Annotated in this window: 60 protein-coding genes, 1 tRNA gene and 1 pseudogene (1 of these 62 cut by a window edge); 35 read left to right on the top strand and 27 right to left on the bottom strand. The window is 64.4% G+C overall.

Annotation, left to right across the window (positions count from 1 at the left end; translation table 11 throughout):
- On the top strand, positions 1 to 614 hold the 3' portion of the coding sequence (gene pyrF, locus PIN01S_RS22700) for an orotidine-5'-phosphate decarboxylase (RefSeq protein ID WP_084339184.1). The gene continues 82 nt to the left of window position 1, outside the view; 614 of the gene's 696 nt are visible here — the last part of the coding sequence; the start codon falls outside the window, past its left edge; it ends in the stop codon at positions 612 to 614.
- A 64-nt stretch (positions 615 to 678) separates the two neighbouring features.
- Here pyrF and PIN01S_RS22695 read toward each other — a convergent pair whose 3' ends face one another.
- Positions 679 to 1,689, bottom strand: coding sequence for an NADP-dependent oxidoreductase (locus PIN01S_RS22695; protein ID WP_084339183.1), 1,011 nt, complete (start codon positions 1,687 to 1,689; stop codon positions 679 to 681).
- Between the two features lie 225 nt (positions 1,690 to 1,914).
- Here PIN01S_RS22695 and PIN01S_RS22690 point away from each other — a divergent pair, with 225 nt between their 5' ends.
- From PIN01S_RS22690 to PIN01S_RS27675, 3 genes and pseudogenes are all read left to right on the top strand, one after another.
- Positions 1,915 to 2,676 (top strand): SDR family oxidoreductase, encoded by a 762-nt coding sequence (locus PIN01S_RS22690; protein ID WP_084339182.1) that lies wholly within the window; start codon positions 1,915 to 1,917, stop codon positions 2,674 to 2,676.
- A gap of 279 nt (positions 2,677 to 2,955) precedes the next feature.
- Positions 2,956 to 4,047 (top strand): annotated as a pseudogene (locus PIN01S_RS27680) (HAMP domain-containing protein); the annotation flags it as partial.
- On the top strand, positions 4,027 to 4,908 hold the full coding sequence (locus tag PIN01S_RS27675; RefSeq protein WP_423814562.1) for a methyl-accepting chemotaxis protein: 882 nt from the start codon (positions 4,027 to 4,029) through the stop codon (positions 4,906 to 4,908). The pseudogene PIN01S_RS27680 and the gene PIN01S_RS27675, both read left to right, overlap by 21 nt.
- A 33-nt stretch (positions 4,909 to 4,941) precedes the next feature.
- Here the strand turns inward: PIN01S_RS27675 and PIN01S_RS22680 are convergent, their stop codons facing one another.
- Positions 4,942 to 6,129 (bottom strand): benzoate/H(+) symporter BenE family transporter, encoded by a 1,188-nt coding sequence (locus PIN01S_RS22680; RefSeq protein WP_169715871.1) that lies wholly within the window; start codon positions 6,127 to 6,129, stop codon positions 4,942 to 4,944.
- A 17-nt stretch (positions 6,130 to 6,146) separates the two neighbouring features.
- Positions 6,147 to 6,764 carry a LysE family translocator gene (locus tag PIN01S_RS22675; RefSeq protein ID WP_084339179.1) on the bottom strand — a complete coding sequence of 206 codons (618 nt, stop codon included), beginning with the start codon at positions 6,762 to 6,764 and terminating at the stop codon, positions 6,147 to 6,149.
- 182 nt (positions 6,765 to 6,946) lie between these two features.
- Between PIN01S_RS22675 and PIN01S_RS22670 the strand changes: the two genes are divergently transcribed.
- Positions 6,947 to 7,579, top strand: a complete 633-nt coding sequence (locus PIN01S_RS22670; protein WP_090257313.1) for a hypothetical protein — start codon at positions 6,947 to 6,949, stop codon at positions 7,577 to 7,579.
- A gap of 3 nt (positions 7,580 to 7,582) precedes the next feature.
- Here the strand turns inward: PIN01S_RS22670 and PIN01S_RS22665 are convergent, their stop codons facing one another.
- The gene (locus PIN01S_RS22665) at positions 7,583 to 8,026 is read right to left on the bottom strand and encodes a MarR family winged helix-turn-helix transcriptional regulator (protein ID WP_084339178.1); all 444 of its coding nucleotides are present in this window, start codon (positions 8,024 to 8,026) and stop codon (positions 7,583 to 7,585) included.
- Between the two features lie 82 nt (positions 8,027 to 8,108).
- Between PIN01S_RS22665 and PIN01S_RS22660 the strand changes: the two genes are divergently transcribed.
- Positions 8,109 to 9,275 carry an aminotransferase-like domain-containing protein gene (locus PIN01S_RS22660; protein WP_084339177.1) on the top strand — a complete coding sequence of 389 codons (1,167 nt, stop codon included), beginning with the start codon at positions 8,109 to 8,111 and terminating at the stop codon, positions 9,273 to 9,275.
- Positions 9,276 to 9,292: 17 nt separating this feature from the next.
- A complete protein-coding gene (locus tag PIN01S_RS22655; protein WP_084339176.1) occupies positions 9,293 to 9,895 on the top strand; it encodes a glutathione S-transferase family protein in 603 nt (200 codons plus the stop codon).
- 54 nt (positions 9,896 to 9,949) lie between these two features.
- Here PIN01S_RS22655 and folE read toward each other — a convergent pair whose 3' ends face one another.
- The 5 genes from folE to PIN01S_RS22630 form a co-directional block, all read right to left on the bottom strand.
- A complete protein-coding gene (folE, locus tag PIN01S_RS22650) occupies positions 9,950 to 10,495 on the bottom strand; it encodes a GTP cyclohydrolase I FolE (RefSeq protein WP_084339175.1) in 546 nt (181 codons plus the stop codon).
- Between the two features lie 98 nt (positions 10,496 to 10,593).
- Positions 10,594 to 11,157 carry a Smr/MutS family protein gene (locus tag PIN01S_RS22645; protein WP_084339174.1) on the bottom strand — a complete coding sequence of 188 codons (564 nt, stop codon included), beginning with the start codon at positions 11,155 to 11,157 and terminating at the stop codon, positions 10,594 to 10,596.
- A 46-nt stretch (positions 11,158 to 11,203) separates the two neighbouring features.
- A complete protein-coding gene (locus PIN01S_RS22640) occupies positions 11,204 to 11,524 on the bottom strand; it encodes a hypothetical protein (RefSeq protein ID WP_084339173.1) in 321 nt (106 codons plus the stop codon).
- Positions 11,525 to 11,621: 97 nt separating this feature from the next.
- Positions 11,622 to 12,215 (bottom strand): cysteine hydrolase family protein, encoded by a 594-nt coding sequence (locus tag PIN01S_RS22635; protein WP_084339172.1) that lies wholly within the window; start codon positions 12,213 to 12,215, stop codon positions 11,622 to 11,624.
- Between the two features lie 150 nt (positions 12,216 to 12,365).
- A complete protein-coding gene (locus tag PIN01S_RS22630) occupies positions 12,366 to 12,959 on the bottom strand; it encodes a cysteine hydrolase family protein (protein ID WP_084339171.1) in 594 nt (197 codons plus the stop codon).
- Between the two features lie 102 nt (positions 12,960 to 13,061).
- On the opposite strand from PIN01S_RS22630, the gene PIN01S_RS22625 reads away from it, so the two are divergent.
- On the top strand, positions 13,062 to 13,934 hold the full coding sequence (locus PIN01S_RS22625) for a LysR family transcriptional regulator (RefSeq protein WP_084339170.1): 873 nt from the start codon (positions 13,062 to 13,064) through the stop codon (positions 13,932 to 13,934).
- Between the two features lie 183 nt (positions 13,935 to 14,117).
- On the opposite strand, the gene nhaD is transcribed toward PIN01S_RS22625, so the two are convergent.
- Positions 14,118 to 15,347: a sodium:proton antiporter NhaD gene (gene nhaD, locus PIN01S_RS22620; RefSeq protein WP_255251324.1), complete on the bottom strand. Its 1,230-nt coding sequence runs from the start codon at positions 15,345 to 15,347 to the stop codon at positions 14,118 to 14,120.
- Between the two features lie 234 nt (positions 15,348 to 15,581).
- On the opposite strand from nhaD, the gene prmB reads away from it, so the two are divergent.
- On the top strand, positions 15,582 to 16,502 hold the full coding sequence (gene prmB, locus PIN01S_RS22615; protein ID WP_084339168.1) for a 50S ribosomal protein L3 N(5)-glutamine methyltransferase: 921 nt from the start codon (positions 15,582 to 15,584) through the stop codon (positions 16,500 to 16,502).
- A 79-nt stretch (positions 16,503 to 16,581) separates the two neighbouring features.
- Here prmB and PIN01S_RS22610 read toward each other — a convergent pair whose 3' ends face one another.
- Entirely contained in the window at positions 16,582 to 17,361 is a 780-nt protein-coding gene (locus PIN01S_RS22610; RefSeq protein ID WP_084339167.1) for a hypothetical protein, read from the bottom strand.
- A 93-nt stretch (positions 17,362 to 17,454) separates the two neighbouring features.
- Positions 17,455 to 18,402, bottom strand: coding sequence for an alpha/beta hydrolase (locus PIN01S_RS22605; protein WP_084339166.1), 948 nt, complete (start codon positions 18,400 to 18,402; stop codon positions 17,455 to 17,457).
- A gap of 129 nt (positions 18,403 to 18,531) precedes the next feature.
- Between PIN01S_RS22605 and aroC the strand changes: the two genes are divergently transcribed.
- The 8 genes from aroC to PIN01S_RS22565 all read left to right on the top strand — a co-directional run bounded on the left by aroC (position 18,532) and on the right by PIN01S_RS22565 (position 23,851).
- Positions 18,532 to 19,623 (top strand): chorismate synthase, encoded by a 1,092-nt coding sequence (aroC, locus tag PIN01S_RS22600; RefSeq protein WP_084339165.1) that lies wholly within the window; start codon positions 18,532 to 18,534, stop codon positions 19,621 to 19,623.
- An 80-nt stretch (positions 19,624 to 19,703) separates the two neighbouring features.
- On the top strand, positions 19,704 to 20,852 hold the full coding sequence (locus tag PIN01S_RS22595; RefSeq protein WP_084339164.1) for an MFS transporter: 1,149 nt from the start codon (positions 19,704 to 19,706) through the stop codon (positions 20,850 to 20,852).
- Positions 20,849 to 21,469 carry a methylthioribulose 1-phosphate dehydratase gene (locus tag PIN01S_RS22590; RefSeq protein WP_084339163.1) on the top strand — a complete coding sequence of 207 codons (621 nt, stop codon included), beginning with the start codon at positions 20,849 to 20,851 and terminating at the stop codon, positions 21,467 to 21,469. Before PIN01S_RS22595 ends, PIN01S_RS22590 begins: the two co-directional genes overlap by 4 nt.
- Before the next feature lie 83 nt (positions 21,470 to 21,552).
- Positions 21,553 to 22,098, top strand: a complete 546-nt coding sequence (locus PIN01S_RS22585; protein ID WP_084339162.1) for a 1,2-dihydroxy-3-keto-5-methylthiopentene dioxygenase — start codon at positions 21,553 to 21,555, stop codon at positions 22,096 to 22,098.
- Between the two features lie 15 nt (positions 22,099 to 22,113).
- Entirely contained in the window at positions 22,114 to 22,797 is a 684-nt protein-coding gene (gene mtnC / locus PIN01S_RS22580) for an acireductone synthase (protein ID WP_084339161.1), read from the top strand.
- Between the two features lie 72 nt (positions 22,798 to 22,869).
- Positions 22,870 to 23,067, top strand: coding sequence for a PLD nuclease N-terminal domain-containing protein (locus PIN01S_RS22575; RefSeq protein WP_084339160.1), 198 nt, complete (start codon positions 22,870 to 22,872; stop codon positions 23,065 to 23,067).
- A 7-nt stretch (positions 23,068 to 23,074) separates the two neighbouring features.
- A complete protein-coding gene (locus PIN01S_RS22570; protein WP_244506023.1) occupies positions 23,075 to 23,287 on the top strand; it encodes a PLD nuclease N-terminal domain-containing protein in 213 nt (70 codons plus the stop codon).
- A gap of 3 nt (positions 23,288 to 23,290) precedes the next feature.
- Positions 23,291 to 23,851 (top strand): histidine phosphatase family protein, encoded by a 561-nt coding sequence (locus tag PIN01S_RS22565; protein WP_084339159.1) that lies wholly within the window; start codon positions 23,291 to 23,293, stop codon positions 23,849 to 23,851.
- Here PIN01S_RS22565 and PIN01S_RS22560 read toward each other — a convergent pair.
- The gene (locus PIN01S_RS22560) at positions 23,848 to 24,339 is read right to left on the bottom strand and encodes a methylated-DNA--[protein]-cysteine S-methyltransferase (protein ID WP_084339158.1); all 492 of its coding nucleotides are present in this window, start codon (positions 24,337 to 24,339) and stop codon (positions 23,848 to 23,850) included. The genes PIN01S_RS22565 and PIN01S_RS22560 overlap by 4 nt on opposite strands.
- Before the next feature lie 4 nt (positions 24,340 to 24,343).
- The gene (locus PIN01S_RS22555) at positions 24,344 to 25,246 is read right to left on the bottom strand and encodes a DNA-3-methyladenine glycosylase family protein (protein WP_084339157.1); all 903 of its coding nucleotides are present in this window, start codon (positions 25,244 to 25,246) and stop codon (positions 24,344 to 24,346) included.
- A 268-nt stretch (positions 25,247 to 25,514) separates the two neighbouring features.
- On the opposite strand from PIN01S_RS22555, the gene speE reads away from it, so the two are divergent.
- The 3 genes from speE to PIN01S_RS22540 all read left to right on the top strand — a co-directional run bounded on the left by speE (position 25,515) and on the right by PIN01S_RS22540 (position 29,520).
- Positions 25,515 to 26,375, top strand: coding sequence for a polyamine aminopropyltransferase (gene speE, locus PIN01S_RS22550; RefSeq protein WP_084339156.1), 861 nt, complete (start codon positions 25,515 to 25,517; stop codon positions 26,373 to 26,375).
- Positions 26,376 to 26,577: 202 nt separating this feature from the next.
- On the top strand, positions 26,578 to 27,441 hold the full coding sequence (locus tag PIN01S_RS22545; RefSeq protein WP_084339155.1) for a hypothetical protein: 864 nt from the start codon (positions 26,578 to 26,580) through the stop codon (positions 27,439 to 27,441).
- A 3-nt stretch (positions 27,442 to 27,444) separates the two neighbouring features.
- Positions 27,445 to 29,520, top strand: coding sequence for an LTA synthase family protein (locus PIN01S_RS22540; RefSeq protein ID WP_084339154.1), 2,076 nt, complete (start codon positions 27,445 to 27,447; stop codon positions 29,518 to 29,520).
- Positions 29,521 to 29,540: 20 nt separating this feature from the next.
- Here PIN01S_RS22540 and PIN01S_RS22535 read toward each other — a convergent pair whose 3' ends face one another.
- Positions 29,541 to 29,804 carry a MoaD/ThiS family protein gene (locus PIN01S_RS22535; protein WP_084339153.1) on the bottom strand — a complete coding sequence of 88 codons (264 nt, stop codon included), beginning with the start codon at positions 29,802 to 29,804 and terminating at the stop codon, positions 29,541 to 29,543.
- Positions 29,804 to 30,937: a beta propeller repeat protein gene (locus PIN01S_RS22530; protein WP_212633101.1), complete on the bottom strand. Its 1,134-nt coding sequence runs from the start codon at positions 30,935 to 30,937 to the stop codon at positions 29,804 to 29,806. Before PIN01S_RS22530 ends, PIN01S_RS22535 begins: the two co-directional genes overlap by 1 nt.
- A gap of 380 nt (positions 30,938 to 31,317) precedes the next feature.
- Here PIN01S_RS22530 and PIN01S_RS22525 point away from each other — a divergent pair, with 380 nt between their 5' ends.
- The 5 genes from PIN01S_RS22525 (at position 31,318) to PIN01S_RS22505 (ending at position 35,891) form a co-directional block, all read left to right on the top strand.
- A complete protein-coding gene (locus tag PIN01S_RS22525) occupies positions 31,318 to 31,659 on the top strand; it encodes a ribonuclease E inhibitor RraB (RefSeq protein WP_084339151.1) in 342 nt (113 codons plus the stop codon).
- A 146-nt stretch (positions 31,660 to 31,805) separates the two neighbouring features.
- Positions 31,806 to 32,516 carry a type 1 glutamine amidotransferase gene (locus tag PIN01S_RS22520; protein ID WP_084339150.1) on the top strand — a complete coding sequence of 237 codons (711 nt, stop codon included), beginning with the start codon at positions 31,806 to 31,808 and terminating at the stop codon, positions 32,514 to 32,516.
- Positions 32,517 to 32,698: 182 nt separating this feature from the next.
- On the top strand, positions 32,699 to 34,108 hold the full coding sequence (locus PIN01S_RS22515) for a circularly permuted type 2 ATP-grasp protein (RefSeq protein ID WP_084339149.1): 1,410 nt from the start codon (positions 32,699 to 32,701) through the stop codon (positions 34,106 to 34,108).
- A 38-nt stretch (positions 34,109 to 34,146) separates the two neighbouring features.
- Positions 34,147 to 35,097, top strand: coding sequence for an alpha-E domain-containing protein (locus PIN01S_RS22510; protein WP_084339148.1), 951 nt, complete (start codon positions 34,147 to 34,149; stop codon positions 35,095 to 35,097).
- Positions 35,094 to 35,891: a transglutaminase family protein gene (locus tag PIN01S_RS22505; RefSeq protein WP_084339147.1), complete on the top strand. Its 798-nt coding sequence runs from the start codon at positions 35,094 to 35,096 to the stop codon at positions 35,889 to 35,891. The genes PIN01S_RS22510 and PIN01S_RS22505 overlap by 4 nt, the downstream gene beginning before the upstream one ends.
- Positions 35,892 to 35,911: 20 nt before the next feature.
- On the opposite strand, the gene PIN01S_RS22500 is transcribed toward PIN01S_RS22505, so the two are convergent.
- The 3 genes from PIN01S_RS22500 to PIN01S_RS22490 form a co-directional block, all read right to left on the bottom strand.
- Complete coding sequence (locus PIN01S_RS22500) at positions 35,912 to 37,051, bottom strand: mechanosensitive ion channel family protein (RefSeq protein WP_084339146.1); 1,140 nt, start codon at positions 37,049 to 37,051, stop codon at positions 35,912 to 35,914.
- 145 nt (positions 37,052 to 37,196) lie between these two features.
- Complete coding sequence (locus tag PIN01S_RS22495; protein ID WP_084339145.1) at positions 37,197 to 37,991, bottom strand: c-type cytochrome; 795 nt, start codon at positions 37,989 to 37,991, stop codon at positions 37,197 to 37,199.
- A gap of 70 nt (positions 37,992 to 38,061) precedes the next feature.
- Positions 38,062 to 38,427 carry a rhodanese-like domain-containing protein gene (locus PIN01S_RS22490; RefSeq protein ID WP_084339144.1) on the bottom strand — a complete coding sequence of 122 codons (366 nt, stop codon included), beginning with the start codon at positions 38,425 to 38,427 and terminating at the stop codon, positions 38,062 to 38,064.
- A gap of 762 nt (positions 38,428 to 39,189) precedes the next feature.
- Between PIN01S_RS22490 and PIN01S_RS22485 the strand changes: the two genes are divergently transcribed.
- The gene (locus PIN01S_RS22485) at positions 39,190 to 40,395 is read left to right on the top strand and encodes an acetyl-CoA C-acetyltransferase (protein WP_084339143.1); all 1,206 of its coding nucleotides are present in this window, start codon (positions 39,190 to 39,192) and stop codon (positions 40,393 to 40,395) included.
- A gap of 57 nt (positions 40,396 to 40,452) precedes the next feature.
- Positions 40,453 to 42,597 carry a 3-hydroxyacyl-CoA dehydrogenase NAD-binding domain-containing protein gene (locus PIN01S_RS22480; RefSeq protein ID WP_084339142.1) on the top strand — a complete coding sequence of 715 codons (2,145 nt, stop codon included), beginning with the start codon at positions 40,453 to 40,455 and terminating at the stop codon, positions 42,595 to 42,597.
- Between the two features lie 32 nt (positions 42,598 to 42,629).
- Here the strand turns inward: PIN01S_RS22480 and PIN01S_RS22475 are convergent, their stop codons facing one another.
- From PIN01S_RS22475 to PIN01S_RS26830, 4 genes are read right to left on the bottom strand one after another with little or no spacing between them, the layout of a single operon-like run.
- Positions 42,630 to 42,872 (bottom strand): hypothetical protein, encoded by a 243-nt coding sequence (locus tag PIN01S_RS22475; RefSeq protein ID WP_084339206.1) that lies wholly within the window; start codon positions 42,870 to 42,872, stop codon positions 42,630 to 42,632.
- 38 nt (positions 42,873 to 42,910) lie between these two features.
- On the bottom strand, positions 42,911 to 43,102 hold the full coding sequence (locus tag PIN01S_RS22470) for a hypothetical protein (RefSeq protein ID WP_084339141.1): 192 nt from the start codon (positions 43,100 to 43,102) through the stop codon (positions 42,911 to 42,913).
- A gap of 14 nt (positions 43,103 to 43,116) precedes the next feature.
- The gene (gene ptrC / locus PIN01S_RS22465; protein ID WP_084339205.1) at positions 43,117 to 43,323 is read right to left on the bottom strand and encodes a type III secretion system co-regulatory protein PtrC; all 207 of its coding nucleotides are present in this window, start codon (positions 43,321 to 43,323) and stop codon (positions 43,117 to 43,119) included.
- 42 nt (positions 43,324 to 43,365) lie between these two features.
- Positions 43,366 to 43,503 (bottom strand): hypothetical protein, encoded by a 138-nt coding sequence (locus PIN01S_RS26830; RefSeq protein ID WP_168191018.1) that lies wholly within the window; start codon positions 43,501 to 43,503, stop codon positions 43,366 to 43,368.
- A 191-nt stretch (positions 43,504 to 43,694) separates the two neighbouring features.
- Here PIN01S_RS26830 and PIN01S_RS22460 point away from each other — a divergent pair, with 191 nt between their 5' ends.
- A complete protein-coding gene (locus PIN01S_RS22460; RefSeq protein ID WP_084339140.1) occupies positions 43,695 to 44,423 on the top strand; it encodes an amidotransferase in 729 nt (242 codons plus the stop codon).
- Between the two features lie 3 nt (positions 44,424 to 44,426).
- Here the strand turns inward: PIN01S_RS22460 and PIN01S_RS22455 are convergent, their stop codons facing one another.
- On the bottom strand, positions 44,427 to 45,209 hold the full coding sequence (locus PIN01S_RS22455; protein WP_139198615.1) for an Fpg/Nei family DNA glycosylase: 783 nt from the start codon (positions 45,207 to 45,209) through the stop codon (positions 44,427 to 44,429).
- 119 nt (positions 45,210 to 45,328) lie between these two features.
- Between PIN01S_RS22455 and PIN01S_RS22450 the strand changes: the two genes are divergently transcribed.
- Both PIN01S_RS22450 and PIN01S_RS27380 read left to right on the top strand, forming a co-directional pair.
- Positions 45,329 to 46,123 carry an ion transporter gene (locus PIN01S_RS22450; RefSeq protein ID WP_084339138.1) on the top strand — a complete coding sequence of 265 codons (795 nt, stop codon included), beginning with the start codon at positions 45,329 to 45,331 and terminating at the stop codon, positions 46,121 to 46,123.
- Positions 46,124 to 46,308: 185 nt separating this feature from the next.
- Positions 46,309 to 46,731, top strand: coding sequence for a hypothetical protein (locus tag PIN01S_RS27380; RefSeq protein WP_176580389.1), 423 nt, complete (start codon positions 46,309 to 46,311; stop codon positions 46,729 to 46,731).
- Between the two features lie 83 nt (positions 46,732 to 46,814).
- Here PIN01S_RS27380 and PIN01S_RS22440 read toward each other — a convergent pair whose 3' ends face one another.
- On the bottom strand, positions 46,815 to 47,504 hold the full coding sequence (locus PIN01S_RS22440) for a crotonase/enoyl-CoA hydratase family protein (protein WP_084339137.1): 690 nt from the start codon (positions 47,502 to 47,504) through the stop codon (positions 46,815 to 46,817).
- 199 nt (positions 47,505 to 47,703) lie between these two features.
- On the opposite strand from PIN01S_RS22440, the gene PIN01S_RS22435 reads away from it, so the two are divergent.
- Positions 47,704 to 47,925, top strand: a complete 222-nt coding sequence (locus PIN01S_RS22435) for a hypothetical protein (RefSeq protein WP_084339136.1) — start codon at positions 47,704 to 47,706, stop codon at positions 47,923 to 47,925.
- A gap of 92 nt (positions 47,926 to 48,017) precedes the next feature.
- Positions 48,018 to 48,107: transfer RNA gene (locus tag PIN01S_RS22430), tRNA-Ser, on the top strand.
- 456 nt (positions 48,108 to 48,563) lie between these two features.
- On the opposite strand, the gene PIN01S_RS22420 is transcribed toward PIN01S_RS22430, so the two are convergent.
- Positions 48,564 to 49,163 (bottom strand): AvrPphF family type III effector, encoded by a 600-nt coding sequence (locus PIN01S_RS22420; RefSeq protein WP_084339134.1) that lies wholly within the window; start codon positions 49,161 to 49,163, stop codon positions 48,564 to 48,566.
- A gap of 11 nt (positions 49,164 to 49,174) precedes the next feature.
- The gene (locus PIN01S_RS22415; RefSeq protein ID WP_084339133.1) at positions 49,175 to 49,567 is read right to left on the bottom strand and encodes a CesT family type III secretion system chaperone; all 393 of its coding nucleotides are present in this window, start codon (positions 49,565 to 49,567) and stop codon (positions 49,175 to 49,177) included.
- 356 nt (positions 49,568 to 49,923) lie between these two features.
- Here PIN01S_RS22415 and PIN01S_RS22410 point away from each other — a divergent pair, with 356 nt between their 5' ends.
- The 3 genes from PIN01S_RS22410 to PIN01S_RS26555 all read left to right on the top strand — a co-directional run.
- On the top strand, positions 49,924 to 51,195 hold the full coding sequence (locus PIN01S_RS22410) for a PAAR domain-containing protein (protein ID WP_084339132.1): 1,272 nt from the start codon (positions 49,924 to 49,926) through the stop codon (positions 51,193 to 51,195).
- Positions 51,176 to 51,754, top strand: a complete 579-nt coding sequence (locus PIN01S_RS22405; RefSeq protein WP_084339131.1) for a hypothetical protein — start codon at positions 51,176 to 51,178, stop codon at positions 51,752 to 51,754. The genes PIN01S_RS22410 and PIN01S_RS22405 overlap by 20 nt, the downstream gene beginning before the upstream one ends.
- Positions 51,755 to 52,319: 565 nt before the next feature.
- Positions 52,320 to 52,648, top strand: a 329-nt coding sequence (locus tag PIN01S_RS26555; RefSeq protein WP_139809708.1) for a hypothetical protein, incomplete at its 3' end; no start/stop codon positions are given.

Genomic DNA, 52,648 nt, shown 5'->3' with positions numbered 1-52,648 from the left:
CGGCGCAATGCCGGGTCAAGGTCGGCAAGGAGCTGTTCACCCGCTGTGGTCCGGCGATCGTCGAGGCGCTGCAGGCGCAAGGCTTCGAGGTGTTCCTCGATCTGAAATTCCACGACATCCCCAACACCACGGCGATGGCGGTGAAGGCCGCGGCGGAGCTGGGCGTATGGATGGTCAACGTGCATTGTTCCGGCGGCCTGCGCATGATGGCGGCCTGCCGCGAGACCCTGGATGCACTGAGCGGGCCCAAGCCGCTGCTGATCGGCGTGACCGTGCTGACCAGCATGGAGCGCGAGGACTTGGCCGGTATCGGCCTGGATGTTGAGCCCCAGGAGCAGGTGCTGCGCCTGGCCGGGCTGGCCGCCCAGGCGGGGTTGGACGGGTTGGTCTGCTCGGCGCAGGAGGCGGTGGCGTTGAAAGCTGCCCAGCCGGCCCTGCAACTGGTCACCCCCGGTATCCGTCCGGCTGGCAGCGCCCAGGACGACCAGCGCCGCATCCTCACGCCGCGCCAAGCCCTGGACGCCGGCTCCGATTACCTGGTGATCGGTCGCCCGATCAGCCAGGCCGCCGACCCGGCGCAGGCTTTGGCCGCCGTAGTCGCCGAACTGGCCTGACTCTTCGGAAGGGGCGAGGGCTTTACCCCTCACCCCTCACCCCTCACCCCTCACCCCTCACGCTTCACCCCCTCACTTTCAAGACCAACTTACCGAAGTTCTCACCGGTGAAGAGTTTCTGGATGGTCTGCGGGAAGGTCTCCAGGCCTTCCACGATGTCTTCCTTCGATTTGAGCTGACCGCTGGCCAGCCAGCCGGCGATGTCGCGCAGGGCCTCGGGGAAGCGCGAGGCGTAGTCGAACACCACCATGCCTTCCATGCGGGCGCGGTTGACCAGCAGCGACAGGTAGTTGGCCGGCCCTTTCACCGCCTGCTTGTTGTTGTACTGGCTGATCGCGCCGCAGATGACGATGCGGGCCTTGAGGTTGATGCGGTTCAGCACGGCGTCGAGGATATCGCCGCCAACGTTGTCGAAATACACGTCCACGCCTTTCGGGCACTCGCGCTTGAGGCCGGCGTGCACGTCTTCGTTCTTGTAGTCGATGGCCCCGTCGAAGCCCAGTTCCTCGACCAGATAGCGGCATTTGTCCTGGCCGCCGGCGATACCGACCACCCGGCAGCCTTTGATCTTGGCGATCTGCCCGGCCACGCTGCCCACCGCGCCGGCGGCGCCGGAAATCACCACGGTTTCGCCGGCCTTGGGTTCGCCTACGTCGAGCAGGGCGAAGTAGGCGGTCATTCCGGTCATGCCCAGCGCGGAGAGATAGCGGGGCAGCGGCGCCTGCTGCGGATCGATCTTGTGGAAGCCCTTAGCATCGCCCAGGTAGTAATCCTGGATGCCGGTGAGCCCGCTGACATGGTCGCCCACGGCGAAGCCCGAGTGACGCGAGGCGATCACCTTGCCCACGCCGAGGGCACGCATGGTTTCGCCGATCTGAACCGGCGGGATGTAGGACTTGGCATCGTTCAGCCAGCCGCGCATCGCCGGGTCGAGGGAGAGGTAGAGGTTCTCCACCAGGATCTGGCCGTCCGCCGGTTCGCCGACGGGGTTCTCCGCCAGGCTGAAGGTGTTGTCGTCGATGGCGCCGGTGGGGCGTTGGGCCAGGATGAACTGGCGGTTGTTTTGGGCAGGCATGGCAGGGCACTCCGTTGGCGGGAAAACACTGGTGATAGCCCTCGAGGCCCCGGGGAGCAAGTTCCGCAGGCGTGCGGAATGGCTGCCGATCCATTCGCGTGATGGGCGCTGTCGCTCTTCATCAGCGTTTCGCATGATTCTGCCAACAGCCGCTTGATAGTGCTGCCGCCTCGCCGGACAGCCTGGCTAGACTGAGGAAATTCCATTCCAACAGAGGACCGTCCCATGAGCATGACCTTTTCCGGCCAGGTGGCCCTTGTGACCGGCGGGGCCGCCGGTATCGGCCGTGCCACTGCCCTGGCGTTCGCTGCCGAGGGGCTGCGCGTGGTGGTATCGGATGTCGATGCAACGGGTGGGGAAGGGACTGTCGAGTTGATCCGCTCGGCGGGCGGCGAGGCCACGTTCATCCGTTGCGACGTGACCCGCGATGCCGAGGTCAAGGCCCTTATGGACGGTGTGGTGGCCGCCTACGGTCGCCTCGACTACGCCTTCAACAATGCGGGTATCGAGATCGAGAAGGGCAAGCTGGCCGAGGGCAGCGAAGCGGAGTTCGACGCCATCATGGGCGTCAACGTCAAGGGTGTCTGGCTGTGCATGAAGCACGAGATTCCGCTGCTGTTGGCCCAGGGCGGCGGCGCCATCGTCAACACCGCATCGGTGGCTGGCCTGGGCGCGGCGCCGAAGATGAGCATCTACGCCGCCTCCAAGCATGCGGTGATCGGCCTGACCAAGTCCGCCGCCATCGAGTACGCCAAGAAGAAGGTCCGGGTGAACGCGGTGTGCCCTGCGGTGATCGACACCGACATGTTCCGCCGCGCCTACGAAGCCGACCCGAAGAAGGCCGAATTCGCCGCCGCCATGCACCCGGTCGGCCGGGTCGGCAAAGTCGAGGAAATCGCCGCGGCGGTGCTTTATCTGTGCAGTGACGGGGCGTCCTTCACCACCGGTCATTCCCTGGCCGTGGATGGCGGTGCGACGGCTATCTAGCGTTCCGTGGGTTGAGCCTGTAAACGCTTCGCCAGCAGAGCTGGCTCCTACCAAGCGGATTCGACTCATCTGCGCCCAGGGACGTTCACGCGTCCCTGTCGTCTTCCTCAAGTCCCCCGGCGTCCAGCCGATAGCCCCGGATATCTGAAAACGACTTCGACGTAGCTGTTTTCACCGTGAAAGGCTTCACGCTCTTGTGCTGGCAAGGCGCCAGCGGCAACTCTTCACGGAGTCGCTACGCGTGTCGACGCGGACGCTTTTCAGCCTGGGGGCGAATACATGCCAGCGGTCTCGCACTACGGTTTTGCCAATCTGGGAATGGCGAAGAAGTTGGGTATCGGCTTCGGTCTGGTTCTGCTGCTCACCGGTGTGGTCGCGGCGATCGGGCTGTCTTCCCTGCAGGCGATCGAGCAGCGTTTCGAAAACCTCAAGCAGATGTCATCCATCAACCTGTCGGTGCTGCGCGCGCGCCTGCAGGAGCAGCGTTTCGCCCTGACCAACGACAACCAGTCGGTGGAGGCGCTGCGCCAGGGGCTGGAGTCGGTCCAGACGTTGACCGCGGAGTTGAAACAGGACTCGGCGGCGATGGCCGACGTGGAGCAGGCCCTGGCGGCGTATCGCGAGTCGTTCGACCGTTTCGTCGAGCTGACCCTGGCCAAGGACCTGGCGCTGGAGATGGCCAACTGGTCGGTGGAGAGCGTGGCCAATAACCTCGACCTGCTGCAGAGCGGGCTGGCCGACGATGGCGTCTACGAACTGAAGGAATCCCAGGGCACCAAGGGCGGCGAGTTCGTCGAGCAGGCGAACCAGCTTGGTCAGATTTCCCGGCTGATGCTGCAAGCGATGAACGAAGCCCGCCTGCGCATGGACCAGAGCCGCAAGGGCGGCGAGGACGTGGCTTCGACCCGTATCGAGCAGGCCGAGCAGGCGCTCCAGCAGGCCGAGCAGTTGAAGGAGGCGGTCACCGATCCGGGGTATCGCACCGTGCTCAACGAGGTCAGCGGCCACATCACCAATTTCACCGCCAAGCTGGCCGAGTACACCGACCTGCTCGCCAAGGAGCGTCAGGTCTATGCCGAGCTGCGCGAGCGCGCCGAGCTGGCGGTGCAACGAGTGGACGAGGCGTCGGCCGAGCAGGAGGCAGCGATGCAGGCGGAGCTGACCGCCAACTCCGTGCTGATCCTGGGTTCGTCCAGCCTGGCGCTGCTGGTGGGCGTGCTGGCGGCTTTCCTGATCACCCGCGCCATCGTTCGCCCGCTGACCAGCGTGATCCGGGTGGCCAACCGCATCGCCGAAGGCGACCTGACCGCCCGCATCGAAGTACGCGGGGCGGATGAGATCGGCCAGCTGATGAGCGCCATGCAGCAGATGGCGACCGGCTTGAGCGGCATCGTCAGCGGGTTGCAGGCGGGCATCGACCAGATCGCCTCATCGGCCAGGACGCTGTCCAGCGTGACCGAGCAGACCACCATGGGGGTCAGCAGCCAGAAGCTGGAGACCGAGCAGGTCGCCACCGCCATGAACGAGATGGCCGCCACCGTGCACGATGTGGCGCGCAACGCCGAGGAAGCGGCCCAGGCCGCCGAATCCGCCGACGCCAAGGTCAATAACGGGCACCAGGTAGTCAAGCAGAGCATCGCCCGTATCGAACAACTGGCGGCCTCGGCCGGCTCGGCGAGCCAGAGCATCGAGAGCCTCAGTCAGGACGTGCAGAACATCGGTGCGGTGCTGGACGTGATCAAGAGCGTCGCCGAGCAGACCAACCTGCTGGCGCTCAACGCCGCCATCGAGGCGGCGCGGGCCGGCGAGCAGGGCAGGGGCTTCGCAGTGGTCGCCGACGAGGTGCGCGCGCTGGCCAAGCGCACCCAGCAGTCCACGGCCGAGATCGAGCGCCTGATCGGCGCCCTGCAACAGGGCACCCAGACGTCGGTGGCGCAGATCCGCAGCAGCGGCGAGCTGGTCCGTCTGACCGTGGCCGATGCCCAGCAGACCGAAAGTGCCTTGGCGGCCATCGCGGCGGCGGTATCGGTGATCCATGAGATGAACCAGCAGATCGCCGCGGCGGCCGAGCAGCAGAGCGCGGTAGCCGAGGAGATCAACCGCAGCGTGACGGCGATTCGTGGCAGCGCCGATCAATCGGCCATGGCCATGGAAGGAACGGCGGCGTCGAGCGTGGAGCTGGCGCAGTTGAGCAACGAGTTGCAGGGGATGGTCGGGCACTTCCGCCTGTGAGGCAGGCGCGACGAGCGCCTGCCTGCGAGGGGTTCAGGCGGCCTTGCGCCAGTTGAGGATCAGCAGGGTCAGTACGCCGGCGATCAATCCCCAGAACGCCGAGCCGATGGACAGCAACGTCATTCCCGAGGCGGTGACCATGAAGGTCACTAGCGCCGCTTCACGTTCCTTCGGCTCCTGCATCGCATTGCTCAGGCCGCTGCCGATGGAACCGAACAGCGCCAGGGCGGCGATGGACAGCACCAGGGCCGTCGGCAGGGCGGCGAACAGCGCGGCCAGGGTGGCGGCGAAGATACCGGCGATCCCATAGAACAGGCCGCACCAGAGCGCGGCGGTATAGCGCTTGCGCGGGTTTTCGTGGGCTTCCGCGCCGGTGCAGATGGCTGCGCTGATAGCCGCCAGGTTGATGCCGTGGGAGCCGAACGGCGCCAGCAGCAGCGAGGCGATGCCGGTCACCGAAATCAGCGGCGAAGCCGGGACGTCGTAGCCGTCGGCGCGCAGCACGACGATGCCGGGGATGTTCTGCGACGCCATGGCGACGATGAACAGCGGAATGGCGATACCGACGATCGCCGGCAGCGAGAAGCTCGGCGTGGTCCAGACCGGCACGGCGACCTGTACCTCGAAACCGGAAAAATCCAACAGGCCGAGCAGACCGGCCACCCCGCCGCCGACCAGCAGTGCGGCGAGGATGGCGTAGCGCGGCGCCAGGCGCTTGCCGAACAGATAGGTGAAGAACATCGCCAGCACCAGCGCAGTGCTGTGTTGGGCGGCGAGGAAAATCTCGCTGCCGATGCGGAACAGGATGCCGGCCAGCAGCGCGGCGGCCAGCGAGCCCGGCAAGCGGCGCATCAGCCGTTCGAAACCGCCAGTGAGGCCGACCAGGGCGAGCAGGGCGGCGCAGACGATGAAGGCACCGATGGCCTCGCCGTAGCTGACCCCGGGCAGGCTGGTGATCAACAGCGCGGCGCCGGGGGTCGACCAGGCGACGACTATGGGCGCGCGGTAGCGCAGCGACAGGCCGATGGTGCACACCGCCATGCCGATCGACAACGCCCCTATCCACGAGGAAATCTGCGCGGTACTCAGGCCGGCGGCCTGGCCGGCCTGGAACATCAGCACCAGCGAGCTGGTGTAGCCGGTGAGCATGGCGATGAAGCCGGCCACCACGGCGGAGGGCGAGGAGTCGGCCAGCGGGCGCAGACGTGCGGGCGTGTCCATGGTGGGAGCGCTGTCACTCATGAAAGGGTTCCTTGTACATCGGCCAGGATAGGGTAAAGGGAGGCCACCAGCAGCAGCGCCATGCCGATGTTGAAGCAACGGCGTACGCGAGGGGCCTCCAGCCAGCGGCGCAGCAGGCTGCCGGCGACGGTCCAGAGCCCGACGCTCGGGCAGTTGACCAGGGCGAACAGGGCGGCGATCAGCACCACGTTGACCAGAAAATTCTCCTGCGGCGTGTAGGTGGTGATGGCGCCGATGGCCATGACCCAGGCCTTGGGATTGACCCACTGGAAGGCCGCGGCCTGGAGGAAGGTCAGCGGTTTGCCGCTGGCGGTGGCACCGCCCTGGGGCGCGCCGGCACCGGCGATCTTCCAGGCCAGGTAGAGCAGATAAGCGCCGCCGGCGTAGCGCAATGCGGTATACAGCGCCGGAAAGCGCTCGAACAACTGGCCGAGCCCGAGGCCCACCGCGATCACCAGCACCATGAAGCCCAGGCTGATGCCGAGCATGTGCGGCAGGCTGCGGCGCACCCCGAAGTTCACGCCGGAGGCGAGCAGCATCATGTTGTTCGGCCCCGGCGTGACCGAGGTGACGAAAGCGAAGGCGACGAAGGCGACCAGCAGTTCAGGGTTCATCGGGCAGGCTCCACGCAAGAGCCAACAGCCTATGCGTTGCGGGTACGGCCGTCGCGATACAGCGGGGGCAGCAATGGGCGATACAGTCGGCGAGGTTCGGCTACTGTACCGGTGGTTAGCCGCCGCTTGAAAAACTACTGTGTCGAGAACGGCCTGCAGTGCCAGCGAATCGAGGAAAGCCCATGGACGAAAACCCCTATGCCGCCCCTGCCGTGGAACTGGTGGACGGCGCCGCCGCGCATTCACTCGAAGGCTGGAACGCCTCGCAGCTGCACGTACTTGGCTGGCTGAGCCTGGTTTCCACCTTCGGCACCCTGGTGTTCCTGGTGATGTCGCTGGTGGGCGCTGCGCTGCGGATGCCCGACCTGGAGACCTATGGCGAGTGGATCGGGATCGCCATGGTGTTGCTGGGCAACTACCTGCTGATCCGCTTCAAGGGATTCGCCGAGGCCCGCTTCGAGGCGCGCGGGCTGGGCATACCGGTGTGGACGATCGTCGCGGTCAGCCTGGCGATGGAGGCTGTGGTGTTCGGCAGCGGCCTGGAAGCGCTGGACTGGCGCTCGATCACCTACCTCGTGCTGACCGGCATCCTGGGGTTGCTCACCCTCTGGTTCGGCATCCGCCTGCTCAAGGTGCAGAACGTTTCTCCGCCGTTCAAGGTGCTGGCCTGGCTGGAGATCGCCGTAGGCCCGCTGCTCGCGTCAGTCGTCCTGATGATGTTCGCGGTGATTCCCGCCCTGGCGGCCGGTGTAGCCATGGCCCTGGTGTTCTTCCGTGGCGCGGCGGAGCTGGAAGGACTGGGCGAGCCCCGTTGAGCGCTATTCGCGCTGACGCATTGCGCCGAGGGCCTGGTTCACTGCGAGCCAGCCTTGGACGGCCGTGTCGCCGGCCTCGGCGAAGGCCTTCTCCAGCAACCGGACCTGTTCGCGGCGCAGCGCCGCCTCCAGGCGTGCGCCTTCCGGGGTGAAGCCGAGCAGGCGTTTGCGTTTGTCGTCCGGCGCCGCGACGCTTTCCACCAGATGCATTTCCATCAGTTGACGCAGCGGTGTGTTCAGCGCCTGCTTGCTCACACCGAGGTAGCCGAGCAGTTCCTTGACGCTGAGCCCCGGATAGCGGGCGATGAAAAACAGTATGCGGTGATGGACACGCGACAGGCCGCGGCGGGCGAGCATTTCGTCCGGCTTGGCGGTGAACGCCTGGTAGCCGAAGAAGAAAGCTTCCATGGCCTGTTGCTGGACGCTTGTTTTTTTTAGGTCAGGCATATTGACGTATCTGTCCGGTGCGGCGTAGTTTCGGTCAAGCAGTTTGACTCATATTCCTTGCCTTCGCACCCCGGTGACATCCATGGCCTTCTCCGAACGCATCGCCCGCCTGAAAAGCTCCCTGATCCGTGAAATCCTCGCCGCGGCGCAGCGTCCGGAAGTCATGTCCTTCGCCGGTGGCCTGCCGGCCGAGCCGATGCTGCCGAAGGTGGACTGGAGCGCGATGCCGACGAGCGTCGGCCAGTACGGCATGAGCGAGGGCGAGCCGGCCCTGCGCGAGGCCATCGCTGCCGAGGCGCGTACCCTGGGCGTGCCCTGCGAGGCGAGCCAGGTGCTGATCGTCAGCGGCTCGCAACAGACTCTCGACCTGGCCTCCAAGCTGTTCATCGACCCGGGTACCGAGGTGCTGCTGGAAGCACCTACCTACCTGGCGGCATTGCAGGCTTTTCAACTGTTCGGCGCCAACTGCCTGGGCGTGCCCCAGGAAGCCGACGGCCCCGAGCTGGCCGCCCTGCGTCAGCGCCTGGAACAGCACAAGCCGGCCTTCGCCTACCTGATCCCGACCTTCCAGAACCCGTCCGGGGTGCGCTACAGCGAAGCCAAGCGTGATGCCGTGGCGGCCTTGCTCGATGAGTTCGGCGTGACCCTGATCGAGGATGAACCCTACCGCGAGCTGGTGTTCGATGCCGGCAGTGCCCAACCCATCGTCAGCCGTCTGAAGAAGGCCAGTTGGATCTACACCGGCACCGTCTCGAAGACCCTGCTGCCGGGCCTGCGCGTCGGCTTCCTGATCGCCAGCCCGGACCTTTTCCCCTACCTGCTGCGCCTCAAGCAGTCCGCTGACTTGCACACCAATCGCATCGGCCAGTGGCAGGCTTTGCAGTGGATCGGCACGGAGCAATACCGCGAGCACCTGGCCGAGCTGCGCGATTTCTATCGCGTTCGCCGCGACGCCATGCAGGCGGTGCTGCTGGAGCATTTCGCCGACTTGGCCGACTGGGAAATTCCCCAGGGCGGATTGTTCTTCTGGCTGACCCTCAAGCAGCGGATTGATACCCGCAGCCTGCTGAAACCGGCGCTGGAGCAGAACGTCGCCTTCATGCCGGGCGAACCCTTCTTTATCCAGCCCGATATGCATCCTGGCCATCTGCGGCTGAATTTCAGCCATGTGGCGCCGGAGCGCCTGGGTGAGGGGATCGGCCGTCTGGCCGCTGTCGTTCGCGCGGCCCTGAAGGCAGAGGCCGCCTAGGAAAAGGAGAACACACCATGTACAAGGTCTATGGCGATTACCGGTCCGGCAACTGCTACAAGGTCAAACTGATGCTCAATCTGCTGGGCCAGCCCTATGAGTGGGTTCCGGTGGATATTCTCAAGGGCGAGACGCGAACCCCTGAATTCCTGGAAAAGAATCCCAACGGCAAGATTCCGGTGCTGGAACTGGACGATGGAAGCTGCCTCTGGGAGTCCAATGCGATCCTCAATTTCCTCGCCGAAGGAACCGAATTCCTACCCACCGAGCCGCGTCTACGCACCCAGGTGCTGCAATGGCAGTTCTTCGAGCAGTACAGCCATGAGCCGTATGTCGCCGTCGCGCGCTTCATCAAGCTTTACCTCGGCCTGCCGGAAGAGCGTCGCGCCGAGTTCGAGGAGAAGCGCAAGGGCAGCTACAAGGCGCTGGATGTGATGGAGCGGCAGCTGCTGCGTACGCCCTACCTGGTCGGCGACCGTTATTCCATTGCCGACGTGGCGCTCTACGCTTACACGCACGTTGCTCATGAGGGCGACATCGACCTGCAGGGCTACCCGGCGATCTGCGCCTGGATGGACCGGGTTGCCAGTCATCCTCGGCATGTGACCATGCTGGGCTGACGAATCGAGGGCATGAAAAAACCGGCGCAAGGCCGGTTTTTTCTTGGGCGGCGATCAGCCGATCAGGCTGAGAAACTCGCTGCGGGTGGCGGCGCTCTCGCGGAATTCGCCGAGCATCACCGAGGTTACCATCGACGAGTTCTGCTTCTCCACGCCGCGCATCATCATGCACATGTGCTGTGCCTCGATGACCACCGCGACGCCGAGGGCTCCGGTGACCTGCTGCACGGCTTCGGCGATCTGCCGGCTGAGGTTCTCCTGGATCTGCAGGCGGCGGGCGTACATGTCGACGATCCGGGCCACCTTCGACAGACCGAGAACCTTGCCGTTGGGGATGTAGGCCACATGTGCCTTGCCGATGAAGGGCAGTAGGTGGTGTTCGCACAGGGAGTACAGCTCGATGTTCTTCACCAGCACCATTTCGCTGTTGTCGGAGCTGAACAGCGCGCCGTTGACGATTTCGTCGAGGGTCTGCTGGTAGCCGCGGCAGAGGTACTGCATGGCTTTGGCGGCGCGCTTGGGGGTGTCGATCAGACCTTCGCGGCTGGTGTCTTCGCCGAGCTGGCCGATGATCGCGGTGTAATGCTGTTCCAGGGACATGGATGGGACCTAGGGTGTTACGCAAACGCGAAGGGTAGGGCGCGCGCGGCGCGCTGGCAAGGGCGGCGGGTGGCCGGCCGGTCATTCATGCCGGGGCGTCATTCATCGCGCCCTTCGAGCATGGTGCGCTTGAGTAGGACGTAGAGCGCGCCGGTGCCGCCGTGCCGGGGCAGGCAGGAGGTGAAGCCGAGCACTTGCGGATGCTGGCGCAACCAGGTGTTCACATGGCTCTTGATCAGTGGTCGCTTGCCGTCGAGACGGGCAGCCTTGCCATGGGTGACCCGCACGCAACGGATTTCCAGCTTCGCCGCTTCGGCGAGGAAGTCCCAGAGCGTTTCCCGGGCCTTTTCCACGGTCATGCCATGCAGGTCCAGGCTGCCTTCGAAGGCGACCTGGCCAGCCTTGAGCTTGCGCATCTGGCCTTCCTGGACGCCGTCGCGCGCCCAGTAGAGCTCGTCTTCGGCGCCGACGTCGATGACGAACTGGTCGGACAGGCCATCGACTTTGGTCGAGGTCGGTTTGAGGGTGGCGGCCTGGCGGCGCTGGGCGATCTGCTGGCGGTCGGCCTTGGGTTTGCCGGTGTCGGCGCGATCATGTCGGATCGGCTTCACGCCGCGCATCTCGGACATGAAAAGGGAATTGTCTTTGTCGTCGTCTTGCATGGGGCCTCCGCGAAGGGGCCTAGTTTACCCGACGTCCGGGGTCGGATCAGCCACGCTTCTTCAGCAGGTGCGGCGCCAGGGTCAGGTCGCTCGGGCGGCGCAGCCGGCGCCGGCAAATGCGCCAGGCGAGAATGCCGAACCAGAGGAGGAACAAGCCGAGCGCCAACAGGATGCTGGCATCGGTCGGAGTGTCGTTGAGCCCGCCGAGCGCCGGCGGACGTCCCAGGAGGGTGGCGGCACCGGCCATCGCCAGCAGGATGCCGAAGGTGGCGAGCAGTGCCGCAACGGCCGCGCCGAAACGCCAGCGCCAGCGACCGGGTCGGCGCGGACGTACATGACGGGCGTCGTAACTATCGGACAACTTCATTCCGATCTTCCTCTTGGGAAAGGAGGTGAGACCCGCGGGGCCGGGGTGGGGTTCCGGGCCGCGTCGCACGGGTCTCGCTGGCCCCGCGACGCCGATTTCAGATCAGCGCCTTGGCCTGCTGAACGACGGTGGCGAAGTTATCGGCCAATATTGCCATCTCCATGCGATGCACGACGTCGGCCTGGATCACACCTTCGGGGCTGGGCAGATCGCGCGTGGCGCAGGCGCGGTCGACCAGGGTGCAGCGGTAACCATAGTCCTTGCAGGCGCGAACGGTGGTGCTGATGCTCGAGTGGGTCATGAAGCCGCAGACGATCAGGTCGAGGTGGCCCAACGCCTGGAGGCGGTCATGCAGCTCCGTGCCGGCGAAGGCGTTCGGCAGGCGCTTCTCGACCACGACTTCGCCCGGTTGCGGCGCGAGTTCGGGCAGGAATTGGCCACGCGGCCCCTGGGGATCGAACAGGCCGCCAGTGATACCGAGGTGCCGGACATGGACCACCGGGACGCCGGTCGCCCGCGCGGCGCCGAGCAGGCTGGCGATTTCCGCCGCTGCGGCGTCGAGACCCGGCAGGGCCAGGGCGCCGCTGCGGTATTCCTCCTGGGCGTCGATGATCAGCAGGGTGGCGTTGCTCAGGGTGGCGGGCGCATAGCCTCGGCCGCTGAGCTGGAACATGGTTTGCGGCTGGGACATGGCTGTTTCCTCGCAAATGACAATGTGCCAATTGTCGCCCCGCCGACGCCGGATGTGAACCGTCCCTGCACATCTCACCGCGACCGGGTCTCTTTCCGAGGCTGAGGAATGCGTCTGGCGAGCCCGCCAGTGCTGGCGGGCGCGGGGGGATCACGCCGGCAGATCGTCCGCTGTCGGCACGATCACGGCGAAGTTGTCGGCCAGTGCGGTCATCGCGGCGCGGTGCAGGATCGTTGCGTCCATCACGCCATCCAGGCCAACGAGCGGGCGGGTGGCACAGGCACTGTCGACCAGGGTGCAGCGGTAGCCGAGGTCCTTGGCGACCCGGACGGTGCTGCTCACGCACATATGGCTCATGAAACCGCAGACGATCAGGTTACGCCGGCCAAGTTCGCCGAGCAGGGGATGCAGCTCGGTCCCGGCGAAGGCGTTGGGCAGCCGCTTGGTGACCACCGTTTCGTTCGCCGTGGGCGTCAACTCGGCGAGTATGGCACCGCGCGGACCTTCCGGATCGAACAGGCCGCCGGGAATCCCCAGGTGCCGGACGTGGACGACCGGGGTGCCGGCAGCGCGGGCCCGTTCCAGCAGCGTGGCGATTTCCGCCAGCGCGGGCTGCAGGCCCGGCAGGGCGAGGTCGCCGCTGCGGTACTCTTCCTGGGCGTCGATGATCAGCAGGGTCGCGTCGTTCAGGCCGGCGGGCGGGTAGCCGAGGCCGCTCAGTTGGAAAAGACTCGGGTGGGACATGGGGAAGCACTCCGTTGGGTTGATGGCCCTATTCTGTAGCTGCGTAGATGCAGTGGAAACCGCTATGCTTGCCGACTTGAGCTGCAAGAATGCAGGGTTGCGATGACTTTCGACTGGAACGACATACCGCTGCTGCTGGCCCTGGCCCGCCACGGCAGCCTGGCCGGTGCCGGCCGCGAACTGGCGGTGGATGCGACGACGGTCGGCCGTCGTCTGGCGGCGGCCGAGCGGGCGTTGAAGGCGACGCTGTTCGTCCGCGAAGGCGGCCGCTACTGGCCGACCGATGCCGGAGAGGCCGCGCTGTCCCGTGCAGCGGTGCTCGTCGGGGAGATGCGCGAGCTGCTACAGGATGTGCAGGCCGAGCAGGGCCGCCTGTCCGGAACGGTACGGCTGACCTCGGTGGAGTTCATGTTCAGCCACTGGCTGATCCCGCGACTGCCGACATTGCTGGAGGCGTACCCGCAGCTCGATCTCGAACTGGTGGGCAGCAATCGCAACCTCTCCTTCACCCGGCGCGAAGCGGACCTGGCGCTACGCCTGGGCCGTCCCAGCCAGGACAGTGCGCTGGTCATGCGCAAGGCGGGCGAGGTGGGCTACGCTGTGTTTGCCGGCCCCGGGTTGGAAGACTGCCCGAGCGAGGGTTGGCCGCGGATGCCCTGGCTGGGCTACGACGAGAGCCTGCGTCATCTGCCAGAAATGCAGTGGCTGGAGCGATTGCTGAACGGTCGGCCGCCACGGGTGCGCCTGAGCAATCTGGCGGCCGCCTGCCGGGAGGGCTGTGGGCTGGCGTTGCTGCCCTGCCTGGTCGGCGAGGCGATGGGGCTGAAGCGGCTGAGCGAAGAGCCGGTCCTGCATCGTGAGCTATGGCTGCTCAGCCATGCGGAGCTGCGTCATACCGGCCGGGTCAAGGCCGTCAGCGATTGGCTGTGGGCCAGTCTGGAGACGTCGACGGCGCTGTTGCGCGGCGACGGATAATAGGGAAGCCGTCCGGAGGAGCCGGGCGCCGAAGCAAAAGGAGTTGCGATGTCTTATTTCAGCGAGCTTTCCGCCCATTTCTGGCTGCTGTTCGCCGTGGCGATCGCCATTGCGGTGATTCGCGAACTGCGACGCGGGTCGGACTAGGGAGCGGCGCCCGGGTGTGCCCCGGGCGCCTCTGGCTCAGTAGAGGCCGAAAATCTGGAATTGCAGGTACCAGACGCCCAGCGAGCCGAAGAAGTTGACTAGGATCGCCGGCAGGAACTTGAAGTGCACGCCGAAGCTGTAGCTCTTGTCCAGTGTCATGGCCATCACGCCGGCGGCGGAACCCACCACCGTGATCGAACCGCCGATGCCGACCATCAGGGCGTTCAGCGCCCACTGGTCGAGACCGAGTTGCGGGTTGGACATCAGCGCCGCGGCTTCCACCGGTACGTTATCCATCACGCCCGAGATGACGCCGAGGATGACGTTCACCGAGGTCGGCGACATCAGCTCGAACAGCCGGGAGATATAGGAGAGCCAGCCCACATGGTTGAGGCAGGCGACCGAAGTGATGATGCCGATGAAGAACAGCAGGGCGTTCCACTCCACCTTCTGCAATTGGTCCTGCCACGGCAGCTCGATGCCCCGGTGCGTCAGCAGCCAGGCATAGAGGGCAACGATGCCCAGGCCGATGCCGATGGAGAACTCGATGCCCACCTTCAGCAGGATGTTGCAGAGCACCGCGCCGACGATGGCGATGAGCCCGACCAGCGCCAGCCCCCTGCCGCCCGGCTTGATCGCCGAGTCCTGCTGATCGGCCACGCGGATCAGGTCGCCGCCGTTGACGCCGCGCAGGTAGAAGAAGTGCAGCGTGGCGGCGAACAGCAGCCAGCCGATCAGCGACGAGGGGATCAACAGCAGCAGGCCGGCGATGCTGATCTTGCCGGCCAGCAGCACCATGAGGCTGGTGGAAGTACCGAGGAACCACACACCGCTGTTGGACGCCACCACGATGTTGCACAGCGCCACGTGGGTGTAGCGCTGGTTCACCGAGATGTTCTTCACCGAGTTGCCGAAGATCATCGCCGTGGTGAAGTTGTTGATGAACGGAGAGAGCAGGGCGGACAGTGCGCCGGTGGCCCAGAACATGCCTTTGGCGCCCAGGCCCTTGCGCAGCAGGAAGCCGTTCAGCGCGGTGAACACGTTCCGCTCGTTGAGCAGCTCGACGATCATCCACATGAACGCCATGAAGGCGATCAGGCCGAACAATTCGCCCTTGGTTTCCTCCTGGGCGTGCAGGAAATACTTGAAGCCGTTGGGGTCGTTGAGGGCGTAGTGGGCGCCGATCACGACCAGACCGGACATCATGAACATGGCCGGCTTGAACTTATCCATTTCCAATTGTGCTTCAAAAACGATAAGCGTCATTCCAATAAGGAATATCGCCAGAACGAGCAAGCCCGTCAGCGAGAAGGGTTCGATGACCATTCAGGGGTTCCAGATTCAAAGGGATGGGAAGGGTTAAGAAATCGTTGCAAAGTATAACGAGGCGGCAATCGCTCCGGCACTGATACTTGCGGAGGATTGCGGCGTTTTTTTATGGCGATGCGCCGCCTCCGAGGCATCGGCTAAACTGCCGTCTTCTTTCGCCGGAGTACATTCGTGAGCCAACCCGTTTCCCGCCTGCGCAGCCTGCGCGACCACATCCGCTGGGCCGTCAGCCGTTTCCATGCCGAAGGGCTGTATTTCGGCCATGGCACCGACAATGCCTGGGACGAGGCGCGTCAGTTGGTGCTGGGAGCCCTGCACCTGCCTTGGGAAATCGCCGACAGCTACCTCGACTGTCGTCTCGAGGACGATGAGCGCGACCATCTGCAGGGGCTGCTGCGGCGGCGTATCGAAGAGCGGGTGCCGACCGCCTACCTGCTCGGCGAGGCTTGGTTCTGCGGACTGCCGTTCGTGGTCGACGAGCGCGTGCTGATTCCCCGCTCGCCCATCGCCGAACTGATCGAGCAACACTTCCAGCCCTGGCTGGCTCAGGAGCCGGCGAGGATTCTCGATCTCTGCACCGGCTCGGGCTGCATCGGCATCGCCTGCGCCTACGAATTTCCCCAGGCCGAAGTGGTGCTGGCCGACCTGTCCTTCGAGGCGCTGGAAGTAGCCAACCTGAACATCGAGCGGCATGGCCTGGAAGAGCGCGTCTACGCCGTGCAAGGCGACGGTTTCGGCGGGCTGCCAGGCCAGCGCTTCGACCTGATCGTGTCCAACCCGCCCTATGTGGATGCCGAAGACTTCGCCGACATGCCCGAGGAGTATCACCACGAACCGGCGATGGGGCTGGCCTGTGGCGATGACGGCCTGGATCTGGTGCGGCGCATGCTGGCCGAGGCGGCCGACCACTTGACCGAGAAAGGCTTGCTGATCGTCGAGGTGGGCAACAGCCAGGTGCATGTCGAGGCGCTGTACCCCGAGGTGGACTTCACCTGGCTGGAGTTCGAGCGCGGCGGTCACGGCGTGTTCCTCCTCGCCGCCGCGCAATGCCGGGAGCATCAGGCGCTGTTCAAGTCGCGGGTGAAAGCTTGAGGTAGATGCTCAGCTTGCGATTGGAGGCGTTTCCAAAACAGTGAAGTCGCCCCCGCAGGGGCATCCGAATCAAGGGATTTCAGCGCGTCGCGATCCAGATCAGCAGGCCGGCCTGGAACAGGGCGAATGCCACCAGGCAGGCGATGCTGAAGCGCAGGGTGCTGTCCTCGCGCTTGAGCAGGGCGACACGCTCCTGCAGCTTACGGATGCTGGACTCCTGCTCACGCATGGCCTGGTCGGCCTGTTGCAGCATGGCGGCGACGTCCAGCATGCCGAGCAACTGCACCTTTTCCTGATTCCACTCGCTGTGCAGGACGCCGACCTGGGGCGCGCCGTAGCTTGCCTTGAGCAACTGCGCGTCCTGGTAGTTCACTTCGAAACCCTGGGCACGGAGGAAGTGGTCGCGGCGCAGGCGGGCATCTTCATTCAGCACGTCCTTCACCGACAGAGCACCGCCTTCGACCTGGTAGTGCGCCCAGCGCCGCTTGGCCCAAAGGATGCCCTGGGCCATCAGGAAACGGCCCAGGCCACGGTTCAACGGTTCGATCTGCAGGCCGCTGTCGGCGCCGAAGCGGACCTCCTTGCTGCGGTGATCCGCCCAGACCTCCAGGAGGTTCTGTTCCTTGCGCAGGCGCTGGCCGGGCAATTGGATGCTCAGGCGCAGCAGGCTCTGTTCACGGCTGTGGCGCTCCACCCGGCCGAACTGCACGAAGCGCAGAGGGCGGGGGCCGGTGACGCGGTCGGTGGCGAGGGGCGCCAGACGCAGCAGGTAGAAGTGCTCCGGCCCCAGGTCCGCCCACGGATGGGCCTTCGGGGCTTCTTCTTCGAGAGTGGTCGGTGGAGTCGCTGAGTCGATCATCGCCAATGTCCGGTGGCCCATGCGCAACGAAACGCGCACGGCGGCGCTTTCTTGCCCTGTATATCGTCCGATTCTGCTCTGACTGAATGATAGCTATGCGCCAGTTTTTTCGATGAACGCGGCGATTCGCTCGACCAGTGCCCGCGCCAGGGGACGCTGCGGTTCGTGGTAGGAGGGCAGTTGTTGGGCGGCCTCGGCCGGGACGATGCGCAGCACATGGTTCATGCCCTCGATCACCGCCAGTTCGGCGTCCGGCTTGACCGCATGCAGTGCTTCGGCATCGGCAAGGCCGACCTGCAGGTCGTGGCTGCCCTGGACGATCAGCGCAGGAATGCGCAGGCGCGAGAAGGCGGCGGTCGGGTCCTGGTGGAACAGCGAGATCAGGTAAGGCTGCACGCTGGGACGGAACAGCACCTGCAACGCGTCCGGCACCTGCTCGTGGCGGCGGCCGGCCTTGAGTTCGGCGATCAGCGCCTCGCTGTAGGCCAGCAGTGGTGGGGGCAGGCGGCTTTCCAACTGGGTGCGCAGGACCTGGTCGATGGGGCGTCCGCTGCCGGCGATGGACACCAGCGCATCGGCCCCGGCGCGTTGCGCCGCCAGGCTGGCGATCAGGGCGCCTTCGCTGTGGCCGATGAGGATCAGCCGGTCGAAGCGCGGGTCGGCCTTGAGCCGTTGCCCCCAGGCCACCGCATCGTCCACGTAGCGCTCCACGCTGAGGGTGCGCTCGTCGGGGGCGGCGGGTTGGCTGGCGGCGATGCCGCGCTTGTCGTAGCGCAGGCTGGCGATGCCCTTGGCGGCGAGGCCCTGGGCCAGGCGCTTGAGGCTGTCGTTGCGGCCCATGGGGTTGTTGCCGTCGCGGTCGGTGGGGCCGGAGCCGGCGATCAACAGGGCGACGGGTACCGGTTCGTCGCTTTTCGGCAGCAGCAGGCTGCCTTCCAGCACACCGCTGCCGGTGTCCAGGTTCATCGGGCGGTGCAGGAGTGTTTGGGCCTGGACGCTGGTACCGGCAAGGGAAATGAGCAAGGCGATGACTCGCAGCATGGATGGACTACTGTAACGAGGAATGGATTGGACGCGCCGGCCCGCATAACGTTCGAAGGATGAACTGGCGGGAGGGCGCGAGTATACTGCTCGCCCTTCATCGAGGCCCATTTTCCGCGGAGCGCGTGCATGTCCGGCAATACCTACGGCAAGCTTTTCACCGTCACCACCGCTGGCGAGAGCCATGGTCCGGCCCTGGTCGCCATCGTCGACGGCTGCCCGCCGGGGCTGGAGCTGTCGCTGGAAGACATGCAGCGCGACCTCGATCGCCGCAAGCCGGGCACCAGCCGCCATACCACCCAGCGCCAGGAAGACGATGTGGTGGAAATCCTTTCCGGCGTGTTCGAAGGCAAGACCACCGGCTGCGCCATCGGCCTGCTGATCCGTAACACCGACCAGAAGTCCAAGGACTACTCGGCGATCAAGGACCTGTTCCGCCCGGCCCACGCCGACTACACCTACCACCACAAGTACGGCATCCGCGACTACCGTGGCGGTGGCCGTTCCTCGGCGCGCGAGACCGCCATGCGCGTGGCTGCCGGCGCCATCGCCAAGAAATACCTGGCGACCCAGGGCATCCAGGTGCGCGGCTTCATGAGCCAGCTCGGGCCGATCGAGATTCCGTTCAAGACCTGGGACAGCGTCGAGCAGAACGCCTTCTTCAGCCCCGACCCGGACAAGGTGGCGGAGCTGGAGGCGTACATGGACCAACTGCGCCGCGACCAGGATTCGGTCGGCGCGAAGATCACCGTGATCGCCGAAGGCGTGCCACCGGGGCTTGGCGAGCCGATTTTCGACCGTCTCGATGCCGAGCTGGCCCACGCACTGATGAGCATCAACGCCGTGAAGGGCGTGGAGATCGGCGCCGGCTTCGCCAGCGTGTCGCAGCGTGGTACCGAACACCGCGACGAGCTGACCCCGGAAGGTTTCCTCAGCAACAACGCTGGCGGCATCCTCGGCGGCATTTCCTCCGGCCAGCCGATCGTCGCTCACTTGGCGCTTAAGCCGACTTCCAGCATCACCACGCCCGGCCGTTCCATCGACATCCACGGTAACCCGGTGGAGGTGATCACCAAGGGCCGCCACGACCCGTGCGTCGGCATCCGCGCCACGCCCATCGCCGAGGCGATGATGGCCATCGTGCTGATGGACCACCTGCTGCGCCACCGCGCTCAGAACGCCGGCGTGCGTGTGGCTACTCCGGTATTGGGGCAGCTTTGAGCGACAAGCCGCAAGCCACAAGCTACAAGCCGCAGGTGGTGGTTTCCGCGCCTCTGCTTGCCGCTTGAAGCTTGCTGCTTATGACTGCTCTCCCGTACTGGCGCCTGTCCGGCTTCTATTTCTTCTACTTCTGCCTGCTCGGCGCCACGGCGCCGTTTCTGGCGCTGTACTTTGCCCATCTGGGCTTTCCCAGCGCGCGGATCGGCGAGCTGGTGGCGATTCCCATGCTGATGCGCTGCCTGGCGCCCAATCTCTGGGGCTGGCTTGGCGACTACACCGGCCGGCGCTTGGCCATCGTGCGGCTGGGGGCGGTCTGTACGCTGTTCAGCTTCGCCCTGATCCTCATCGACAAAAGCTATGCCTGGCTGGCGCTGATCATGGCGCTGCATGCGTTCTTCTGGCACGCCATCCTGTCGCAGTTCGAGGTCATCACCCTGGCCCATCTGCAGGACCAGGCGTCGCGCTACAGCCAGATCCGCCTGTGGGGCAGCATCGGCTTCATTTTCACCGTGGTCGGGCTGGGCAAGCTGTTCGACTGGGTCAGCCTGGATGCCTATCCGCTGGCGATCCTGCTGATCATGGCGGGGATCGTCGCCGGCAGCGGCTGGATTCCCAACGCCCAGCCGCAGACCAGTGAGGATCGACCGGACCGGGGCGGCTTCTTCCGCCAGTTGCGCCAGCCCGGCGTGTTGGCCTTCTACCTGTGCGTCGGCCTGATGCAGCTCAGCCACGGGCCGTATTACACCTTCCTGACTATCCATTTGGAGGCGCTGGGTTACTCGCGGGGCGTGATCGGCTTGCTCTGGGCCTTGGGTGTGGTGGCGGAGGTCCTGCTGTTCATCGTCATGGCGCGGGTGCTGTGCTATTTCTCGTTGCGCCAGGTGCTGGCCGCGAGCTTCCTGCTGGCGGCGTTGCGCTGGCTGCTGCTGGGCACCCAGGCCGATCATTTATCGGTGCTGCTGTTCGCCCAGTTGCTGCACGCGGCGACGTTCGGCAGCTTCCATGTGGCGGCGATCCATTTCGTCCAGCGCAGCTTCGGCGACCGTCAGCAAGGCCAGGGCCAGGCGCTCTACGCGACCCTTGCCGGCGTGGGCGGTGCGCTGGGGGCACTGTACTCCGGCTACAGCTGGAACAGCCTGGGGCCGGTGTGGACCTTCGTCATCGCCAGTCTGGCGGCGCTGGCGGCAACCGTTATCATTGCCACCCGCTTGAAAGAGGAGAGGGCATGACAGTCAATCGCGAACAACTCGCCGGCGAGATCATCGAGGCCGGGCGCTTCCTGTACGGCCGTGGCTGGTCGCCGGCCACCAGCAGCAACTACTCGGCGCGCCTCAGCGACAGGGAAGTGCTGCTGACCGTGTCCGGCAAGCACAAGGGGCAGCTCGGCCCGGATGATGTACTCGCCACCGATCTGGCGGGAAACAGCCTCGAACCGGGCAAGAAGCCGTCCGCCGAGACGTTGCTGCATACTCAGCTCTACGCCTGGAAGCCGGAGATCGGCGCGGTGCTGCATACCCACTCGGTCAACGCCACCGTGCTGTCGCGCCTGACCCTGAGCGATTCGCTGGTGTTTTCCGACTACGAGTTGCAGAAGGCGTTTTCCGGAATATCCACCCACGAATGCCAAGTCTGTGTGCCGATCTTCGACAACGATCAGGACATCGCCCGCCTGGCGGCCAAGGTGCAGCCCTGGCTCGATGCGAACCCCGATTGCGTCGGCTACCTGATCCGCGGGCATGGCCTGTACACCTGGGGGCCGCGCATGAGCGATGCGCTGCGCCAGGTGGAGGCATTCGAGTTCCTCTTCGAATGCGAATTGAAGGTGCGTGCCTTGCAGGCGCGCTGAGCAGCAGGGGGCGAATTCGTTCGCCTGTCGATAATCCGTTGGGCGAATGCCCCGACGAAATCCATGGAGCCAGGGAGAACCGCATGAGCAGCCTGAGCGTCTACCACGAATCCAATCCCGAACTGCCGAACAAGGTCCTGACCCACGCCGAGGACATCGCCGCCACCCTTGCCGAGGTCGGCGTGCGCTTCGAGCGCTGGGAAGCCAGCGCGCCCATCGCCGCCGGCGCCAGCCAGGAGGAGGTGATCGCTGCCTACCGTCCGCAGATCGACAAGCTGATGCAGGAGCGCGGCTACGTCACCGTGGATGTGGTCAGCCTCACTGCCGATCACCCGCAGAAGGCTGAACTGCGTGCCAAGTTCCTCGACGAGCATCGCCATGGCGAAGACGAGGTACGCTTCTTCGTCGCCGGTCGCGGCCTGTTCACCCTGCACATCGACGAGTATGTCTATGCGGTGCTCTGCGAAAAGAACGACCTGATCTCGGTACCGGCCGGCACCCGCCACTGGTTCGACATGGGCGAACACCCGCACTTCGTGGCGATTCGCCTGTTCAACAACCCGGAGGGCTGGGTCGCGCAGTTCACCGGTGACGACATCGCCAGCCGCTTCCCGCGCCTGGAAGACTGATTCGCGGGAGTTCGCATGCCGATCAAAGCCATTCTCACCGACATCGAAGGCACCACCAGCGCCGTCAGCTTCGTCTTCGACGTGCTCTTTCCCTATGCCGCCCGCCATTTGCCGGACTTCGTCCGCCAGCACGCCGCGGAGCCGGCCGTGGCCGCGCAGCTGGACGCGACCTGTGCCGAGGCCGGCGAGCCCGGAGCCGACGCCGAGCGGGTCATCGATATCCTCCTCGGCTGGATCGCCGAAGACCGCAAGGCCACGCCGCTCAAGGCGCTGCAAGGCATGGTCTGGGAACAGGGCTACCGTGCCGGGCAGCTCAAGGGCCATGTCTACCCGGATGCGGTGGAAGCCCTGAAGCGCTGGCAGGAAGAGGGCTATCGCCTGTACGTCTATTCCTCCGGCTCGATCCAGGCGCAGAAGCTGATCTTCGGCTGCTCGGACGCCGGGGACCTGTCGCCGCTGTTTTCCGGCTACTTCGACACGACTTCCGGGCCCAAGCGTGAGGCGACCTCCTACGGGCGCATCGCCCAGGCCATCGGGCTGCCGGCGGCGGACATCCTGTTCCTGTCCGACGTGGTGCAGGAGCTGGACGCCGCCCGCGAAGCCGGCATGGCCACCTGTGGCCTGGCCCGGGAAGGTGGCGAACTGGTCGGCCATCCGACCGTGGCCAGCTTCGCGGTGATCGATCCCGCCGGGTTCTGACCCCGGCCGGGGTGAACCCATCGCACCGTGTCGCATCCTATGAGAAGAGTCTTTCCTTGAAGGAGTCTTCCCATGGATGCATTCGGTGGCCTGATCGGCCTGATCATCTTCGCCCTGGACGTCTGGGCGGTCATCAACGTGGTGCGCAGCAGCACCGACACCGGCAAGAAGGTGCTCTGGGTGCTGTTCATCGTCATTCTGCCGGTCGTCGGCCTGATCGTCTGGGCCCTGATGGGGCCGAGGTCGGTACAACCGGACCGACTGCCCTGAGGTCGCGGTGTTCGACGAGGGAGGCGGGAGCGGGCTGCTGTTCTACGGTGCGATCGGCCTGCTCCTGCTGGCGCTGCATCTCTGGGCTATCGTTCAGGTGGTCCGGAGCCGCTCCAGTCCGGGCATGAAGGCCCTGTGGATCGCCTTGCTGGTGCTCTTCCCACTGCTCGGGGTGTTCAACTGGTTCGTGATGGGGCCGCGGGCCGAATCATCGACATGAACCATGCACCGTACCTTCGTTCTTTTCCTCGCCCTCTGGCTCGCGCCGGCCTGGCTCCAGGCCGCTGAGACCGATGCCTGGGCGGCGCTCAGGGAGGGGCGGGCGCTGCTCATCCTGCGCCACGCTACCGCTCCGGGTGTGGGCGACCCGCCGAACTTTCGTGTCGACGACTGCAGCACCCAGCGCAACCTCGACGAACAGGGGCGCCGCGAGGCGCAGCGCTGGGGCGTGTTGTTGCGCAGTCAGTGGGTCGAGCGGCCGCGTCTCTACAGCAGCCGCTGGTGCCGGGCGCTGGATACCGCGCGGGAAATGGGTCTCGGAGCGGTGGAGCCGCTGCCGTTGCTGGATTCGCTGTTTGCCGAACGCGAGCACCGCGTCGAGCGCACGCTGGAACTGCGTCGGGCGATCAATGGCCTGCCGCGTGGGGAGCCGTTGGTGTTGATCACCCATCAGGTCAATATCACCACGCTGACCGGGATGTACCCGCGTTCGGGCGAGGGGCTCATCCTGGCGCTGCCGTTGGAGGCGGACGTCCGCGTACTGGCGCGTATCCCGCCGCCTTAAATCAACATCGCCTGTTCCGGCAGCGCCGCACCTTCCAATCGCAACAATTGCGCCTTGCGCGGCAGGCCGCCGCCGAAGCCGGTCAGGCTGCCGTTGCTGCCGATCACCCGGTGGCAGGGAATGATCACTGCGATGGGGTTGGCGCCATTGGCGGCACCGACGGCGCGCACGGCTTTCGGCCGGCCGATGCAGCGGGCCAGTTCGGCATAGCTGCTGGTGCGGCCGAAGGGGATGTCCAGCAGGGCGGTCCATACGGCCCGTTGGAATTCGGTGCCGGCCGGGGCCAGGCGCAGCTCGAAGCGCCGCCGGCGGCCGGCAAAATACTCGTCGAGCTGGCGGCAGACCTCGTCCAACTGGTCGCTGGCCGGCTGCCAGTCGTCGCTCAGTTCCCAGGGGCTGTGGGCGTCCATGTGCAGGCGGCGCAGGCCGGCGTCGTCGGCGGCCAGCAGTAGTTGGCCGATGGGGCTGTCGTGGTAGCGGTAATACATGGCATCAGGTCTCCGCGTAGCTTTGCCAGAGATAAACGGCGGCGTAGGCGCGCCAGGGGCGCCACGCCTGTGAGCGGGCCGCGAGAGTGCGGGCGTCGGTGCCGCCGAGCCCCCATACCGGCGCCTTGAGCAGGCCGAGGTCGGAGGCGGGGAAGGCATCCGTTTCGCCGAAGGCGCGCAGGGCAATGTATTCGGCCGTCCAGGGGCCGATGCCGGGCAGGGCACAGAGCCGTTCGACCAGCGCAGCGGCACCGTCGTTCACGTGCAGGGCGAGTTCCCTGTCGCGTACCGCCCGCGCCAGGCGGCGTAGGGTTTCCACCCGCTTGCCCGGCATACCGATGCCTTCCAGCGGATCGCCGGCGATGGCATCGGGGGTGGGGAACAGCCGTTGCGGCCCGTCTTCTTCCGAATCGTCCAGGGGCTCGCCGAGCCGGCCGACCAGCCGACCGACGATGGTGATCGCGGCTTTCACCGCAACCTGCTGGCCGACGATGGCGCGCACCGCCTGCTCGAACGGATCGAAGGCCGTGGGTAGCCGCAGGCCCGGGTAGCGGGCGATCAGGCTCGCCAGCAGTGGGTCCTGGCCCAGATGCGCGCCAATGGCTGCAGGATCGGCATCCAGGTCGAACATCCGCCGTACCCGCGCAATCAGCGGCTGCTCCAGGCCGGACAGCGACGGGCTGAGGGTCAGCTCCAGCACCGGGTGTTCGGCCAGCGGACGCACCCGCAGCCAGCCGCGCACGTCGCCCAGACGTACGCTGCGGCTGTAGCCATCCGCGGTCAGCCGCTCGACGCCGGGCAGCAGGCGGAGCTGGAAATGCTGGTGGAACTGCTTCCAGTCCCAGGGCTGTCGGTACGGCAGGTGCCAGCAGCGCGGCTGGACGGGGAGGGGCGCGAGGTCGTTCATGGGCGCGACGATAGCGCTTGCGCGGCGGGTTGTCTTCCCGGAAACGACTTTCGAATCGGCTCCTACTGAAGGCCAGTTGCCGCTATGTCGGCGGCAGGGCGCGCCGTGTCCGGGCTGCGTGGCGCTGCGGGTCGAAACGCCATCATCCCGGGCATGCAAGGTTCGACCTGTCATCCTCGCCGACGTAGAATGCGCGCCTTTCTTCGTGGGGCGGGCTTCGGCTACCGTCCGTATCGCAGCCTTATTTCAGGATCAGGGAGACTGACCCATGAGCGACTATCTGGAAACCCTCTACGAAGGCTACGGCCAGCGTTTCAGCATGGACAAGCTGTTGCACGAGGTGCGCACCGAACACCAGCACCTGGTGATTTTCGAGAATGCCCGGATGGGCCGGGTCATGGCCCTGGACGGAGTGATCCAGACCACCGAGGCCGACGAGTTCATCTACCACGAGATGCTCACCCATGTGCCGATCCTCGCCCATGGCCTGGCCAAGCGGGTGCTGATCATCGGCGGCGGCGACGGCGGCATGCTGCGCGAGGTGAGCAAGCACCGCAGCGTCGAGAGCATCACCATGGTGGAAATCGACGGCACCGTGGTGGACATGTGCAAGGAGTTCCTGCCGGGCCACTCCAAGGGCGCCTTCGACGATCCGCGCCTGAACCTGGTGATCGACGACGGCATGCGCTTCGTCGCCACCACCGAGGAGAAGTTCGACGTGATCATCTCCGACTCCACCGATCCCATCGGCCCCGGCGAAGTGCTGTTTTCCGAAAACTTCTACCAGGCCTGCCGGCGTTGCCTGAACGAAGGCGGCATCCTGGTCACGCAGAACGGCACGCCGTTCATGCAGTTGTCGGAAGTGCAGACCACCGCAAGCCGCATGAACGGCCTGTTCGCCGACTGGCACTTCTATCAGGCCGCGGTGCCTACCTACATCGGCGGTGCCATGACCTTCGCCTGGGGCGCCACCGACGCCGCCTACCGCAAGCTGTCGCTGGAAACCCTGCGCCAGCGTTTCGCCGGCAGCGGCATCGTCACCCGCTACTACAACCCGGACGTCCATCTGGGCGCCTTCGCTCTGCCGCAGTACGTGCTGCAAGCCATCGGCAAGCCGAGTAACGACTGACGGCACGCCGTGCGGACATGAGCGCCCCGCTGCGCTCGTGTCCGGCCTCTGGCGGAGGTGGCCGATCCCCGTCGCGCCAACATCCTCGCCGGAATGAGCGGTATCCCACATCGTCGCTCCGCTTCTCGACAAAATTTTCACACCCCGTACGGGACACTCTGCGCCTCGGGCCGCTTCGGCTCGCTGGTATTCAGAGCGCCCCATGTCGTCACCGCAACGAACACGCATCTTCCTCCTGTTGCTCCTGCCGGTCCTCGGCCTGGCGCTGGGGTTGGGCGTGCTTGCCTGGCGCCACTTCTATCCGGTGACCCTGGCGGCCGGCTGGAGCCTGCGCGTTCTGCACGACGGCCTGGAGAAGGTCAGCGCGCTGGTCGAAGACGATGAAGGCGGGTTGTTCGTCAGCCAGGAACTGCAGGATGGCAAGGGGCGCATCCTGCGGCTCCACGCCGACGGCTCGGTCGCCCATGTGCTGAACGGACTGTCCAAGCCGGACGGCCTGGTGCGCTACCGCGGCGGTCTGGCGATCACCCAGGAGGGCGGCCGGCTGCCGCTGTTCTGGCTGAAAGGGAACCGCCTGACCGCGTTGTTCAACGGCGAGAATTTCGAAGGGGTCGCCAGCGACGGGAACTATCTCTACGCCATCGAGGACAAACCCAGCGGCCGCCTTTTGCGCTACGACCCGGACACGGACGAAACCACCGTCCTGCGCGATGGCCTGGTGGAAGGCGAGGGCGTCTCCATCTGCCCGGACGGGCGCGTGCTGTACGTCGAAAAGGGCAAGGGCCGGGTGCGCGAATGGCGGGCCGAGGGCAACGACCGGACTCTGGTCGAGGGCTTGAATCAGCCGGGCTTCCTGCTGTGCAGCGCCAGTGGCGTCTGGATCAGCGAAGACGCCACGCACATGGCGCGCCTGCTCTGGCTCGATACCGACGGGCAACTGCAGGTAGTGGCCGATCATCTGCGTTCCGCCCAAACCCTTCTCGAAGTCGCCCCTGGCCGGTTCCTGCTGGCGGAGCAGGGCCGCAACCGCATTCTCGAAATCCAACGGACTCCCCAGGAAATCTGAACCATGGCCCAGACGGACGCCACCGCTCATTCGCCCGCCCACCCCGGCCTGCGCAGCCACCTCGGCTTCATCCTGCTGAGTGCCACCGCCTTGCTGCTGTTGTACAGCCTGTTGCGCGGCATCCTGCTGGTCTATAACCGCGAGCTGATCGGCGAGACGCCGGTCGCCACCTTCGTCGAGGCGTTCTTCACCGGGATGCGCTTCGACCTGCGGGTGGTGGTGTTCGCCTGCGTACCGCTGCTGCTGTCGATCCTCAGCGCCCGCGCCATGGCCGCGCGGCAGTTGCACCGCGTGTGGCTGACGGCATTCGCCAGCCTGACCTTCTTCCTCGGCCTGCTGGAGCTGGACTTCTACCGGGAGTTCCATCAGCGCTTGAACAGCCTGGTGTTCCAGTACATCCAGGAAGATCCGAAGACCGTCCTCAGCATGCTCTGGTACGGCTTCCCGGTACTGCGCTATCTGCTCGCCTGGGCGTTGGTCACTTGGATGCTGGCCAACCTGTTCAAGGCCCTCGACAACATGAGCCGGCCCGACCCGCTGGTGACCCGCAAGGCCGCCGCGGCGAAGCCGGTCGCCTGGTACTGGCGCGTCGCGGTGTTTTTCCTCTGCCTGGTGGTGGCCGTCGCCGCCGCTCGCGGGACGCTGCGCCAGGGTGCGCCGCTGCGTTGGGGCGACGCCTTTACCACCGATTCGATGTTCGCCAACCAGTTGGCGCTGAACGGCACCCTGAGCCTGTACAGCGCGGCGAAAAGCCGTTTTTCCGAAGAACGCGACAACATCTGGAAGGCGACCCAGCCACCGGCGGAGGCGCGCCAGACCACCCGCGACCTGTTGCTGGTCCCGGACGACCGCCTGGTGGATGCCGACACCGCCGCCGTGCGTCGCGACTACAACCCGCCGGAAGCCGGCACCCTGCCGATCCGCAACGTGGTGGTGATCCTCATGGAAAGCTTCGCCGGCCACTACGTCGGCGCGTTGGGCAGCCGCGACGGCATCACCCCGTACTTCGACAGCCTGGCGAAGGAGGGCACGTTGTTCACCCGCTACTTCTCCAACGGCACCCACACCCACCAGGGTATGTTCGCCACCATGGCCTGCTTTCCCAACCTGCCGGGCTTCGAATACCTGATGCAGAGCCCCGAAGGCACCCACAAATTCTCCGGGCTGCCGCAGTTGCTCAGCGCGCGGAAGTACAACGACCTCTACGTCTACAACGGCGATTTCGCCTGGGACAACCAGGCCGGCTTCTTCGGCAACCAGGGCATGACCACCTTCATCGGCCGTAACGACTACGTGAATCCGGTGTTCGCCGACCCCACCTGGGGCGTGTCCGACCAGGACATGTTCGATCGTGCCGCCGAGGAACTGGCGCAGAAGGATCGCAACAAGCCTTTCTATGCCTTGCTGCAGACGCTCTCCAATCACACGCCCTACGCATTGCCGGACAAGCTGCCGGTGGAGCCGGTCACCGGCCACGGTTCGCTGGACCAGCACCTGACCGCCATGCGTTACTCCGACTGGGCCCTGGGCCAGTTCTTCGAGAAGGCGCGCAAGGCGCCGTACTTCAAGGACACCCTGTTCGTGATCGTCGGCGACCATGGTTTCGGCAGTACCGAGCAACTCACCGAAATGGACCTGTACCGCTTCCACGTCCCGCTGCTGCTGATCGGGCCGGGCATCCAGGAAAAATTCGGCGACCGCCGCGACATTGTCGGCACCCAGGTGGACATCGTGCCCACCATCATGGGCCGTCTGGGTGGGGAGGTGCGTCACCAGTGCTGGGGCCGCGACCTGCTCAACCTGCCGGCCGACGACAAGGGCTTCGGCGTGATCAAGCCGTCCGGCAGCGACCAGACCGTGGCCTTCATCGACGATTCGCGCATCCTCGTGCAGCCGAAGGACATGCCGGCGCGCTACTACGAGTACCAGTTGGGCGCGGACTCCAAGAGCCGGCGCATCGACGGCACGCCGGAGGCCGCCGCGCTGAAGAAGAGCCTCGAGGCCTTCCTGCAGACGGCGACCCAGAGCCTGCTCGATAACACCGCCGGGGTGGTGGACGGCAAGCCCGACAAGGATTGATGTCGGGCCTGGCGGTGGTCTCAGCCGCCGGACAGCGCGGCAACCAGCATGACTTCTGCGCCGGCCGGCAGCGCGGCCTGCATGTCGCGCTCGATCTCGCCGTTGACGAACGCCTTGAAGTGCGGGCGCATGGCACCCTGTTCGTCGATGACACGAAAACGCAGACCGGGGTAGCGAGCGTCCAGTTCGGTGAACAGCGCGGTCAGGGTCGGGGCGTCGGGCAGATCCAGCTCGGCGGTCCCGCCGGTATAGCTCTGCACGTGGGTGGGTAGCAGGATACGCATCAGCTCACCTCGACGCCGTAGATTTCCGGCAGGTAGCGGGCCAGGCAGGTCCAGCGTTCGCCTTCGTCCGTGCTGCCCCAGACCTCGCCGCTGGTGGTGCCGAAATAGACGCCGACCGGGTCGTGGCTGTCGGCGCTCATGGCCTGGCGCTTGACGGTGAACCAGGCCTGTTCGGCAGGCAGGCCGCTGTCCAGCCGCTGCCAGGACGTTCCGCCATCCCGCGAACGGTAGACCGACGGTCGTCCCTGGGGCGATACCCGCGGCCAGACGTCGGTGGCATCCATCGGGAAGACCCAGAGGGTGTCGGGATCGCGGGGGTGCAGGGTGACCGGGAAGCCGATGTCATGGCGCACGCTGTCCGGCGTCGGCAGGTTGGCGCCGATGTCGGTCCAGGTATCGCCCGGGCGGTCGAGGCGGAAGATGCCGCAATGGTTCTGCTGGTAGAGCCGGTCCGGCGCCAGCGGATGGAGCTGGACGCAGTGCGGATCGTGGCCGTACTCGTGGTAGCTGCCGGGTGGCGGCTCGGGCAGGAAGTCGGCGCGTACCCCGTGGTTGAGCGGTTGCCAGGAGGCGCCGCGGTCGCGGGATTCGAAGGTGCCGCCGCTGGACATGCTGATATAGAGGTGGGCCGCGTCGCGGGGATCGACCAGGACCGAATGCAGCTTGGCGCCGCCGGGCGGGCCTTCAGCCGGATCGCCGGCCCAATCGCGGTAGCGCGGGTGCTGGTTAAAGCCTTCCACGCCCTGCCAGGTGCGCCCGTCGTCGTCGCTGCGGAACAGGCCCTGGGGCACGCTGCCGGCATACCAGACATCGGGTTCCGACGAATGGCCGGGGGTGAGCCAGAACACGTGGTCGAGCACCCGGCCGTTCGGCTCGCTGGGAAATGCAGGCGGCGCCTCGGCTTCCTGCCAGGTCTGGCCGCCGTCGGCGGAGCGGAACACCGTCGGCCCGAGATGGCCGGTGCGGGCCGCGGCCAGCACCACGCCGGGTCTGCGTGGGTCGGCGACGGCATGGTGGACGATATGGCCGAGGAAATGCGGGCCGGACAGGCTCCAGCGTTGTCGTCCGGCGTCGCCGGCGAGTTTCCAGAGGCCCTTGCGGGTTGCGATCCACAGGTCGACGGAGCGGGGCATGCGGTGTTCCTCCATGGCGTGGCCTGGCAGCAGTGTAGCCAACGGGAGCAAAGCCCCTGATTGGCGGTCGATACATAGTCGTTCGGCGAATGCCGGAATCGACAGATGGCCAAGTGCCGCCTGTCGCCGGTTTTGTGACAGGGTGTTTTGTCGCTCGGCAGAGAGCGGCCGATGGCCTACCCTGAAAGGGACGGTGTCTTGGGCGGCATTCGCCTGCCCGACGTCATTCACTGGTGCCGTTCCGGCATCGGCCTTGACCCCTCGGACGATCCTGTCCGAAGCCCTGCGGCACGCCGAGTGCCGTGATGCCGCTGCGAGTGGTGCGGCGGCAAGACGATGAAAGCGGTAAATCCATCCATCGCCTGAGAGGAGGTCGCTTCATGAGTACAGCCTTCCACGATGATGTCAGCAGCAATGTTCTGCGCCGCATGAAAGAAGGTGGTTTCGACTTCGCCCGCGTCCATCCCATCGAGTTCTATGCCATCTTCCCCGACGAGGACCGGGCCCGGATGGCGGCGAAGAATTTTCGTGGGGAGTCGTTGAACGCCCAGGTGAGCGCCCGGGAGGACGGCGCCTGGCACCTTCAGGTCAGTAAAGTGATGTATGCCACCCACGCCGGGATCGATGACTTCGAGCAGGACCTCGAGTCGGTCGTCGCGCCGCTTGGCGGCGTGCTGGACGGTTGGGGCGTGACTCAGGAAATCCTGATGCCGCGAACCTGACGCGCAGGATGCGCGATCCGGACCTGGCAGATCACCGGCCGGCAGGAATGCCGGCCCGGTGAACGAAATCTCCCGTCGTATCGAACATTCCCCGGCTACCCCGGGCTCGGCATGAGCTTTGCCTTCCGTCTGACCGGAGGTAGTCCATGACCGATATTCTGATTGTCACGCATGTCGATTATTGTCCGCCGGGGCATCTGGCCCGTGTGCTGGATGTGCAGCAGCGAGCGTTCACCGTGGTGCGCGCCGACCTGGGGGAACTGGAGGCGGTCGACCTCGACCGGCCCAAGGCCGTGGCGGTGATGGGCGGACCGATGAGCGTCAACGATCCGTTGCCTTGGATCGGGGCAGAAATCGCCGCGCTGCGGCACTTCATCCGGCGCGATATTCCCGTGATCGGCCATTGCCTCGGCGGCCAGCTCCTGGCCAAGGCGCTGGGCGCTTCGGTGCACCGCATGCCCTACACCGAGATCGGCTGGCAGCCCCTGAGCCGACGCGACCTGCCCGAGCGGAGCCCCTGGCTCGCCCACGCTCCGGAAGAGTTCCCGGTCTTCCAGTGGCACAGCGACACCTTCGGCTTGCCGGAGGGCGCCCGCTGGCTGCTGTCCAGCCCCTGGTGCCCGAACCAGGGCTTCTCCTGGGGCGACAAGGTACTGGCGCTGCAAGGGCACCCGGAGCTGGACGAGGAACTGGTGCGTCTCTGGACCACCGACTGGGCCCACCTGCTCGACGAAACCCAACCCAGCCAGCAGGGCCGGCCCTACATGCTGCAGGACCTGGAAAGCCGGGTGGCGGCGCAGTTGCGGGTTGCCGAGGGCATCTACCGGCACTGGCTGGGGTTGGCGTTCGGTGACTGAGCGGCCTCCTGTGGAGGGGCTGCCGTAGAATGGGGCGTCGGCATTTGCCAGCGAAGCGAAAGCGCACCGAAGTGGTGCGACATGCTTCGCTTCAATCGTTATATCTTTGAAATAAAAGGAGAATTTTCCCTGGCACGGGCCTTGCGACGTCACCCTCGAGTCCGGGTGATAAGGAGTCAATCATGGCCCGCGTCTTTTATGACGAGATGTACGATGCGAACGGCCACTGCCGGCCACACTACCAGGAGTTCGCCCGCTGGCTGGCGGACACCCCGCCGGAACTGCTGGCCCAGCGAAGGCGCGAAGCCGACCTGCTGTTCCACCGCGCCGGCATCACCTTCACCCTCTATGGGGACGAGCAGGGCACCGAACGCCTGATCCCCTTCGACACCATCCCCCGCAGCATCCCGGCCAGCGAATGGCGCATCGTCGAGCGCGGCTGCATCCAACGCGTCAAGGCGCTGAACATGTTTCTCGCCGATCTCTACCACGACCAACGCATCCTCAAGGCCGGCATCATCCCGCCGGAGCAGGTGCTGGCCAATGAGCAGTACCAACTGGCCATGCAGGGCCTGGACCTGCACCGCGATATCTACTCGCACATCTCCGGTGTCGACCTGGTACGCGACGGCGACGGCACCTACTACGTGCTGGAGGACAACCTGCGCACGCCGAGTGGCGTCAGCTACATGCTGGAAGACCGCAAGATGATGATGCGGCTGTTCCCCGAGCTGTTCGCGGTGCAGCGCATCGCGCCGATCGATCACTACCCGAACCTGCTGCTCGATACCCTCAGAAGCTCCAGCCCGCTGGACAACCCCAGCGTGGTGGTATTGACCCCGGGTCGCTTCAACAGTGCTTATTTCGAGCACGCCTTCCTGGCCCGGGAAATGGGCGTGGAGCTGGTGGAGGGTGCCGACCTGTTCGTCCGCGACGACCGTGTCTACATGCGCACCACGGCGGGGCCACGCCAGGTGGACGTGATCTACCGGCGCCTGGACGATGCCTTCCTCGACCCGCTGGCCTTCAACCCGGACTCCATGCTCGGCGTGCCTGGCCTGCTGGCGGCGTACCGTTCCGGTAACGTGGTGCTGGCCAACGCCATCGGTACCGGCGTGGCGGACGACAAATCGGTCTATCCCTTCGTCACCGACATGGTGCGCTTCTACCTGGACGAAGAGCCGATCCTGAAGAACGTGCCGACCTGGCAATGCCGCAAGCCGGAGGAGCTGTCCCACGTGCTGGCCAACCTGCCGGAGCTGGTGGTCAAGGAGACCCAGGGCTCGGGCGGCTACGGCATGCTGGTCGGCCCGGCTGCCAGCGCGGCGGAGATCGAAGCCTTCCGCACCCGGCTGAAGGCGCGCCCGGAGGCCTACATCGCCCAGCCGACGCTGTGTCTCTCGACCTGTCCGACCTTTGTCGAGACCGGTATCGCCCCGCGCCACATCGACCTGCGTCCCTTCGTGCTGTCCGGCCGCGAGACCCGGTTGGTGCCCGGCGGGCTGACCCGTGTGGCGCTGCGCGAGGGCTCCCTGGTGGTCAACTCCTCCCAGGGCGGCGGCACCAAGGACACCTGGATCGTAGAAGACTGAGTTCCGCACGCACCGGAACCCGAGAAAGGAAGTGCAACATGCTCAGTAGAACTGCCTCCGACCTGTACTGGATGTCGCGTTACCTGGAGCGTGCCGAGAACCTGGCGCGCATGCTCGACGTCAGCTATTCGCTGTCGCTGATGCCGCAGGACGGCCGTGGCGACGGCCTCGACGAACTGGCCATGCCGTTGCTGATCACCGGCACCCTGGACGACTACCTGAACCGCCATGGCGAGCTGCATGCCGAGCGGATGCTGAATTTCTTCGCCCTGGATGCCGACAACCCGGCGAGCATCTACAGCTGCCTGGCCGCTGCGCGCAGCAACGCCCATGCGGTGCGCGGACGGATCACCGCGGACATGTGGGAGAACATCAACGCCAGTTGGCTGGAAATGCGCGGCATTGCCGAGCAGGGCCTCGGCCGTTACGGCATCAGCCGCTTCTGCGAGTGGGTGAAGGAGCGCTCGCACCTGTTCCGCGGGGCCACCTTCGGCACCATCATGCGCGGTGAGGCGTACCGTTTCATCCGCCTCGGCACCTTCATCGAGCGGGCCGACAACACCCTGCGCCTGCTCGATGCCCGCTACGAAATGCTCGGCGAGGAAGCCGATGCGGTCAGCGATACCTCGGCCCGCGGCTATTACCAGTGGAGCGCCTTGCTCCGCGCGCTCTCCTCGTTCGAGGCGTTCACCGAGATCTACCGGGGCTCGCCGCGCACCCGCAAGGTCACCGAACTGCTGTTGCTGCGCCCGGACGTACCGCGCTCGCTGCGTGCCTGCGTGGACGAACTGAACCTGATGCTCGGCGGGCTGCCCGGCGACAACGGCCGCCCGGCGCAGCGCCTGGCCGCCGAGCTGGAGGCTCGCCTGCGCTACACCGGCATCGACGAAGTCCTCGGCGAGGGCCTGCATACCTGGCTCACCGATTTCATCCTGCTGGTCCGCCAGCTTGCCAGCGCCATTCACAGCTCCTACCTGGAGGCCGCATGAGACTTTCCATTCGCCACGACACCACCTATCACTACGACGATCAGGTTCGCGCGAGCATCCAGTATCTGCGTCTCACGCCCCAGGAGAGCGAGCGCCAGCACGTGATCAGTTGGCAGCTCGACCTGCCGCGCCCGGCCCGGGCGCAACGCGACCCCTACGGCAACATCCTCCACGTGCTGACCCTCGACGAACCGCACGAGTCCATCGTCATCGGCGCCCGTGGCCAGGTGGATATCGACGAGCACCAGGACGCCGAGCACGACCGGCAGTCGGCATTGCCGTTCCTGCGCTTCACCCGCCTGACCCAGCCGGACGAGGCGCTGCGCGAGTTCGCCGCCAGCCAATGCAAGGAGCGCCGCGACCGCAGCGCGCTCACCGACCTGATGCAGGCGCTCAATGCGCGGATCACCTACCAGCCGGGCACCACCCAGGTGGAAAGCACGGCGGCGGAGGCTTTCGCCGGCGGTGTCGGCGTCTGCCAGGACCACGCCCACGCCTTCCTCGCCTGCGTGCGCAGCCTCGGCGTGCCGGCACGCTACGTATCCGGTTATCTCTACACCGAAAGCAGCACGCACCTGTCCAGCCATGCCTGGGCCGAGGCCTGGCTTGGCGACGCCTGGTACAGCTTCGACGTGACCAACTGCCTGACCCGGCCGGAGCGCCATCTCAAGTTGGCGGTGGGGCTGGATTACCTCGATGCCTGCCCAGTACGCGGCATGCGCCGGGGCGGCGGGGGCGAGCAGATGCACGCCCGGGTGCTGGTATCGCCGCTGATGCAGGTGCAGCAGCAGTAGCCGAGTGGGGCGGCGGGTGCTCAAGGCATCCGCCGCGGGCCTTTCTCCTGGCGTGCTTCGCCGCTGCTGGCCGGCGGGTTTTCCGCCTGCAGGCCCGCCACCTTGATGTCCGGAAACTGGCCGCCGACGAACTCCAGGCTGCGGGTCGGGAAGGCGAATTTCACCTCGAGCTCCTTCAGGCCTTGCAGCAGGCCGAGGTTTATTTCCTGCTGGATATCCATGTACTTGTTGTAGTCGGAACTCAGCACGTAATAGACCACTTCGAAGGTGAGCTGGTAATCGCCGAAGGACTGGAAGTGGGCGCGGTCGAAACGGGTATCGGGGATCGCCTTGATCACCCGGGCGACCAGCGCCGCCACCTCGCGCACCTTGTCCGCCGGGGTGTCGTAGGTGATGCCGAACTTGAAGACGATCCGCCGCTGCTCCATGCGCTTGTAGTTGTGCAGGGTCTGCTTGAGCAGCTCGGAGTTGGCGCAGACGATCTGTTCGCCGCTGAGGCTGCGGATGCGGGTGGTTTTCAGGCCGATGTGCTCGATGGAGCCGGCCACCGAGCCGAACACCACGAAATCGCCGATCTCGAAGGGCTTGTCCACGCCGATCGACAGCGAGGCGAACATGTCGCTGAGCAGGGTCTGCACGGCCAGCGCGACGGCGATACCGCCAACCCCCAGGCTGGCCACCAACGCGGTGATGTTGACGCCGAGATTGGCCAGGATCGACAGCAGCATCACCGACCAGATGAGAATCCGCGCCAGGATCGAGATGAGCGTGGTGGTCACCGGGTTGCGCGGGCTGTCGCTGGAGAACAGCAGGTTCTGGGTCCACAAACGCACGCCGGTGTCCACCCAGAGCGCGACCTGCAAGGCGAGCACAATGAACCAGCCGTGGGACAGGGTGTCCTCCCACTTCGGCGTCAGTTCGATCAGCTTGAGGCCGAGCAGGAGCGAGAAGGCGAACAAGAGGAAGCGGCTGGTCCGCCTGAGCATTTCCACGGCAAAACCGTAGAACTTGTTCTGACGACCCGCGGCCCAGGTGGCCAAGCGCTTGCTCAGGATGCCGATCAGGCTGCGCAGAATCAGGTAGCTGACCAGGGTCACGGTCAGCACGATGGCGGTGTTCAGCCAGAAGAGCTGGTTGAGCCAGAAATCCCACTGTTGCATAGGTCCTCCAGAAATGAGCGCATGCCCTGCGGTCCGGCAAGGGCCTGAACGGGCGTTACTCTTTTCTGGCGGCGAGGGGGGCGGGAAAGTTCCCCTGAAGGTATCGCCGCGCCCCGCTGCAGACGGGGCGCGGCAGCGAGCGCCGTCACTGCACCTTGCGACCTGCCATGTGGGTCAGGTAGGCGATCAGTTGGTCCAGCTCGGTATCGCTGAGCGTGGTTTCGGCGAAGGCCGGCATCCGCGCCTGCGGCCAATGGCGCAGGTCCTGCGGGTTGCGGATCAGGCGCTTTAGAAAGCCGGCCTGGAGATACTCGGTGGGGTTGTAGGGAACGTTGAGGTCCGGGCCGAATTGCGCATCGCCCTGGCGGTTCAGGCGGTGGCAGGCCAGGCAGTTCTTCTGGAACTGGGCGAAGCCCGCCTGGACGTCGGCACTGGCCTCGGCGGCCGGCAGCAGCGCCGGGAAGCGCTCGGCCACCGGGGGCAACCTGCGGATCGTGGCGATCTGGTAGGGCCACTGTTCGGGCACGATGCGGTCGACCTGCGGATCGGTCCAGACCAGGAAGAACGGTCCGGCGCTCGGCTTGTCTTCACCGAGCGGCGGCCAGGGGTTCGCCGGGTCCTCGATGGCGAGCCAGGCACGCGAACCGGAGGTGGCGAGCAGGGGCGCAGCGGCCAGTTCGGCAACGAAACCGTCCAGGGCGACCACCTGGAGGTGATCGCCGGGGCGGATGCCTTCGAGCAGGCTGGCCAGCGGTACGGCGCGGTAGACGGTCTTGTGCTTGTAAGCGGTATCGTTGTCGATGGTCACTTCCCGAACGTCCGGGCGCGCCAGCAGTTGTTCCGTGGTCCAACTGCGGCTGCCGGAGGGGAGTTCGAGGGTGAGTTCGGCGGCGAGCGCCGGTTGGGACAGGACGAGGAGCAAGGCCAGCCATCGGAACATGAGAGTCTTCCCTAATGTAAAGAAGCGCTACGTTGCCTCGAAACCAGCCGCTGCGGAAGTCTTCAGTCGCTCAATTCTGCACTTCGTCCTGTTGCAGGGCCTTCTTGAGCCCGTAGTAGCTGCCGCCGTTGATCACCTGGCGATAACCCAGCGCGGTCAGCGAGTCCTGGGCGATCGACGAGCGCCGGGCGCTGGCGGCGTAGAGGACGATGGGGGTGTTCTTGTCCGGCGCCACCTCGGGAACCTTCGTCGTGACATCCTCCAGGCTGAGGTGCCGGGTATCGGGAAGGGCGCTGTCGGCGAACGTCTCGCGGGTATCGATGCCGATCAGGACGGCCTGCGGTTTTTCCAGGGCTGCCACCGCGGCTTGTTGATCGACTTCGGCGGCTGTCGCGGCGACGCTGAAAAAAGAGAGGGCGAGGAAAATAGGGGGCATGGACGGAACTCCTTAGTCATTGCGCGACGCACCCTAACACACTGGGGCGAGGCAGTCCTATGGCTCTAGAATGCGGGTTCCAACGATGAGAAACCCATCATGTTGATCAGCTTTTTCTGGAATTGACACCGTGTCGATCGGGACGATGACACAGGGTGTGCCGGCCGTAGTCGAACGGGAGTTCGTGCTGCCGAGCGTTCGCCAACGCTCCGTCTCCGATCCGCCATTGGGGCGGAAGACGGATAGCGACCGTGGGACGGTGGCCGACGTCAACCGACCAGACGGGTCAGGTTGGGAAGGATCAGAATGACCGTGGTGGCGAAGACGATCAGGCTCGCCTGCCGGACTTTGCGCTGCTTGAACATAGCCGTATGCCTTTTTTCTTGTTGGCTGGCGTGCATCCCGCGCTGACGGCCTGTCGGGCTGCTGCGCCACGCCTTGGCGTGGAAGATCGTCCGCTCCGGCAAGACCCGGCAGCGGTACCTGTCAATTCAACTCTAGGGCCCGCGTCGGCGAGCGCTTAGAAGCCTTGGTAACAAATCTTTGCTTCTTCCTGATGACCGGTTATGGCCGCCTGCCAGCGAGGCGGAGGCAACCGCGTGGCAGACGCGTTTCTCGCGGTTGACTGGCGCAGCGCCATGAAACGACCGTTCGTCTGAGCGGTCAGGTCAATCGTGCTGAGCGCTTCGGTCATTGAGCCCGCAGGGGGCGACGCTAAGGTAGTCCGACCAGATAGAACGCCCATTCCGGGCGGAGGACTCCATGACCGAAGCACTCATTTTCGACGCGGTGCGCACGCCTCGCGGCAAGGGCAAGAAGGATGGGGCGCTGCACAGCGTCAAGCCGGTCAACCTGATCGCCGGCCTGCTCCGTTCGCTGCAGGCGCGTAATCAACTGGACACCAGCCAGGTGGACGACATCGTCCTCGGCTGCGTGACGCCGGTGGGCGATCAGGGCGCGGACATCGCCAAGACCGCCGCGCTGGTGGCGGACTGGGACGAGCAGGTCGCCGGCGTGCAGCTCAACCGCTTCTGCGCCTCGGGCCTGGAGGCGGTGAACCTGGGGGCGATGAAGGTGCGCTCGGGCTTCGAGGACCTGGTGGTGGTGGGCGGGGTCGAGTCCATGTCGCGGGTACCGATGGGCTCCGACGGCGGCGCCTGGGCTATGGATCCGGAAACCAACCTGCACACCCACTTCGTGCCGCAGGGCATCGGTGCCGACCTGATCGCCACCCTGGAGGGCTTCAGTCGCCAGGATGTCGATGCCTTCGCCCTGCGTTCCCAGCAGAAGGCTGCCAAGGCGCGCGCCGAGGGTCTGTTTGCCCGGACGCTGGTGCCGGTGACCGACCAGAACGGCATCGTCCTGCTCGACCATGACGAATTCATCCGTGCCGACTCCACCCTGGAAGGCCTGGGGGCGCTCAAGCCGAGCTTCGAGATGATGGGGCAGATGGGCTTCGACGCCACCGCCCTGCGCAAGTACAGCCACGTCGAGCGCATCGAGCACGTGCACACCCCCGGCAACAGCTCGGGGATCGTCGATGGTGCGGCGGCGATGCTCATCGGTTCGCCAGCCAAGGGCCGCGAGCTGGGCCTGAAACCCCGCGCCCGGGTGGTGGCCACGGCGGTGACCGGCAGCGACCCGACCATCATGCTAACCGGCCCGGCGCCGGCGACACGCAAGGCGCTGGCCAAGGCTGGGCTGAGGGTCGACGACATCGACCTGTTCGAGGTGAACGAAGCCTTCGCCTCGGTGGTGATGAAGTTCATGAAGGACATGGGCGTGCCGGAGAGCAAGGTCAACGTCAATGGTGGCTCCATTGCCATGGGCCATCCGCTGGGGGCCACCGGCTGCATCATCCTCGCCACGCTGCTCGACGAACTGGAGCGCCGCAAGCTGCGCTACGGCCTGGCCACGCTCTGCGTGGGCGGCGGCATGGGCATCGCCACCATCATTGAAAGGATTTGACGTTCGCAGGGGCGTTCGCCTCTTCGAACCTGTCTACACGTTCCGCGGGATACTGAAATGACTGACGCCATCCGTTACGAAAAGGGCCAGGACGGGATCGTCGTCCTGACCATGGACATGCCTGGGCAGAGCGCCAACACCATGAACGCGGTGTACCGCGAGGCCATGGCCGGGATCGTCGACCGCCTGGAAGCCGAGAAAGATGCCATCGCCGGGGTGATCGTCACCTCGGCGAAGAAGACCTTCTTCGCCGGCGGTGACCTCAATGAGCTGGTCAAGGTCACCCGGGCCGACGCCACGGCGTTCTACCAGATGGTGCTCGGCATCAAGGCGCAGTTGCGCCGTCTGGAAACGCTCGGCAAGCCGGTGGTGGCTGCCATCAACGGCGCGGCCCTCGGCGGCGGCTGGGAAATCTGCCTGGCCTGCCACCACCGTATCGCCCTGGATGCGCCGGGCGTGCAGCTAGGCCTGCCGGAGGTCACCCTCGGCCTGCTGCCGGGCGGTGGCGGCGTGGTGCGCATGGTGCGCCTGCTGGGCATCGAGAAGGCATTGCCGTATCTGGCCGAAGGCAAGAAGGTCCGCCCGGATGCGGCGTTGAGAGCCGGGCTGATCCATGCCATCGCCTCCGACCGCGACGACCTCATGGCCAAGGCCCGCGCCTGGATCGTCGCCAACCCGAACCCGGTACAGCCCTGGGACGAGAAGGGCTACAAGATTCCCGGCGGCACGCCGTCCAGCCCGAGCGTCGCGCAGATGCTGGCTATTGCGCCGTCGGTGCTGCGCGACAAGACCAAGGGCTGCTTCCCGGCGCCGGAAAAAATCCTCTGCGCCGCGGTGGAAGGCGCCCAGGTGGACTTCGACACCGCTCAGTTGATCGAGACGCGCTACTTCACCGAGCTGACCACGGGCCAGGTGGCGAAGAACATGATCGGCACCTTCTGGTTCCAGCTCAACGAGATCAATGCCGGCGGCTCGCGACCGAAGGGCCATGAACCCTGCGTCACCCGCAAGGTCGGTGTGCTCGGGGCCGGCATGATGGGGGCGGGGATCGCTTATGTCTCGGCGGCGGCCGGCATCGACGTGGTGCTCAAGGATGTTTCCGTGGAGGCGGCGGAGAAGGGTAAGGCGTATTCGGCCAAGCTGCTGGAAAAGAAAGTCAGCCGCGGCCACATGGCTGCCGAGAAGCGCGACGCCATCCTGGCGCGTATCCGTACCACCGACAAGGAAGCCGACTTCGAGGGCTGCGACCTGATCATCGAGGCCGTTTTCGAAGACCGCGACCTCAAGGCCAACGTCACCGCCGCCGCCGAGCGGGCAGCACTACCGGATGCGGTCATCGCTTCGAATACCTCGACCCTGCCCATCACCGGCCTGGCCCGCGCGGTGCAGAAGCAGGAGCGCTTCATCGGCCTGCACTTCTTCAGCCCGGTGGACAAGATGCCGCTGGTGGAGATCATCCGGGGCGAGCGCACCCGCGACGAAACCCTGGCGCGGGCCTTCGACTACGTCCTGCAAATCAAGAAAACGCCCATCGTGGTCAACGACCGGCGCGGCTTCTTCACTTCGCGGGTGTTCGGCACCTTCACCAACGAGGGGCTGGCCATGCTTGGCGAGGGCGTGTCCGCCGCGATGATCGAGAACGAAGCGCGCAAGGCCGGCATGCCGGTGGGCCCGCTGGCGATCTCCGACGAGGTCTCGTTGAGCCTGATGAGCCATATCCGCGCGCAGACCCGCAAGGACCTCGAAGCCGAGGGTAAGTCCCTGCCGGAACACCCGGCATTCGCCGTGATCGACCTGATGCTCGACGAGTACAAGCGACCGGGCAAGGCGGCTGGCATAGGGTTCTACGACTACCCGGCCAACGGCAAAAAACACCTCTGGCCGGAACTCAAGGCCCGCTTCGAGAAGGCCGACCGGCAGATTCCCCAGGAAGACGTGCGCGACCGCATTCTGTTCATCCAGGCCATCGAGACGGTGCGCTGCATGGAAGAGGGCGTGCTCACGTCGGTGGCCGATGCCAACGTCGGGTCGATCTTCGGTATCGGCTTCGCGGCCTGGACCGGCGGTGCGTTGCAGTTCATCAACCAGTACGGGGTGAAAGACTTCGTCGCCCGTGCCCACTACCTGGCGGAGCAGTATGGCGAACGCTTCGAGCCGCCGGTGCTGTTGCTGGAGAAGGCGGCGAAGGGCGAGGGCTTCTAAGAGCCCGTTTTCAACGAAGTAGCCGACAAACCCTACTGCTCGGCGCAGGCATGTCGGAAAGGCCCGGTGAACGGCCTTTCCGGCTCGCAGGGCGGGGTGCCGGCGAGGTGCTTCAGGGTAACGCTGGCTTCGCTGTGGCGGGCAATCGCCGAATTGCATTCGATGGTTCTGGCCAGCGCGCCCGCCGAGGCGTTGCCGAAGCCGAGCAGGGACAGGCCGTTGGTCAGGGCGACCAGGCCGGCGACGGCAAGAAAGTGCTTCTTCTCCAGGGTCATGATCTTCGTGTCTTCGGTAGTCGGCGTGATGCCGTCGTTCAACTTTTCAGGAGTGCGCCGACCACCTGGCCGATCTGCGGCAGCAGGTTGAGGCTCGCGTCGCTGGTCGAGGCGGTACGCGCGCTGCCGACGCTCATGCTCAGCGCCAGCAGGGTGGCGGCGATGACCGTGTACAGGCCGATCCCGGCGAGGGCGCCGTTGCGGGCGTATTTCAGGGTGAGGCGGCTCATGGCGTGTCCTCCGCTCAGGCGGCGCGTTGGTTGATCCGGCCACGGAGGGCTTCGCGGATCGCACGCTGCTCGCTCTGCCGGGTGGGCATCTTCAGCGTCAGCAGGTTCCCGTCTCGGAGGTGGATTGCCAGTTCGGACTCGAAGTGCAACCCGGTCTCGTCCAGGGTGGCGTAGGTCACGCCATAGCCGTTTCGCAGCGGCAGGTTTTCGGCGGTGCTCATGAGGGTCTCCTTGTCGAGTGCGCCGCCGGAGCGGCGCATGTCTCAGTGACTGGCAGGGCGCTTGTCGTCCTTGCCTTGGGCGGCGGAGGTTTTCGGCGTGGGGCGGTAGTATTCGGACGGCAGGCTGCTGGCGAAGGAGGAGGCGGCGGCCAGGCTGGCGATGGCGGCAAAGGTATTCATGGCGATGTCCTCATATTGGATGGGCTCGAAGCCGACGCCTGAATCATTGCCGAGGGCCGTTCAGGGAAGAAGTGAATGGCAAAGATGGTGAGTATCGAGCGCAGTGATACGAAGCGGGCTGTCCGGCCTGTTCAGGATTTATGGAGCTGTGTTAAAAAAAGCGCACATCCGCTTCAACCCCAGGACCCGTCATGCCGCTCCGCATCTGCATTCTCGAAACCGATATCCTTCGCCCCGAATTGATCGACCGTTACCAGGGCTATGGCCGCATGTTCGTCGACCTGTTCGCCAAGCAGCCGATCCCGGCCCGGTTCGAGGTTTTCAACGTGGTGGAAGGTCGCTACCCGGCGGACGACGAGCGCTACGACGCTTATCTGGTCACCGGCAGCAAGGCGGACTCCTTTGGCAGCGATCCTTGGATCCAGACCCTCAAGACCTACCTGCTGGAGCGTTACCAGCGCGGCGACAAGCTGCTCGGCATCTGCTTCGGCCACCAGCTCCTGGCCCTGCTGTTCGGCGGCCGCAGCGAGCGGGCCGAGCAGGGCTGGGGTGTCGGTACCCATCGGTATCAATTGCATCATCAGCCGGAATGGATGACGCCTGGCCAAGAGGAGCTGACCCTGCTGATCAGCCACCAGGACCAGGTCACCCGCCTGCCGGAAAACGCCACGCTGATCGCTTCCAGTGAGTTTTGCCCGATCGCCGCCTACTGCATCGAGGATCAGGTCCTCTGCTTCCAGGGCCATCCGGAGTTCATCCACGATTATTCGCGCGCGCTGCTCGACCTGCGCCAGACCGCCCTGGGCGAGACGGTTTACCGTCAGGGTGTCGACAGCCTGGGGCAGGATCACCACGGCGTGACGGTGGCGGAGTGGATGATGCGCTTCGTTGCTCAGGGGAGGGCGGCGGAGGCCAACTAGAGATCAGCGCTCGGGCTGATCCTTCGGGCACCAGAAGGTGGTGCGCCCGCCGACCTGGGCGACCGACCAGGGGCTGCCGCAGCGGGGGCATCGCTCGTCTTCATGGCGATGCGGTGTGAGCCAGTCGGCGGGCAGCTCCGGCCGCTTTCCTTCATGCTCGATGGCGGTTTCCAGTACCTCGCGCATGCAGCGGAACAGGCGCACGAAGTCGTCTTCTTTGAGTGCGTTCAACGGTGTGCGCGGATGCAGGCCGGCCTGGAACAGCGTCTCGTCGCTGTACACGTTACCCAACCCCGCCAATTTGCTCTGGTCCATCAGCGCGGCCTTCAGCCCTCCGCGTTGCCCGAGGCGTTCACGGAAACCCCTGGCGTCCAGTGACAGCGCATCCGGGCCGATGCGATGGGCGTCCAGATAGTCCTGCACCGTTTCGACCAGCTCGATCCGGCCCAGCATGCGCCGCGAGCAGTAGCTGAGGCGCCGGTCGTCATCGAGTTCGAACACCACCGCTTCGGATTTCTGCAAGGTTTCATCGCTCTTCGCGAATTTCAGGTAGCCGGTCATGCCGAAGTGCATCAGCAGGGCGTGGCCGTCATCCAAGTGGATGAACAGGTTCTTGCCGTGCCGCTCGCTGTGCGCGAAGCGGCGGCCTTTCACGCCACGTTCCAGGGTGCTGGCCGGCTGCTCCAGCACACGCTTGTCGCGCACGGTCACGGCACGCACGGTCCGGCCGACGGCGTGAGCGTCGACCTGGCGCTTGTCGAGTTCGAGATCGGGCAGTTCGGGCATGTTCGTATAGGCGTCCGGCACGGATGAAAGTTCTCCCGTTTCGCTGGATGGCAGCAGGAGTGGACAGACCGAGCACTCCGCTGTCGGACCTAGAAATGTCCGGCAATCAGGAGGACCGCATGTCGACCGCTCGCTCCCATGCTTCGCAGCACTTCGTCGAACGCCAGCGCTGGCGCCTGTTGCGGCAGGTGGAGGACTGGCTGGAAACGCCAATGATCCTGCTCGGCTTCGTCTGGCTGGCCTTGACCGTGGTCGAGCTGGTGCGTGGCGTATCGCCGTTGCTGGAGGCGCTCAACCGCTGGATCTGGGCGTTGTTCGTGGTCGATTTCCTGCTGCGCTTCAGCCTGGCGCCGCGCAAGCTGGGCTACCTGCGGCGCAACGTGCTCACTGCCGTGGCCCTGTTGCTGCCGGCCCTGCGCACCTTGCGCGTGCTGCGTGTGTTCCGGGTGCTGCGGGCGACCCGTGGGGTCACCCTGGTGCGCATCCTATCCTCCACCAACCGGGGCATGTCGGCGCTGCGCCAGGCCATGCGGCGCCGCGGTGTCGGCTACGTCTTCAGCCTGACCTTGCTGGTGATCCTGGTGGGAGCGGCCGGCATGTATGCCTTCGAGCGCGACAGCGCCGGCTTCGGTAGCTACGGCGAGGCGCTCTGGTGGACCGCCATGCTGATCACCAGCCTGGGCTCGGAAGCCTGGCCACACACGGGCGAAGGGCGGGTGCTCTGCTTCATCCTCGCGCTCTACGGTTTCACCGTGTTCGGTTACGTCACGGCGACCCTGGCTTCGTTCTTCGTCGACCGCGATGCGGCGGACAAGCAATCCGCCACGGCCGGCCAGGCTTCCATCGAGAGCCTTCAGGAGGAGATTCGCCGCTTGCGCGAGGATATCCGCCGGCTGAACGACCCGTCGGGATGACGGAGTGAGAACGGTGTCGCGTATGCAGGTTGCGCTCGTCGGCCGACAGATGGCGGGCCTGCGCCAGGCGTAGACTCGAACAAAATGCCAGGCTCAGGGAGGGAGCGGGCGCTGAAGAGGAGAGCAGAACAATGAAAGCCAGGACACTCCTTGCCGTTTCGGCATGCGCACTCATGGTTTCGGTCATGGTGGTACCGGATGCCAATCCGCTGATCGGCTCCGCTTACGCTAAAGACGGTGGCGGTGGCGGTGGCGGTGGCGGAAACGGCGGAGGCGGTGGCAACGGTGGTGGTCATGGCGGCGGGCGTGGCGGCTCTGCCGGAGACGGCCATGGTGTCGGCAATGCGGTCGGCCGCAGCGAACAAGGTGTCGGCCAGGGCAAGGGGCATGGGGCCGCAACGTCGGAAGCGGCGAAGTCCAAGGAAACCACCGGCCTGGCCAAGGCCATGGCCGTCGTCGCCAGCACCCCGGCCGCCCTGGCCGCTGCTCTCGGCCTGCAGCAAGCCTCGGTATCGACGACCAAGCACGACGAGGCGACTGATGATGCCGGCTCGACCGACGATACCGACGATTCGACAGGCGAGAACGGCCAGGTAGCTGTCCAGTAAACGTCCGTAGAGGGTGAACTCATCGCCCAAACAAGAGCCCGGTCAACTTTGGCCGGGCTTTTTCGTTAGGTAGAGGCGACGACTCAGCCCAGGTGCTGTCTGTCCAGCTCGATGGCCTTGTCCAGCGTCTCCAGCAGCGCCTTGCGCACCTTCAGTTTAGTGTTCCGGTGCGCCGTCATGTTGATCTTCTTCATCTGCCGGGCGGTCGCCAGGGCAACGGGCATCAACTCGCCGACCGGCACCACGCGGTCAAGGAAGCCAGCATCCACGGCTCCCTGCGGATCGAACATCTCGCCGTTGATCACCGAGCGGTGGAAGGCCGACTTGCGCAGGCGGTCGCGGGCCAGTTCGATACCGACGTGGTGCATGGTCATACCGATCTGCACTTCGTTCAGCCCGATGTTGAACGGCCCTTCGACCCCGATCCGGTAGTCCGCTGAAAGCAGCAGGAAGGCACCCTTGGCCACCGCGTGACCGGGACAGGCGACGATGATCGGGTAGGGGTGGGCCAGCATGCGGCGCGCCAGGGTCGAGCCTGCCGCGACCAGATCGATAGCGTTCTGCGGGCCGGAGGTCATCACCTTCAGGTCGTAACCGCCCGACAGGATGCCCGGCTGGCCGGTGAGGATGACGATCGCCTTGTCCTGTTCGGCGCGGTCCAGCGCTTCGTTGAAGGCGGCGATCACATCCGGGGAAATGGCGTTGACCTTGCCGTTGTTCAGCGTCAGGGTCGCGATGCCGTCGTCGAGATGGTAGGAAATCAGCTCACTCATGGCGGGTTCCTTGTTGTGAAGTGGGGCAGACGTTACTCACCCGACCGGTGCAGGTAAAGCGCCGTGACTGACTGGCGAGTCAGCCACGGCGGGGCATCCAGCCATTTCGCAAGGCCTCTATCGAAGCGATCCGAACAGCCAATTGGTTTTCTCCCGGGGCCGTCCTTTAGCGTAGGCGCGAATTCGGAGAGCCCCTGAAATGTCATTGCAGTCTTTTCTCTGCGCGGGTTCGGCATTGCTCCTGCTGCTGGCCTCGGTGCTGATCGCCAACCGCGCCGTCATTCACAACCCGATCGGCGTCTTCATCCTGTTCGTCTGCGGACTGTTTCTCAGCCTGGGCTTCGTCCTCTTCGGCGGCCAGCGCCTGGACGAACCGCCCGCAACCCCGGAAGAGCCCCGTCCGGACTCGCCCTATCCTTAAGCGCATGAATCGCCTGAAAAAAAGTTTGCCTTCCGCAAATCATTCGACTACATTAGCGCGCCTCGACGGACCAGACGGTTCGACGAGATTCCGGTGAGGTGTCCGAGCGGTTGAAGGAGCACGCCTGGAAAGTGTGTATACGGGAAACCGTATCGAGGGTTCGAATCCCTCCCTCACCGCCACTTTCCGATTCAAGAGAACCCCTGATTTCGTTGCGAAGTCAGGGGTTTTTCGTTTATGCGGCAAAAAGCCGGGCCAAATCATCATTGCCCATGCTGTCCCGTCGACTCTGAGATCGCCCTGTTCGACAAATTCAAGCTGATCGACTGGGACATGGGAATGGGTGATCAGATGCTTCGCATAGCGCGGCTTAAGTTGCCGACCGCCTATGTGCGTGTCGAGCATCACATATGGACGACCGGGAATCGAGGGCTGAACGTGACGGTATTCGCAAGGGCCTTACATCTTGCCGAACTGGCGGAGTAACTGATGGCGTGTGCGGACAGGGCTCCCTGCGCCGTGAAGGACCGGGGCATAATTGGGTATGTTGGAGGTACATACAAATCCCCCGGCTTTAGCCGGGGGATGCTTACTTGTAACTTTGACCGCTTTTCATATGCAGGACTTGTGACGGCTAATTAAATCCTTCTTGCAGGCACGCTTTCTCCTTCTGGCAAGGTGACAATCAGTGGGATAGCATCTATTCCATCTCCTTTTCCTGCTGACTCGTCAACATAGGCTTTCCCTCCTCGCTCAAGAAAATCTCCCAGCCGCATTTCGACGGTGACATTTCCCTCTTGATGATACGGGGCCGTGCTTGCCTGTGCATCATTGCCTGCCATCACATTCAGCGAAGGTCCTAATTCATACGCGCGGTGTTGCACCGTCCAATAGGCCGAGGCAGTACCTGGCTGGCCGCCATAAGGATTCGGCCTTAGTCTTTCATGGTTTCGGATTAATGCACAAGAATTAGGGTTTCCGCTAACCCGGCCATCTACAAGGTACTCGGCTGGCATTGTGCGATATAAAGGTGTATCTCTTTTTAGCTTGTAGATCTCCATAGGGTCATGTGATTTCAAAAAGCGTTGCCGCTCTCGAGAATTCAGTTGGTCTACCGATGTAAGACGATTTCCCCCTTCGCTGACAGGACCAGCAGGAGCGGAAGTTCGCTGAGGTGAAGAGGTAGGAGATGCCGCTGGACTATAAACATTTCGATTGGAAGAGGCGCAGATGCCCATTATTGACTCCTTTATTCAAGGTTGAGGTGGGTTTTTATTGCACTGCATCTATCGATGAAATTCTCAAAATGCATCAATCCCTGTGGGCCCTTAAGGTCCATTATCGACACTCGGGTATGTATGATTAGACAGTTATCGGCATCGAGCCCCAGCGTTAAGCAGGGGTTCTTAAGGCTGAAGTTATTCAGCTTCAGCAGCTCTGAGCACAATTTATCGTGTTTTTCCTGGTAGTTGCCTAATGTACTTACAAAGTAAACCAGATTATTGCGGTCCCCATACAGCTTGACGGGCATGTTGTCGTTAACGGTAAAGCGATAAACCTCATCGTCGAACTGCTTTTCAGGTGCGGGGAGATTGTAATGTGCTATCAGTGAGTGTACGAATCGATCAAAGTTTGTTTGCATGGCATTTTCTTCTATGTAACCAAGAGTAACGCCAATGAGTGAGGCTGACTTGTGTTTGGTTCCATGATCAGAGTTGTGTTTGTGGTCTGGGTATTGAGATTAAGACGACTGGTGATAGGCGGTTGGTTGATCCACGGGCTGCAACCAAAGGGCGGGAGTGCAGCTGGGTATATTGGGAGGAGTGGAAGGCGTTGCCCGAACTCGTTGAGCCGAGTAGCAAAGCAAAAAATGCGGTGAATCTCTCAAAGCTTTTCTAAGCCTTGCCATTCGAGGCTTGCAGAGTGACTGCGCAAGAAGTTGCGCAGCTTGGGGTGGTTATCATCCGGGCCACCCTTCGACTGTCACCAAGGAATGGCATGATCTCCGCTGCTCGACTCGGCGATATGCACGTGTGCCCGATCCCTGGCCACGGCTCATCGCCCATCGTTTCCGCTTCGTCCGATACGCAAATCAACTTCCTGGGCGCCGCCCGCGTTGGCGATGTTTGCGGCTGCGGTGCCGTTATCACCACGGGCTTTCCCTCCATCATCGTCGACCATCGGCCCTTGGCCCACTTGGGTAGCCCGACCAGCCATGGCGGCCGCATCGTTTCGGGCAGCCCCGATACCTTTGGCGGCTTCACGTTTGGCGAGGCGGTGCCGCGTACCGTCGTGGATTTCGCCAAACTCGGCGCCGTGCGCCCGGATGGTTCGGTGGATGATCGGCTCATGGCCGAGCTGCTGGCCGATCCCCATCTGGAGCAACGCGCCTTGCTTTCGGGCGCTTTGGTACAACCGAGCAGCCCGCCCGCAACAACTGCCCGGGAGCCGTTGACGCCCGAACTGATTGCCGTTGCCGGCAGCCAGCACGACAACAGCTCGGGCAACAAAATGATGTTCATTGGCCAGGCCGTGCGCGAACTGGCCGAATTCAAGCGCAACAGGCCTGCCCTGGCGCGGACGCTGGTACTGTTCACCCCGTCGTACAACGATGCGATGCTCAACGCCGCTCGCGATTCCGCCAAGGCCTATGGCGCAGCGCTTGTCGAAGTAACGAGTGCGCAGGCGCTGATCGATTACCTCAACCAGGGCAGGGATCGGAAACGCTCGCCCATCGAACACCTGTCGCTGTTCAGCCACGGCGTACCGCAGCGTGTGGCTTTTGGTTACCAGCTCACGGAAGACTTTCAGATGTCCCTCGATGCACTGAACTACAACGCCATTTCACCCTTGGCGTTTTCCAGCTCCGCGCGGATCGACAGCTACGCCTGCCGAACCGGCATGGGCAACCGCTCGGAATTCCCCATCGAAGACGGCATCCAGTTCTTCCCGCAGACCAACGATAGCCTCGCGCAACGGCTGGCCGATCACTTGCAGATCAAGGTGGGCGCCTTTATTCGGCGGTCGGACTACAAGAACACTTGGGGTTCGTTCGAGGAGCGTCGCATGGGGAATCTTTGCGGGTTTAGTGGTGATGCCGCGCCCGGAGAAGAGTGGTGCAGGAAGTGGAAGGTATTGTCAAAGGAGCGAGCGGATAGCGACCGTCTGTATAAGTTCACCTACCAGACCATGGGAGCAATTAACCCCGTGATTTCAGGCGACACGCCCCTTGGTGTACCAGGAGGTCACTTTGAATTTCTACCGCAGTAAAGGCTTCTGGATTGCCTTCGCCATTTTTTCTCCTTTGCTGCTGATCGCGGCCAACTATGGATTCAAGACAATGACGAGCATATACAAGAAGGATTTGGGCAACGGCGTAGTGATCTATGCGGATGACTATGTGAAAACCGGACGTTGGGTGTTCGATTGCGAATATCGCCGCCTTATCAGTCGCGAACCGTTGCCCGTACCGATAGCCGCGCTCGAACGAGCTGGAAGGCTCACGATCGGCAAAATGTATGCATTGAGTGAGGCTGATGAAAAACTCGCGAGAGAGGTCATCAGGGCTGTCACAGCGATGCCCGATTGGTATAAGCGCCTGAGCTACCGTTATTCCTTCCTGGGCGAAAGCAGTGATCTCAATAGCCATACCTTTGATTTGATCGCATCGCATGAGGGGCGGAAATGGGGCCTGGAAGTCTGGCAAGAGATTGGCTACGACGGCGAGTCGAGCTTTGACATAACTGCCGAACCCTACGATCCCGAAACCTACGTGGACTATGCCAGGGCACTCCAGGCAGCTGCCAGGAGTTGTCCGGTTCCGCAGTGAAGTCATGCAGAGGGGTGCGGCCATATAGGCTGCGTCAGGTAGGCCGGCAAAGGGAAAGAGTCGACTCACCCGCTAACGAGTGAGCCTCTGAGATACGTTCTGCTATCCGATCCTTTGCCATTCGTCGCTTACATCGTAGGTGTGATTGCTAATTGCCACTATCTGGCTACGCTGATTGTGCTGCCTACTCTTTGGTGTACGCACGCCATGGAAGGCAGTTTCATTCACTACGATGGAAGGGAAACTCCATGGCCAACTACTACGTCAATGATAATGCTCAGCCGAATGGCGATCACGAAGTGCATGTGGATACGTGCTATTGGTATACCTTGATAGTTAGCAAGACATATCTTGGGAATTTCTCGAACTGCTTTGATGCAGTTCGAGCTGCCAGAAGCATTTATCAAAGATCAAATGGTTGTGCGTATTGTTCTGGTGCATGTCATACGAGCTAGTCTTGAGGCTGAATGCCCATTATTTCCGGTGTGATCTTGTGCCTTGGGGTGGTTGGCAAGTTGTAATAATGCCCCAAGGTGTTTTTGAGATTTTAATAAGGAAGACGGCTATGAAAATTAGGACGGAACATCAGAATCTTGGTGCCGCTCTCATGCAGGTTGCTGAGGATGATAATTTCACTGCAATAAACCCTCTTAGGGTGAAGGGGGATAAGATAAATAATGCTTTCCTGATTAATGCTGACGCTTGTCTTTTTCTTAAATATGGGCAAGAGCCTAAGTCTACTGGGGAGTATCAGTTTACATTTTCAGCAGAGCAGCTTGAAAATATTCGTGCTTCCAGTCAGCACTACCAAAAGGTGTTTCTTGGGCTTGTTTGTGTAGAAGATCAAGAGGTCTGCTGCCTGGATGTTGGGCAACTTAATGAAATGATTGCTGC

This window comes from Pseudomonas indica NBRC 103045, from assembly GCF_002091635.1.
Classification (GTDB): Bacteria; Pseudomonadota; Gammaproteobacteria; order Pseudomonadales; family Pseudomonadaceae; genus Pseudomonas_M; species Pseudomonas_M indica.
The sequence above is the reverse complement of the archived record's forward strand: the minus strand, read 5'-3'. Positions and strand labels throughout refer to the sequence as shown.

What these genes read in the sequence shown, in the direction of transcription:
- PIN01S_RS22625 (WP_084339170.1), top strand. Translation starts at nt 13,062, where the DNA reads ATGACTTTCGACTGGAACGACATACCGCTGCTGCTGGCCCTGGCCCGC.
- PIN01S_RS22440 (WP_084339137.1), bottom strand. Translation starts at nt 47,504, where the DNA reads ATGAGTGAGCTGATTTCCTACCATCTCGACGACGGCATCGCGACCCTG.
- PIN01S_RS22495 (WP_084339145.1), bottom strand. Translation starts at nt 37,991, where the DNA reads ATGTTCCGATGGCTGGCCTTGCTCCTCGTCCTGTCCCAACCGGCGCTC.
- PIN01S_RS27380 (WP_176580389.1), top strand. Translation starts at nt 46,309, where the DNA reads ATGGTGGTACCGGATGCCAATCCGCTGATCGGCTCCGCTTACGCTAAA.
- PIN01S_RS22525 (WP_084339151.1), top strand. Translation starts at nt 31,318, where the DNA reads ATGAGTACAGCCTTCCACGATGATGTCAGCAGCAATGTTCTGCGCCGC.
- PIN01S_RS22475 (WP_084339206.1), bottom strand. Translation starts at nt 42,872, where the DNA reads ATGACCCTGGAGAAGAAGCACTTTCTTGCCGTCGCCGGCCTGGTCGCC.
- PIN01S_RS22455 (WP_139198615.1), bottom strand. Translation starts at nt 45,209, where the DNA reads ATGCCCGAACTGCCCGATCTCGAACTCGACAAGCGCCAGGTCGACGCT.
- PIN01S_RS22520 (WP_084339150.1), top strand. Translation starts at nt 31,806, where the DNA reads ATGACCGATATTCTGATTGTCACGCATGTCGATTATTGTCCGCCGGGG.
- PIN01S_RS22545 (WP_084339155.1), top strand. Translation starts at nt 26,578, where the DNA reads ATGTCGTCACCGCAACGAACACGCATCTTCCTCCTGTTGCTCCTGCCG.
- PIN01S_RS26830 (WP_168191018.1), bottom strand. Translation starts at nt 43,503, where the DNA reads ATGAATACCTTTGCCGCCATCGCCAGCCTGGCCGCCGCCTCCTCCTTC.
- PIN01S_RS22565 (WP_084339159.1), top strand. Translation starts at nt 23,291, where the DNA reads ATGCACCGTACCTTCGTTCTTTTCCTCGCCCTCTGGCTCGCGCCGGCC.
- PIN01S_RS22590 (WP_084339163.1), top strand. Translation starts at nt 20,849, where the DNA reads ATGACAGTCAATCGCGAACAACTCGCCGGCGAGATCATCGAGGCCGGG.
- PIN01S_RS22610 (WP_084339167.1), bottom strand. Translation starts at nt 17,361, where the DNA reads ATGATCGACTCAGCGACTCCACCGACCACTCTCGAAGAAGAAGCCCCG.
- PIN01S_RS22515 (WP_084339149.1), top strand. Translation starts at nt 32,699, where the DNA reads ATGGCCCGCGTCTTTTATGACGAGATGTACGATGCGAACGGCCACTGC.
- PIN01S_RS22690 (WP_084339182.1), top strand. Translation starts at nt 1,915, where the DNA reads ATGAGCATGACCTTTTCCGGCCAGGTGGCCCTTGTGACCGGCGGGGCC.
- PIN01S_RS22695 (WP_084339183.1), bottom strand. Translation starts at nt 1,689, where the DNA reads ATGCCTGCCCAAAACAACCGCCAGTTCATCCTGGCCCAACGCCCCACC.
- PIN01S_RS22555 (WP_084339157.1), bottom strand. Translation starts at nt 25,246, where the DNA reads ATGAACGACCTCGCGCCCCTCCCCGTCCAGCCGCGCTGCTGGCACCTG.
- PIN01S_RS22670 (WP_090257313.1), top strand. Translation starts at nt 6,947, where the DNA reads ATGGACGAAAACCCCTATGCCGCCCCTGCCGTGGAACTGGTGGACGGC.
- PIN01S_RS22585 (WP_084339162.1), top strand. Translation starts at nt 21,553, where the DNA reads ATGAGCAGCCTGAGCGTCTACCACGAATCCAATCCCGAACTGCCGAAC.
- PIN01S_RS27675 (WP_423814562.1), top strand. Translation starts at nt 4,027, where the DNA reads ATGAGCGCCATGCAGCAGATGGCGACCGGCTTGAGCGGCATCGTCAGC.
- PIN01S_RS22665 (WP_084339178.1), bottom strand. Translation starts at nt 8,026, where the DNA reads ATGCCTGACCTAAAAAAAACAAGCGTCCAGCAACAGGCCATGGAAGCT.
- PIN01S_RS22435 (WP_084339136.1), top strand. Translation starts at nt 47,704, where the DNA reads ATGTCATTGCAGTCTTTTCTCTGCGCGGGTTCGGCATTGCTCCTGCTG.
- PIN01S_RS22510 (WP_084339148.1), top strand. Translation starts at nt 34,147, where the DNA reads ATGCTCAGTAGAACTGCCTCCGACCTGTACTGGATGTCGCGTTACCTG.
- PIN01S_RS22635 (WP_084339172.1), bottom strand. Translation starts at nt 12,215, where the DNA reads ATGTCCCAGCCGCAAACCATGTTCCAGCTCAGCGGCCGAGGCTATGCG.
- PIN01S_RS22505 (WP_084339147.1), top strand. Translation starts at nt 35,094, where the DNA reads ATGAGACTTTCCATTCGCCACGACACCACCTATCACTACGACGATCAG.
- nhaD (WP_255251324.1), bottom strand. Translation starts at nt 15,347, where the DNA reads ATGACGCTTATCGTTTTTGAAGCACAATTGGAAATGGATAAGTTCAAG.
- PIN01S_RS22630 (WP_084339171.1), bottom strand. Translation starts at nt 12,959, where the DNA reads ATGTCCCACCCGAGTCTTTTCCAACTGAGCGGCCTCGGCTACCCGCCC.
- PIN01S_RS22660 (WP_084339177.1), top strand. Translation starts at nt 8,109, where the DNA reads ATGGCCTTCTCCGAACGCATCGCCCGCCTGAAAAGCTCCCTGATCCGT.
- PIN01S_RS22485 (WP_084339143.1), top strand. Translation starts at nt 39,190, where the DNA reads ATGACCGAAGCACTCATTTTCGACGCGGTGCGCACGCCTCGCGGCAAG.
- PIN01S_RS22595 (WP_084339164.1), top strand. Translation starts at nt 19,704, where the DNA reads ATGACTGCTCTCCCGTACTGGCGCCTGTCCGGCTTCTATTTCTTCTAC.
- PIN01S_RS22560 (WP_084339158.1), bottom strand. Translation starts at nt 24,339, where the DNA reads ATGTATTACCGCTACCACGACAGCCCCATCGGCCAACTACTGCTGGCC.
- PIN01S_RS22575 (WP_084339160.1), top strand. Translation starts at nt 22,870, where the DNA reads ATGGATGCATTCGGTGGCCTGATCGGCCTGATCATCTTCGCCCTGGAC.
- folE (WP_084339175.1), bottom strand. Translation starts at nt 10,495, where the DNA reads ATGTCCCTGGAACAGCATTACACCGCGATCATCGGCCAGCTCGGCGAA.
- PIN01S_RS22415 (WP_084339133.1), bottom strand. Translation starts at nt 49,567, where the DNA reads ATGCAAACAAACTTTGATCGATTCGTACACTCACTGATAGCACATTAC.
- PIN01S_RS22675 (WP_084339179.1), bottom strand. Translation starts at nt 6,764, where the DNA reads ATGAACCCTGAACTGCTGGTCGCCTTCGTCGCCTTCGCTTTCGTCACC.
- PIN01S_RS22655 (WP_084339176.1), top strand. Translation starts at nt 9,293, where the DNA reads ATGTACAAGGTCTATGGCGATTACCGGTCCGGCAACTGCTACAAGGTC.
- ptrC (WP_084339205.1), bottom strand. Translation starts at nt 43,323, where the DNA reads ATGAGCACCGCCGAAAACCTGCCGCTGCGAAACGGCTATGGCGTGACC.
- PIN01S_RS22420 (WP_084339134.1), bottom strand. Translation starts at nt 49,163, where the DNA reads ATGGGCATCTGCGCCTCTTCCAATCGAAATGTTTATAGTCCAGCGGCA.
- PIN01S_RS22450 (WP_084339138.1), top strand. Translation starts at nt 45,329, where the DNA reads ATGTCGACCGCTCGCTCCCATGCTTCGCAGCACTTCGTCGAACGCCAG.
- PIN01S_RS22535 (WP_084339153.1), bottom strand. Translation starts at nt 29,804, where the DNA reads ATGCGTATCCTGCTACCCACCCACGTGCAGAGCTATACCGGCGGGACC.
- speE (WP_084339156.1), top strand. Translation starts at nt 25,515, where the DNA reads ATGAGCGACTATCTGGAAACCCTCTACGAAGGCTACGGCCAGCGTTTC.
- PIN01S_RS22605 (WP_084339166.1), bottom strand. Translation starts at nt 18,402, where the DNA reads ATGCTGCGAGTCATCGCCTTGCTCATTTCCCTTGCCGGTACCAGCGTC.
- PIN01S_RS22490 (WP_084339144.1), bottom strand. Translation starts at nt 38,427, where the DNA reads ATGCCCCCTATTTTCCTCGCCCTCTCTTTTTTCAGCGTCGCCGCGACA.
- PIN01S_RS22480 (WP_084339142.1), top strand. Translation starts at nt 40,453, where the DNA reads ATGACTGACGCCATCCGTTACGAAAAGGGCCAGGACGGGATCGTCGTC.
- mtnC (WP_084339161.1), top strand. Translation starts at nt 22,114, where the DNA reads ATGCCGATCAAAGCCATTCTCACCGACATCGAAGGCACCACCAGCGCC.
- PIN01S_RS22410 (WP_084339132.1), top strand. Translation starts at nt 49,924, where the DNA reads ATGATCTCCGCTGCTCGACTCGGCGATATGCACGTGTGCCCGATCCCT.
- PIN01S_RS22645 (WP_084339174.1), bottom strand. Translation starts at nt 11,157, where the DNA reads ATGCAAGACGACGACAAAGACAATTCCCTTTTCATGTCCGAGATGCGC.
- aroC (WP_084339165.1), top strand. Translation starts at nt 18,532, where the DNA reads ATGTCCGGCAATACCTACGGCAAGCTTTTCACCGTCACCACCGCTGGC.
- PIN01S_RS22680 (WP_169715871.1), bottom strand. Translation starts at nt 6,129, where the DNA reads ATGGACACGCCCGCACGTCTGCGCCCGCTGGCCGACTCCTCGCCCTCC.
- PIN01S_RS22460 (WP_084339140.1), top strand. Translation starts at nt 43,695, where the DNA reads ATGCCGCTCCGCATCTGCATTCTCGAAACCGATATCCTTCGCCCCGAA.
- PIN01S_RS22500 (WP_084339146.1), bottom strand. Translation starts at nt 37,051, where the DNA reads ATGCAACAGTGGGATTTCTGGCTCAACCAGCTCTTCTGGCTGAACACC.
- PIN01S_RS22470 (WP_084339141.1), bottom strand. Translation starts at nt 43,102, where the DNA reads ATGAGCCGCCTCACCCTGAAATACGCCCGCAACGGCGCCCTCGCCGGG.
- PIN01S_RS22530 (WP_212633101.1), bottom strand. Translation starts at nt 30,937, where the DNA reads ATGCCCCGCTCCGTCGACCTGTGGATCGCAACCCGCAAGGGCCTCTGG.
- PIN01S_RS22640 (WP_084339173.1), bottom strand. Translation starts at nt 11,524, where the DNA reads ATGAAGTTGTCCGATAGTTACGACGCCCGTCATGTACGTCCGCGCCGA.
- PIN01S_RS22540 (WP_084339154.1), top strand. Translation starts at nt 27,445, where the DNA reads ATGGCCCAGACGGACGCCACCGCTCATTCGCCCGCCCACCCCGGCCTG.